Origin of the sequence: Brevundimonas sp., from assembly GCF_032055285.1 — a bacterium.
Taxonomy (GTDB): domain Bacteria; phylum Pseudomonadota; class Alphaproteobacteria; order Caulobacterales; family Caulobacteraceae; genus Brevundimonas.
In genome coordinates, this window is record NZ_DAMBRE010000004.1 from 1 (window position 1) to 54737 (window position 54737).

Here is a 54737-nt window from a genome sequence, read left to right on the forward strand (position 1 = left end):
CAACAAGACGCCGATCACGCTGATGAATCCGGGTGACATAGCCAGCCTGTCACCCTGACTCGGGCCGGAAAACTCTAGCCTCGGGTGCTCCAGAAAACGGGGGCGGATCACGTTAGGGCGGACTCTAACTATTCCTGGAGGAGTTTCAGGGGGTCGCGTCAAACCGCATCGAAATCATGTTCGGTCGCCTGAAAGACTGGCGACGCGTTGCCACGCGTTATGATCGGTGCCCGAACGTCTTCCTCTCCGCCATAGCCCTCGCCGCTACAGTGCTCTTTTGGCTATGAGTCCTGAGCCTAGTGCTGACGGCCCCGTTTCTCATCACCAAGAGCATATGGTCGTCGACGATCACCCATGTGCTTCACGACTGGCTGGTATTCGGACTCTTCCTGGCGATGGGGGCCGCAGCATTTCATGGGTCGGTTTAGGTCTGGCCGTAACGCGCGGGTCTAGCCGTAAACACTTAGATCGACATGAATGTATGCGAAATTATGTTATATACGATGATACATGATTGAGAATCGGGGGACATCATGGCTACGTACGCGCACCTTTTCACGCTAAAGCGGCTGTGGCTGATCCTCGCCGTCAGCATGTTTGTGATGTTTGGAACCCTGCTGTGGTTCGGGCGCGAGATCTATCACGCGGCCCCGCCGATCCCCGAGCGGGTTCAGACAACGCAAGGCCAGACCCTTTATACTCTGGACGACATCCAGAGAGGGCAGAACGTCTGGCAGGCCATGGGCGGCATGCAGCAGGGCTCGATCTGGGGACACGGCGGTTATCTGGCCCCCGACTGGAGCGCCGACTGGCTGCACCGCGAGGCCAGCGCCCTTCTGGACATACGCGCCCGCGCCGAAGGCTCTTCTTCCTTCGCCAGTCTAACGCTACGAGAACAAGCCGCTGACGAGGCCGAGCTGCGCATCGACATGCGGCGCAACACCTATGATCCGGCCACGGGTACCGTAACGGTCACGCCTGAGCGCGCCGCTGCCATAGCCGTGGTTCAGAACCACTTCCGCGATCTTTATCAGGCGCGCACCCCCGAGGCGCAGAAGCTGCGCGTCGACTACGCCTTCCCGGTCCACACGCGCCTCTCGGACGCCGACGCCCATGCGGTCGCGGCATTCTACTTTTGGACCTCCTGGGCGGCCTCGACAGAGCGCCCCGGCAAGACCATCACCTACACCAGCAACTGGCCGCACGAGCCTCTAGTCGGAAATCAACCGACAGCCACCATCCTGCTGTGGTCGCTCATCTCGATTCTCGTCCTTCTGGGCGGTATCGGCGCGCTGGTCTGGTTCTATGCGCGCGAGTTCGACGTCTGGCGCGCCGACAGCACGCCAGACGGCGGCTTCGCCACCTTCGATTTCATGGACAAGCTGACGCTGACGCCCTCGATGCGCGCCACGGCCAAATATTTCTGGCTGGTCCTCGCCATGTTCGGCGCACAGGTTCTGTTGGGCATCGTTACCGCCCACTATCAGGTCGAGGGACAGGGCCTTTACGGCCTGCCCTTCGCCGAATACCTCCCCTATGCCGTGACCCGCACCTGGCACACGCAACTGGCTGTGTTGTGGATCGCCGTCGCCTGGCTCGCCGCCGGCCTCTATGTCGCGCCGCTGTTGTCGGGCAAGGATCCGAAGTTCCAGGTCTGGGGTGTCAACTTCCTGTTCGTCAGCCTGCTCGTCATTGTCGTCGGCTCATTCGCCGGACAATGGGCAGCTGTCAACGGCTTCTTCCGCAACCTGACCGCCAATTTCTGGTTCGGGCATCAGGGTTACGAATACACCGACCTTGGCCGCTTCTGGCAGATCTACCTCTTCATCGGCTTGATGCTGTGGGTGCTTCTGGTCCTTCGCGGTTTGTGGCCTCTGCTGCGGCGCAAGGGCGGCGTGTCTCTGATCCTGCTGGTGGCCATCTCAACCGTGGCAATCGGTCTGCTGTTTGGCGCCAGCCTGATGTGGGGCGAGAAGACCCACATCTCGATCATGGAATACTGGCGCTGGTGGGTGGTCCACCTGTGGGTCGAGGGCGTGTTCGAGGTTTTCGCGACCGCCATCGTCTCGGCGTTGCTGGTGCGTATGGGGCTGGTTCGCCCCTCCGTGGCCGCTACGGCGGTTCTGGTCGCCACCATCGTCTTCCTCAGCGGAGGCGTGCTCGGCACCTTCCACCACCTGTATTTCAGCGGTACGCCGATCGGCGTCATCGCGCTAGGTTCGGTGCTGTCGGCGCTGGAAGTGGTCCCGCTCGCGGTCGTCGGCTTCGAGGCTTACAACCGCTCCAAGCTGGAGGGCCAGAACGAGTGGGAAGAGGTCTATCACTGGCCCTTCCGCTTCTTCGCCGCCGTCCTGTTCTGGAACCTGGTCGGGGCGGGCCTCTTGGGCTTCCTGATCAACACACCGATCGCCCTCTATTACATGCAAGGGCTGAACACGACGGCCAGCCACGGCCATGCCGCCCTGTTCGGCGTCTATGGCATGCTGGGCCTGGGTCTGGTGCTCTATTGCATGCGCGGTCTGACCAATCCCCGCATCTGGAACCAGCGCCTGCTGTCTATCGCCTTCTGGTGCCTGAACATCGGCCTGGCGATGATGACTTTCCTGTCGCTGCTGCCCCAGGGCCTCTGGCAGACCTATGTGTCGTTCAACGAAAACTACGCCGCCGCACGCTCGGCCGAACTGATGCACCATCCGATCATGGAGGGGCTGGTCTGGGCACGGGTACCGGGCGACGTGGTGTTCGCCGTCGGCGTGGGTGCTTTCGTCCTTTTCGCGGTGAAAGCCTTCTGGGGGAGCCGTCGTCGCGCGTGACGGTGGTGGCACCCTTGAGCTGAGCAGGTCTTAAGTGGTTTCCGACCTGTTTGAGCAGCTCTTAGGCTCAGGGGTGCTGTCATGTTAACTGAGCGAAGTCGAAAGATCCCTACCCTGCTCATTTTCAGACCACGGCCGCCTCCCACGCGGCATTCGCTTCAGCGCGAAAGCAACGAAGTGTGGGTCTGCTGATCAAATGGCGCTGGAAGTTGAAGGTGTTGTAGATCGCGGCGTGGGTGGTGAGAAATCTCTGGGCTGAGGCTTGGGATTTGAACCTCTGATGCTGCCGCTCCCGTCGTCGGATCGGCAGATGTGAGTTCTCAACGCGGTTGTTGTCACGAAGCCTGCCAGGGCGATGCAGATGGCGCAGTTCCAACTGATCGAGTGCCGCACAGTACGAGGCCAACCCGTCCGTCGTGATGGTTTCTGGCTCGACCGGTTGATTGCGCAAAAGACGTCTGATCAGCTTCAAAGCCGCCTCTGTGTCCCGCTGGCGCTGGACAACGACGTCTAAAACCTCGCCTTCGTCGTCGACTGCGCGCCACAGATACATGCGCCGTCCTCCGATCTTGCAGACCATTTCATCGAGATGCCAACGGCCTGTCGGAGGCACTCTCCGCTTCTTGAGCCGCCGTGCAATCAGAGGCCCGAACTTGATCGTCCAGCACCGGATCGTTTCGTAGCTGACGTCAATTCCGCGTTGCGCCATCAGTTCCTCGACGTCGCGGAAGCTAAGATTGAAGCGAAAGTACAACCACACGGCATGACGGATCACTTCGCCTGGAAAGCGGTGTCGCTTAAACGATAGCGGTTTCATAAAACACCTTCTCCACCAATGGCTTGCAGCCTTCGAAGTGGAGCACCTTTAGCGTTAGACTGACAGCACCGCGCCCGCCCCTCTGGCCGAGAGTCTGGTCGACGAGGTGCGGATGGGCACTACGGTGGCGACCAACGCCCTGCTGGAACGCAAGGGCGAGCCGACCCTGTTGGCCATCACGGCGGGTTTCGGCGACGCCCTGAGGATCGGCTGGCAGGCGCGCCCCGAACTGTTCGTGCGTCACATCGTGCTGAACGATCAGCTCTATGACCGCGTCGTCGAGATAGACGAGCGCGTGACTGCCGACGGCGGGCTGGATCGGCCGATGGACGAAGCCAAGGCGCGGGCAGACTTCGCCGCAGCTCACGCCGCAGGCCTGCGCGCCGTCGCCATCGTCCTGGTCCACGGCTGGCGTTTCACCACCCATGAGAAACGGCTGGCCCAGATCGCGCGCGAGGTCGGCTTTGAACAGGTGTCGGTCAGTCACGAGGTCGGCGCCCTGATCAAGCTGATCGGGCGTGGCGACACCACGGTCGCGGACGCCTATCTGTCGCCCATCCTGCGGGCCTATGTGGACCGGGTCGGGGCCGAGCTGGGCGAGGCCACACCCTTGCAGTTCATGCAGTCGTCCGGCGGGCTGACGGCGGCCGACGCCTTCCGCGGCAAGGACGCCATCCTGTCGGGACCGGCGGGTGGTGTGGTGGCGATGGCCGAGACGGCGAAAGCCGCCGGCTTCGACCGCGTCATCGGTTTCGACATGGGCGGCACCTCTACCGACGTCTCCCACTTCGCGGGAGACTATGAGCGGACCTCGGACGCGGTGGTGGCGGGGGTGCGCCTGCGGGCGCCCATGTTGAGCATCCACACCGTGGCGGCAGGCGGCGGCTCCATCTGCCGCTTCGACGGCGGGCGTCTCAGGGTCGGGCCGGAGTCCGCCGGGGCCGTGCCAGGACCCGCCGCCTATCGTCGCGGCGGGCCGCTGACGGTGACCGACTGCAACGTCATGCTGGGCAAGCTGAGCCCCGACTTCTTCCCCGCCGTCTTCGGCCCCCACGCCGATCAACCGCTGGACGTCGAGGCGGTTCGCGCCAAGTTCGAAGCGATGGCGGCTGCAGTCGCAGCGGCGACCGGCCGCGCGGTCACGCCGGGCGACCTGGCTGAAGGCTTCGTCACCATCGCCGTGCAGAACATGGCCGAGGCGATCCGCTCCATATCGATCCAGCGCGGCTATGACGTCACCCGCTATGTGCTGAACTGCTTCGGCGGCGCGGGCGGGCAGCACGCCTGTCTGGTGGCCGACGCCCTGGGCATGACCCAAGTGCTGCTGCACCCGTTCGCGGGGGTGCTGTCGGCCTATGGCATGGGTCTGGCCGAGGTGCGCGCCATCCGCCAGACGACCGTCGCCGCGCCGCTGGGCGCCGATCAGGACACCGGGCTGGCCAACCGCGTCGCTGAACTGGCCAGCGCAGCCCGCGCCGTTCTGGAGGCCCAAGGCTTCGTCGCCGACGCCATCTCAACCATGGCCCGCGCAGAGATCAAGTTCGCCGGATCGGACACGCCGCTGGTTGTTCCGTTCGGTCCAGCCGCCGAGATGGCAGCCGCGTTCGAAGAGATGCACCGCCGCCGATTCGGCTTCTTCGCCGACGGCAAGGCCCTGGTGGTCGAGACGCTGGAGGTCGAGGCCGTCGGCCGTTCGGATCAGGCCCCGACGTCGCCGCTCGCGGCCAGCAACGCCGAACTGACCGCCGTCGTGCAGTTGACCGTCCGCATGGCCGGCCAGGACCGCGACACGCCCGTCTATCACCGCGACGTGCTGACGCCCGGCGTCGCCGTGGACGGCCCCGCCATCCTGCTGGAAGACACCGGCACCACCGTGGTCGAACCGGGCTGGCGCGCCTCGGTCGATGCCGCGGCCAACCTGCTGCTGCAACGGGTCGTCGCCCTGCCCGCCCGCACCGCCATCGGCACGGACGTCGATCCCATCATGCTGGAGGTGTTCAACAGCCGCTTCATGGCCTGCGCCGAGCAGATGGGCGAGGCCCTGCGCGCCACCGCCTATTCGGTGAACATCAAGGAGCGTCTGGACTTCTCCTGCGCCGTCTTCGACGCAGGTGGCGCCCTGATCGCCAACGCCCCGCACATCCCGGTCCACCTGGGTTCGATGGGCGAAAGCATCCGCACGGTCATCACCTCGCGCAGCGACGCGGCTGACGGGCGCGGCATGAAGCCGGGCGACGTCTATATGCTGAACGCCCCCTACAACGGCGGCACCCACCTGCCCGACATCACTGTCATCATGCCGGTGTTTCTGGACAGCGACGACGTCCCCGCCTTCTTCGTCGCCGCCCGCGGCCACCATGCCGACGTAGGCGGGATCACGCCCGGCTCCATGCCCGCCTCGTCGCGCAGCGTGGACGAAGAAGGCGTGCTGATCGACGACTTCCTGCTGGTGGATGCCGGCACGCTTTGCGAGACCGAGACCCGCGCGTTGTTCGCCTCCGGTCCCTGGCCGTCGCGCAACGTCGACCAAAACCTGGCCGACCTGAAGGCCCAGGTCGCCGCCTGCACGCGCGGCGCCGATGAACTGATCCGCATGACCGGCGAGTTCGGACGCACCGTCGTCTCCGCCTACATGGGACACGTTCAGGACAACGCCGAAGAGGCCGTCCGTCGCGCCATCGCCGCCCTGAAACCCGGCGCCTTCGCCTATGAGATGGATGACGGCGCCGTCATCCGCGTCCGCATCGACGTGGACGTCGCCAACCGTAGCGCGGTCGTGGACTTCACCGGCACCAGCGACCAACTGCCGACCAATTTCAACGCGCCGCTGTCGATTGCACGGGCGGCCACCCTCTATGTCTTCCGCACCCTGGTGGACGACGCTATTCCGCTGAACGAAGGCTGTCTGAAGCCCATCGAACTGATCGTGCCGGAAGGCTCGATGCTCAACCCACGCTATCCGGCGGCGGTCGTGGCGGGCAATGTCGAGGCCAGTCAGGCCGTGGTGGATACGCTGTACGGCGCGCTGGGCGTCCTGGCCTCCAGCCAGGGGACGATGAACAACTTCACCTTCGGCGACGAGGCGCGTCAGTATTACGAGACCATCGCCGGGGGATCGGGCGCAGGGCCGGACTTTGCTGGGACCAGCGCGGTCCAGACCCACATGACCAACAGCCGCCTGACTGACCCCGAGGTGCTGGAAACCCGCTACCCCGTCCTGCTCGAAGAATTTTCGATCCGGCGCGGCTCGGGCGGCAACGGGCGTTGGCATGGCGGCGACGGGACGGTGCGGCGCGTGCGCTTCCTGGAGCCTATGACCGCGGCCATCCTGTCCAACCACCGCCGCGTGCCGCCATTCGGCGTCGCCGGCGGCGAACCCGGCGCGGTCGGGATCAACCAGGTCGAGCGGGCGGACGGCGCGGTCGAGGCTCTGGCCGCCACCGCCGAGGTCGCCATGCACCCCGGCGACGTCTTTGTCATCGAGACGCCCGGCGGCGGCGGCTTCGGCGCAAAAGACGCTTCCTGAGCCGACCGAACCGCGCAACCCTTCGTCGGGGAGGACGAACCATGCTGGTGCTTTTTGGGATACTGATCGTGGTCGGGGGCTTTGTCGCCCGGATCAATCCGTTGGTGGTCATTCTGGTCGCCGCGATCGCCACCGGGGTGCTGGCGGCAGTCGGTCCGGGCGTGGATGCGCAGGGTCTGCTGACCGCCGGGATCGACACGATTGCGCGCTTTGGTCAGGCCTTCAACGACAACCGCTACTTCCACATCACCTGGCTGGTGCTGCCAGTGATCGGCCTGCTGGAACGCGCGGGACTGCAGGAACGCGCGCGTGATCTGGTCACCAAGGTCAAGGCGGCGACGGCCGGACGGCTGATGCTGATCTATCTGCTGGTGCGTCAGGCGACCTCGGCCCTGGGGCTGACCTCACTGGGCGGTCACCCGCAGATGGTCCGCCCCCTGATCGCCCCCATGGCCGAGGGCGCCGCCGAGACCCAGCATGGCCCCCTAACTGACAAGGCCCGTTTCCGCATTCGCGGCATGGCGGCGGGCACCGACAATATCGGACTGTTTTTCGGCGAGGACATCTTCATCGCCATCGGCTCCATCGTCCTGATCGTCGGCTTCCTGGAACAGGCGGGCATCCGGGTCGAGGCCCTGCACGTCTCCCTGTGGGCCATCCCCACCGCCATCATCGCCTTCATCGTCCACGGCGCGCGGCTGGTGATGTTTGACCGGCAGGTGAAGAAGGACATGGCCGCGCCGGATGTCGCCGATGACGCATCGGAGACGGGCCAATGATCACGCTGGAGCACGCCTATATCGCCACGGGGCTGATGTTCGCAGCCTTCTCCATCCTCAGCCTGCGTGATCCGCTGAACCCGACGCGGTTCCGCAGCGCCCTGTTCTGGGGCCTGATCGCCCTGTCGATGCTCTTCGGCTCCTGGCTGGGCGGTCTGGGCAACGGCCTGCTGGTCATCGCCCTGGTGGTCATCGGAGCCTCGGGCAAGCTGGGCGTCGGCGAGCCCGCCACCACCACCTCCGAACAGCGCCAGGCCGGCGCCGCGCGCTGGAAGAACGCCCTGTTCGTCCCTGCCTTGATGGTGCCTCTGGTGGCCGTCGGCGGCACCTTGCTGGCCAAGCACACCCCCGCCGGGGCCTGGTTGATTTCGCCGGTGCAGACGACGCTGATCTCGCTGGGTCTGGGCTGCGTCGTGGCCCTGGTCGCGGCCATGGTCTGGTTCCGCCCTCCAGTTATGGCCCCAGTGCAGGAAGGGCGCCGCCTGATGGACTCCATCGGCTGGGCCGCGCTTCTGCCGCAGATGCTGGCCTCGCTGGGCGCGGTGTTTCTGGCCGCCGATGTCGGGCAGGTGGTGGGCGACCTGATCGCGCGGGTCATCCCCATGACCTCGGCCTTCCTGGCCGTCTTCGCCTACTGCGCGGGCATGGCCCTGTTCACCATCATCATGGGCAATGCGTTTGCCGCCTTCCCCGTCATGACCGCCGCCATCGGCCTGCCCATCGTGGTGCATCAGTTCGGCGGCGATCCGGCCATCGTCTGCGCCATTGGCATGTTGGCCGGCTTCTGCGGAACCCTGATGACGCCCATGGCGGCCAACTTCAACGTGGTGCCGGCCAACCTGCTGGAACTACCCGACCGCAATTCGCCTTTGAACGGCGTCATCCGCGCCCAGATCCCCACGGCCGCCATCATGCTCGTGGCCAATATGCTGCTGATGTACTTCCTGGCCTTCAGGTTCTGACATGACCCAGATCGACGCTGTTCTCGCCTCCCGCTTCGCCGCCACGGCGCTCGGCCATGTAACGCGGGAATACCCGAACCACATCATGCATGTGCTGACGGGACCGCAGGACGCCCGCACCCCGCGAGACATGCACCCGATCTTCTTCGGCAGCTTCGACTGGCATTCCTGTGTCCACGGCTGGTGGACACTGTTCACCCTCTATCGCCAGCATCCCGACATGGCCGAAGCGGCGCAAATCCGCGCCCTGGCCGACGACCTGTTCACGGCTGAAAAGCTCGCGGGCGAGGCCGCCTATCTGGCGCGGCCCGAAGCCAGAGGCTTCGAGCGTCCCTACGGCTGGGCCTGGCTGCTGATGCTGTCCGCCGAGCTGGAGCGTCACGACACGCCCGAAGGCCGCGGCTGGGCCGAGATCCTGCGCCCGCTGGCGCAGATTTTTGCCGAACGCTTCAAGGCCTTCCTGCCGCTGGCCGATTATCCGGTGCGCGTCGGGACGCATTACAACACGGCCTTCGCCCTGCGGCTGACGCTGGACTACGCCGAGGCCCACGACGCCGATCTGGCCGCAGCCTGTCGCGCGGCCGCCCTGCGCTGGCACGCCGAGGATCGCGACTGTCAGGCCTGGGAGCCGTCGCAAGACGAGTTCCTGTCGCCGGCCCTGATGGAGGTGGTGCTGATGCGGCGCGTCCTGCCCGGGGCCGAGTTCCGCGGCTGGTTTGACGCCTTCCTGCCGCGCCTGACCGAAGGTCAGCCAGCCACCCTGCTGGCCCCCGCCCGCGTCAGCGACCGCACGGACGGCAAGATCGCCCATCTGGACGGGTTGAATCTGAGCCGAGGCTGGTGCTGGCGCGAAATCGTCGCCGCTCTGCCGGACGCCGACCCCCGCCGCACCGTCGGGAGAAAGGCGGCGGCTGTTCACCTCGACGCCGCCCTGCCCCACGTCACCGGCGACTATATGGGCGAGCACTGGCTGGCCAGCTTCGCCCTGCTGGCCCTGCTGGCGTCCTGATCAAGGCTCGACCACCTGAGTTGCAGCCCAATCGTGCAACTGACTGGCCCCGTTTTAGACGGACCTAGTTTAGCGGGGCGACGTCCTGCGGCATCAGGAATTCCGAGCGACCGCTCAACTCGCCGTAAAGCGTCGCGAGATCCTCGAAAACACGATTCCAGGCGAACTGCTCAACCATCTTCGTGCGGGCCGCTTGGCCCAGAGCCTCGATATCCCGCTCGAACAGAGCTTCAATGGCTTCGGCGTAATCCGCCGGATCGGCAGAAACTGCCAACTGCCCCACGCTCGAATCAACCGTCTCGGCGACCCCGCCGGCATCAACGCCCACGACCGGCCTCCCGCATGCCATGGCCTCCAGCACGATCAGGCCGAACGGCTCCTTATCGTTGGCGTGAACAAAGGCGTCGCAGCTTGCGATGATCCGCGCCACTGCCTTGGGGTCCTTCTCATAGGGCAGAGAAATGACGCGATCCTCCGGAGGCATGCCAGCCCCCGCCCCGACCAACACCAGATGGTACGGCGCGCCCAGGCGCTGAACCGCATCAATCAGGACATCGACATTCTTCTCCTTGGCCGGCCGCCCTGCGAAGCATAGCAGGCGCGCATCGGCCCCCAGGCCCAACTTCTTCAGCAGCCATTCGCGATCGCGGCGATCGGGCCGGAAAGTATCGACCTCGACCCCCAGGGGACGGATCACAATGTCGCCCACCCCCGCTTCTTCGAGGCGGCGGGCGATAAAGCGGCTGGGCGAAACCACGCGGTCGAACTGGGAAAACAGCCTCGCCCAGCGTTTCTCTACCGGCTTCTTGGCCCATTCGCCGAAATGCAGCGCAGCCAATCCGGCCGGGTCCGAGTGGCAGAACCCGACGACCGGGCACCCTGCCCGTTGCCCAGCCTCGAGCGCGCCCTGCCCCGGCGTATAGGGATCGCCCGCTTCGATGACCGCCGGGTTCATGGAGGCCACCCAGGCGCCCCAGCGCCGCACCGAACTGGGCCAGCGATAGCCGTCGCCGAAAGGCAGCTTGGCGGCATGGAGTTGGACGATACCGTCAACGCCCGCCTTATGCTTGGCGCCCGGCACCACCAGGGTATGAGCCACCGAGGGCCGGTTTGCCTCGAGCCAGGTCTTCTTCGAGAGCAGGTAGCGTTTCACCCCGCCCGAGCGGGGCGCAAACAACATGGTGGTGTCCACCAGCCTCGGACGCGGGTCGACCGTAGAGGCTTTCAGCAGGCGGAGCGTTTCGGCGACTTCCTCATCCAACCCAGGGAAAAGCCGCAGCTCGCTTTCCTGAACGTCGATGTCATTCATGCTCATGGAATGTGCCCTTCCAGAACTTGACGCCGCAATGCGACTAGCTCGGCCTTGATTGCGACGCGCACGTTTGGAACTCACCATGAATCGCCCCTAGCGCCGGAAACTGCTCCGCTCAAGCATCCATTTTCATCAACGGCGCTGCATCCCTGCGAAACGTAGGTTTTCATGTACCGTTCACCTTGCCGGCGTTACGCACGGCCTTGCATTCGCCTCAAATTCGAGAAACTTGGGGCATGGTGTCGCCGAGCCTGATAGAGGGGCGGCTGGCGTCCTTGCGCGTGTGTCCACGAGGGGTTTCTAACTAATGCGTATTCTGCTTGCGACCGCAGTGGCGATCGCCCCCTTGATGGTTGCCGCTGGCGCTCAGGCTCAGACCACGTCGGAGACCGTGATTTCAACGGCTCGGACCACGCCGATCACGACGTCCAATGCAACCGGCACGGCCGCGGACAATATCCGAATCTCCAGCGGAGGATCGGTTTCCGTCACAAGCGGCGCCGCAGTAACCGTCGATTCCAGCAATAGCCTGGATATGGACAACGGCTCCTCGATCTCGATGGCCAAGGCGGCGGACGGATCAGTCGGCGTCTTGGCGCAAGGCGGAACGACCGGTGCGATCACCATCGGCGGCACGATCTCCCTCACGGACGATATCGACGAATACACCGACACAGACAAAGACGGTGACCCCGACGGCCCCTTCGCCTCGGGCCAGAATCGCTATGGCGTACGCGTCATCGGATCGAGCCCGAAAGCAGGCGATATCCTCGTCGAATCCAGCGGCTCGATTCTGGTTGAGGGCAACAATTCCTACGGCCTCTCGCTCGAAGCGCCTCTGGAGGGCAAGCTAACCAGCTTCGGGACGATCACCGTCACGGGCAATGACACCCGTGGCATCAGCATTTCAGGCCCGGTGACGGGCGACGTCAACATCCTTGGGTCGGTGTCGGCGCGTGGAGAGAACGCAGTCGGGATCGCCGTGGACGGAGACGTCGATGGTCGGCTGAACTTCCAGGGAACCGTCACGGCCACCGGCTACCGCTACACCACCCGTCCCGCGAACAAGCCGACCAGCGGCACGGTTCCAACCGAAACACTCTTCCTCGAGAACCTCGACGCCGACGATCTGCTGCAAGGCGGTCCGGCGGTGAGCATTACGGCCAACGCGTCCAAAGGCGTGCTGTTCGACGCCGCCCCCTCCTATGGCTCGGCGGGTATTGAAGGCGACGACGACGGCGACAGCGTCAAGAACGGCGATGAGGACGATGACGGCGACGGCGTCAAGAATCGTGAAGACCCGGATCGCGACGGCGATGGCCTTCCCGACGCCAATGAAACCGCCGCCAAGATCACCTCCTATGGCGGCGCCCCGGCCGTGGTCATCGGCTCGACGGACAATACCGTCAATCTTGGCGTCGCAGGCGCCGGATCCAACGCCTACGGCTTTGTGAACCGCGGCGAAATTTTCGGCATCGGCGTCTATGACGACGTTGCATCCACAGGTCTGCAGTTTGGCGTCGCCGGCGGCCAGGCGGTGACTATCGAGGGCGGCGTCCGGAACGAAGGCTCGGTCGCCGTTCTCGCCAACAACGCAGACGCCACCGCCATCCGCTTCGCCCAGGGCGCCAGCACGCCGACCCTGATCAACACGGGCACCATCAGCGCGGCCGCCGCGACTGACGCCGCCGATCAGATCACGGCCATCCGCATCGAAGCCGGCGCCAATGTCGCCTCGATCGACAACGACGGAACGATCTCCGCAACGACGGGGGGCGGCACGGGCAACACGACCGCTATCGCCGACCTGAGCGGCAGCCTGACGTCGATCACGAACACTCGCTCCATCCAGGCCAATGTTTCGCCGAACGACGCCGGCGATCCGATCACCGGCAAGGCGACGGCAATCGATGTCAGCGCCAACACTTCTGGCTTCACCTACACCCAGAAAGGCATTGCCGGTACGGCGACGACGTCCGACCCGGATACGGACGGCGACGGTGTCCCGAATTCGCGCGAACCCACGACTTACGGCGACATCAAGCTGGGATCGGGCGCCGACCTCCTCGACATTCAAAACGGCGTGGTTCAGGGCGACATTTCGTTCGGCGCGGGCGCGGATCGTCTATCGATTTCGGGCGGTGCGATCGTGCGCGGCGCTATCAGCAACACCGACGGCTTGCTGGATATCGATATTTCAAAGGGTACGCTCGACGCTCGCCAGAGCGGCGTAACCACCATCAGCAATCTCAACATCGGCGCTGACGGAGACCTGATCGTTACGCTCGACCCTGCTGCAGGCGGGAACAGCGGCTTCAAGGTCGATGGAACGGCCAATCTGGCGGCAGGCGCAGGACTGGGCGTTCGTTTCAATTCCCTGCTGCAAGACCCCACCCGGTTCACCATCATCGACGCCAATACCCTCAACGTCGGCGCTATCGACGCTGACGCCGTGCAGGCCAACTCTCCCTACGCCTTTGTGGTCAAGGCTGGCGCTGATATCGCGGCCGGCGAAGTCTATGTCGATGCCCGCCGTCGCACCGCCGAGGAAGCCGGCATGATCGATGTCGAGGCGGCGGCCTATGATTCGATCTATGCGGCGCTCGACAAGAACGAAGCGATTCGGAACGCCGTCCTGGGACAAACAGGCCGAGACGATTTCTTCAACCTTTACGAACAGATGCTGCCTGATCACTCGGGCGGCCCCCTGCTCTCCCTGGCCAGCGGCGTTGACGCCGTCACCCGCGCGCTGACCGGCCGCAACGCCTCAGCAACCCCGGGCGAGACCAGCGCCTGGGTGCAGGAGATCAACTTCTACGCCGACAAGGATAAGACAGACTCCTACGGCTTCCGCTCGGAAGGCTTCGGTCTCGCTGGCGGTGTAGAACGCGGCACCAGCATGGGGGCTGTCGGGCTTTCTGTCGCCTTCACCTCGTCGGACCTGGAAGATCCCGAAGCTGCGGCAGAAGAGGTCCTGTCGGCCAACCTGCTTGAGCTGGGCCTCTACTGGCGGGCTCAGGGGCAATATTGGACGACATGGGCGCGCGCTGCTGGCGGCTACGCCTCGTTCAACGCGACCCGCAAGCTGGTCGCCGACGGGCTCAACCTGAAGAATGAATCCGACTGGCACGGCTTCACCCTGGCCGCAGCCGGCGGCGCCTCCTACGAGCGCCACTTCGGCCGTTTGAACATCCGTCCCGAAATCTACGGCGAGTATTTCTCGCTGAGCGAAGACGCCCGCACTGAAAAAGGCGGCGGCGACGGCTTCGACCTCGAGATCGATGAACGCGACGGCCACATGTTCTCCGGCGTCGCCGCCGTGAACATCGGCTACGGCTTCGGCAAGGACGGCTGGATTCGCCCTGAACTCCGCGCCGGTTGGCGCCAGAACTTCTCGGTCGACGCTGGCTCGACCATCGCCCGCTTCGCCTCCGGCGGCGACGCCTTCACCCTGGATCCCGCTAGCATCGAAGGCGGCGGCCCCATCCTTGGCTTCCGCCTGAACGTAGGCAATGATCTGGGCTTGCTCTCAATCACCGGCGACGCCGAACTGCTCGAGGACTATGTCCGCTACACCCTGCTTCTGCGGGCCAGCTTCAAGTTCTGATCAGGTTTCGACCGAGCAGCAAAAAGGCCGCCGAGTTCGCCCGGCGGCCTTTTTGGTGATGGTAGGCGGCGACGGGTTCGAACCGCCGACCCTCTCGGTGTAAATCGCCCCGAATGCCATTTCAGGGTGTTTCATCGCATTACAATATAGTCCTAAGTTCCTGAATATATTGAAGTTGGCATTTGCACGCCTGTGCACCGGTTTGCATCGAATCTTGCACCAACTGCCCCCCTATTGCCCCCCTAGATGGTAGGCTGGCGGCGTCTGATTTGCTCAGGACGCTGCTGCGATGCCAAGCCAGGTCATCATCACGACCGATCGCCAGATCGCCGGCCTAAAGCCGCTCGAGTGTCGATTCGAGCGCCGGGTTTCTGGCGCGCGAGGCCTCAGCGTCAGAGTATGGCCGTCGGGCCTGAAGCAGTTCGAGGTGCGATTCGCGATCAAAGACGGACCTCGACGGCGTGTGATCCTCGGCGACTATCCGGAAGTGTCGCTCGCCGACGCCCGGCAAAAGGCGACGGAACTCAGGTTGGAACTTCTCAAGGGCGTCGACCCCGTAGCGGCGCGCGCCGCCGCCCAGCTTCCTGCCCCGCCGCAGGAACCTTTAGACGAAGTCGCGCAGACCTACTGGGCTGCAGCGGAGTTGGGTCTGCATGGCGGCCGCCGAAGACCTAAACGCCCTCGAACGATCGCCAACGAGCGCCACCTTTGGAAGCGTCATATCTCGTCTTCCCTCGGCACGACTGAGCCACGCAATTTGAAGCGCGCGGAGGTCAAGACCTTCATGCGTTCGCTCGTGACCGAGCGGCGCCTCTCCGCCGCCAGCGCGGCTTCGATTGGCGGGCTTCTTCACAGCGTCATGGCCTTCTGTGTTCAGGAAGAGATGGTCGACGCCAACCCCGTGGTCGGGCTTGCTCGACCTTTGGCCCTGGTTTCCCGCGACCGGATGCTGGACGACGCCGGACTGAGGCTGGTCTGGGACATTGCGCGGGACGGCGTACAGCCGCGGCCGCCGGGCTACCTCAACATAGGCCTTGCAGCACGGCCGGAGCCCGTAATGGCGCTCGCTATCCAGTTGCTCATGCTCACCCTGACGCGCCGCAATGAAGTCGCGGGTGCGCGCAAGTCAGAGTTCGACCTGGACGCCGCGCTCTGGGTGATCCCGGCGAACCGGGCCAAGGCCAATCATCAGCACGTCGTCCCCTTGAGCCCTCAGGCTCTGTCCGTGCTTGCGGCGGCGTTTGCGCTCGATCCCGACAGCCCCTTCGTTTTCCCCTCCCCGCGCGTCGCCGATCAATGCATTGACGAGCAGGCGATCACGCGAACCTTTTCCCGCATCTTCGAGCGTAGAAAACTACCGCTCCGATCGCCTCACGATGTCCGGCGAACGGGTGCGACCACCTTGACGGGGCGCTACGGCGTCACCCGTTTCATTGTCGGGCTCGTTCTCGGCCATACCCCAAAAGAGGGCGCCGCAGTCACGGCCGTCTATGACCGTCACACCTATATACCGGAGAAGCGCTGCGCTCTCGTCAAATGGTCGGAGCACCTTACCGGAACGCGATCCGATGCAGCTTCTGCTTAGGTTGCCGACGAGGCTGTTGCTCCCAGGAGAACCGAGGATCTGGCGGCGGCCAAGGTCCGTGCACTCGCGCTCTGCGCTGACGGCAGGGCGCAGCAGGCGGTGCTGACGATGTGCATGGCGGCTAGTCGGGAGGGCTCGGTATCACAGACTCACCTGGATTTACTGTCAGCCGTCGGCCTGGACCTCGCCAGCCGCAATGACTGGTCGGATCTGGAGGCGTGGATCAACGGCTTTGGCTGAAGGGTGAAATCGAAACCTGGGGACGTTCGGCCAGACCCCGATCAGGCGCCCATCGGCTGATCTGTGACGCGTGGTTTCTGGGGCACGCTCGCCATTGCCGTCACAGCAGGCAGTGGCCGCCTTTTCGGCGTCGCCGCCTGAGTCAAAGGCATCCCGCAACTGTCCGCAGCGGCCAGCCTCCTTCCAGGAGCGCGGGCTCACCCGGGCTGCTCCTGATGAGCCACACGATCAGTCGCTGTTCGCTTCGCTTTCAGGAGCCCGCCGCCCGCCGCTCAGACCGGGTTCGTACAGGCCCGTGGCGATGCCGGCGAGGATCCCTTCGACCCGTACGCGCGGACCGAACCGCCGACAGGGATCCAGGTCAGGTCTCGGGCGCAACGCACGGTCACTGGGCGCAAGGGCGTCGCCTACCATGTCGCCCAGGGGCTCCGCCAGTTGATGAGCATCGCCGATGCGCGACAGCGACGGCTTGTCGGTGCCCACCACCATGGCGTCGCGTCGCCAGACAATGGCGGCGGCCTGGCGACCGTCCGGCGCCAGCAACTCGGCCTCCGCGCCGAGGCCGCCCGTGCCGCCGGGCGCCCTCACCTTGATCGGACCGGGGATGAAGAAGTTGGCGACGGCAGCCGCCGCCGAGCCGGCCTGATGCGTCGGCCGGATATAGGTGACGCCGACGCGCACCGTTCCGGCCTGGGGATCGGGTTGTTCCAAAATCTCGAACCGCTCGCTCAATTCGTAGCAGAGCTGCCGATCCACCTCGTTCATCACCGCGCGCCTGTCGTCATCCGAAAGCACTGGATCCTTGACGCCGAAGACCTCGGCGGGCGCCACCCACAGCCGGGTGATGCTGGAAGCCAGGGCCTCGTCCCGCCGCTGCGAGACCGAGGCGCGCACCACGTCCGTTCTGGGCGCCAGGCCTTCGTAGGTCGTCAGAAAGCCAGTGTGCGACGGCGCGGCGCCGCTGGCGCAGGCCCCCGTGGCCATGGCCAGAACCGCCGCCCCCATCCCGCGAAACCCCTTGCCGGCCATCCTCGTCTCTCCCTCTTCTGCGGGGGAATACGCACGGATTGAGTGATCAGATTTACGGCAGATGCCGGGTCGATCGCGGGCGTGCGGGTCATGATGGTCGCCTTGACCGCATCCGAGGGGTTCGCCGTCCGGCTCATCAGCCACAGATACCGGCCGGACGGCTCGCCGGCCGCGACGACGAGGAGAATGGACGCGCGTCTCAAAGCCATCGGGAATCCACGGTTGAGGATCAGGCGCGCTGCAGGGCCATCTGGATCACATCGGTACGGCCCGACCGGAAGCCGGCCTCGCAGTAGGCGAGGTAGAAGCGCCAGAGGCGATGGAAGCGGTCATCGAAGCTCGCCTCCGTCCTGACGATCTCGCACCAGGCGCTTTCGAAGCGTCGGGCCCATTCGGCGAGGGTCTCGGCGTAGTCGCCGCCGAAACGCACGATCCCCGCCTCGACCAGGCCCGCGCCGGAGATGTCAGGCGCCATCCGCGCTTCGGACGGCAGGCAGCCTCCGGGAAAAACATACTTCTGGATGAAGTCTGTACGCGCGTCATACTCGTCGAACAGGTCGTCCTGAATGGTGATGATTTGCAGGCCCGCGCGGCCGCCGGGCGTCAGCACCTCATGGACCTTCTGGAAATAGGTCGGCCAGTACTCGCGCCCGACCGCCTCGAACATCTCGATCGAGGCGACGCGGTCGAACCGGCCCTCCACATCGCGATAGTCGATCAGGCGAATGTCGGCACGCTCGGCCAGCCCCGCCTCGAACAGGCGACGGCGCGCATAGTCATGTTGCTCTCGCGAGATGGTGACGCCGGTGACGACCGCCCCGACCTCGCGCGCCGCGAACTCGGCGAAACCGCCCCAGCCACAGCCGATTTCAAGCACGCTATGCCCCGGCTGCAGGTCCATCATCCGCGCCAGAGAAACGTACTTGGCCCGCTGCGCATCTTGCAACGACTGCCCCGGCCGCTCGTAACGGGCCGACGAATAGGTCATCGAAGGGTCCAGCCAGGCCCCGTAGAAAGCATTGCCGAGGTCGTAGTGGGCGTGGATGTTCCGGCGCGAGCCGCATCGACTGTTCCGGTTCAACCGATGCCCGAGCCAGTTGACCAAGTTCATCACCGGATTGCCGTCAAACAGGCGTCGGATGTGGTCGTAGTTGTTGACCAGGGTCTCCAGCAGGATCGCCAGATCGGGGGTGTCCCACTCGCCCGCCATGTACCCTTCTGCAAAGCCGATATCCCCGCTTTTCAGCACGCGCGCGGCGAACCGAGGGTCGCGGATGGTCAGGACCGCGGCGTGGCCGGGGTCACTGCCTGTCAACTGATGGCGCGCGCCGTCGGGCAGGACGACGGTCAGCCGCCCCCAGGTCCAGTTGGCGGATAGCAGGCGCATAACCAGGGCGAAAACCGGAGACGCCGTCCGCCTGTCGTTTCGTTCGCCATAAAAGGTGGTGGTCATGAGATCAGACGACTCTTGCGCGGAGGACGGCGCCCCCCGGGGATTTCCAAAGATCAACGCGCAAGACGGCTCTCACGCGCCCGCCGCTGGATCGTGACAGACTCCCGGGCCGGAGGCGGCTGTCGGGTCAGGCGCACGCCCTTGAGCCACAGCTTCAGCGCCTCCCAATGAATGGCGGCCATGACCTTGAGCGTCATAAGGGGCAGGGCCAGCGCCGCCGCCCACAACTGTCTGTCCTGCAGTGGTCGTCGTTCGCCGGACATGGCGGCGGTGATCAGGACACCCTCGGCGTCCAGACCGTCAATCGTCAGATCCAGCCGCTCTCCGGGCGCGTGGCCGCGGAAGGCGTAATCCATCTCCATCTCCATGAAGGGCGAGACATAGAGGGCCTTGGCCGCACCCTGACGGATCAGACCCGCCGCCTGATCCACGTTCGGCACAGGGATGACGTAGGCGTGGCGCGCGCCAAAGGTGCTGGTCACCTCATAGACCATGGCCGCCAGACGTCCGTCGGCCTGATGGCAGTAGTAGAGGCTGATCGGGTTGAAGACGTAGCCCAGCACGCGCGGCATGGTCAGCAGACGGATCGGCCCGTCGCCGATGTCGATCCCGGCGCGCCTGAGGAAATCTTCGATCTGAGGGCGTAGCGCCGTTCCCGACCCGTCGCCGTGATCACGATCATGAAAGGACAGCAGGTTGAACCGATTGCGCGAGAACAGGCGAAGGCGTCGGTCCAGCCCGTCGATTTCGGCCAGATCGAGCAGCAGCCAGAAGACGCGATAGTTCAACTGATGCGCCCGGGGCCGCAGCCGTCTGTGCATGACGCCGCCGCGATAGAGGGCTGAGACCTGGGTCACGCGGCCTGCTCCACGACCTTCGATGCGGCGAGCGACAGATGAATGCGGCCGCTCTCGTTCTGGACCGACCACGGCCGCCGCACGCCGCCCAGTTGTTCGGCCACGGCCAGACCCGATTGCAGGCCGTCCTCATGAAAGCCCGCGCCGAAGTGGGCGCCGCAGAACCAGACGCCGCCCTGCCCTTGCAGGCCCCACAGCTGCTTCTGCGCCTGGATGGCGGCGGGGGTGAAGATGGGATGCTCGTACAGTTCGCTGCGCAGCAGGGTGTCCGGCCTGGGGGGACGCGGCGGGTTCAGGGTGACGAACAGGTCCTGACCCGGCAGCCCCTGCAGCTTGTTCATCCAGTAGGTCACGCACAGACCCTCATCGGCCCCGATATAGTTCCAACTGGCCCATGCCCGGCGACGTTTCGGCATCAGGCCCGCGTCGGTGTGCAGGACCGTCAGATTGCGGCTGTAGCGGAAGGCGCCCAGCACCTCCTTTTCCCGCGCGGTCGGCTCGGCCAGCATGGCCAGGGCCTGATCGGCATGGGCGCCGATGACGACATGATCGAAGCGCTCGACGCCGCCCTGACTGTCGTGGACCATGACGCCCTGATCCGTGCGCCGCACCGCTGTCACCCCGTGGTTCAGCCGCACGTCGTCGATTTCATGCGCCAAGCGCTCGACATAGACCCGGCTGCCGCCCACGACGGTGCGCCACAAGGGCCGCCCGACCAGCTTCAACAGGCCATGGTTGCCACAGAAGCGAATGAAGGCCTCGGCGGGATAGTCCATCAGCGTATGCGCCGGCGAGGACCAGATCGCCGCCGCCATCGGCAGCAGGTGGTCATCGCGGAAGGCCTCGCTGAACCCCTCGCGCTTCAGATAGTCGCCCAGCGTCAGGTTGGGATCCGTCAGACCGCCCAGGTCGATCGGGGCCTCGCGATAAAATCGCATGATCTCACCCAGCATAGACCAGAAGCGCGGGCGAAGGACATTGCGGCGTTGGGCGAACAGGCCTGGCGCGGCGTACTCGAACCGTCCGCCGTCCAGCGACACGGCAAACGACATATCGGTCGCGCGCGTCTCGACCCCCAGATGCGCGAACAGGGCGATCAGATTGGGATAGGTGGCGTCGTTGAAGCAGATGAAGCCGGTGTCGACCGGCACAGCCCCCGTCGCCACGCCCGCCGTCACCGTGTTGGAATGACCGCCCAGACGGTCCGCCTTTTCATAGATCGTCACCCTATGGCGCTGCGACAGCAGCCAGGCCGACGACAGGGCGGCCACGCCCGAGCCGATCACGGCGATCTTCAAACTGTCAGCGGCAGGATAGGACATGTCCGGATTACGCACCGGCGGCGCAATCGGATTGCGAATGATCCAGACATTTCCACGAAGCGTATTAGGCTTCATGCATGCCGAGGCTTCGTCACTCACATCCCCTGCGCGGCGGGCGTCCGGCATGAGCCTGCACGCGCTCTCGCCCGATCCGTTCGTGCATGATCGGCTGATCGAGGCCGTGGCGCTGAGACGCGACCGCGAGGCCTTCGCCCAGTTGTTCAGCTATTTCGCCCCCCGCCTGAAGGCTTGGCTGATCAAGTCAGGCGCCACGCCCGGCGCGGCCGAAGACTTCGCCCAGGACGCCATGCTGACGGTCTGGCGCAAGGCCGACCTGTTCGATGCGCGCAAGGCGCGGGCCGCCACCTGGATCTTCACCATCGCCCGCAACCGGCGGCTCGATATGCTACGCCGCGACGCCCGCCCCCTGCCCGTCCCCGAGATCGAACTGACGGAACAGACGGTCGAACGACCTGACGACCTTCTGGTGCTGTCCGAAGACGCCGAGCGGGTTCGCGACGCCCTGTCGCGGCTCAAACCCGATCAGGTCGAGGTGCTGCGCCTCGCCTTCTTCATGGACAGCCCCCATTCCGAAATCGCCCGCCAACTCGACCTGCCGCTGGGCACCGTCAAATCCCGTATCCGCAACGCCATGATCAAACTGCGCCTGATCCTCGAACCGTCCGAGGAGGCCGCCCGATGAAGGCTCTTCGCAACCCCTCCGAGGAACGCCTCCTCGCCTATGCCGCGGGGAACCTCAGCCCGCCCGAGGCCGTGGTGGTCGCCGCGCATCTGGCCCTGCGCCCCGCCAACGACGCCTGGGTGCGCCAGCTACAGGCCGTGGGCGGCGAGTTCCTGAGCGATGCGGCGCCCACCCCCATGGCAGACGACGCCCTGGCGCGGGCCATGGCGCGGATCGACACCGACGCGGGCGAGGTAAAGGCCCCGGCGCCGCTCAACGACATGCCCGAACTACCCGAACCCTTGCGCCGCTACGCCCTGGGTCGGTGGCGCTGGATCGGGCCGGGCATGCGGGTGCGGGACGTCCACGCTCCGCGCGACGGCGACTGCCGGGTCATCCTGCTGGAGATCGGTCCGGGGCGCGAGACGCCTCGCCACACCCACGGCGGGGTCGAACTGACCTGCGTCCTGTCCGGCGCATACGCAACCGAGACCGAGCGGTTCGACGTCGGCGATCTGGAAGAGGCCGACCCCGAGGTGCTGCACCAGCCGCGCGTGGTGTCGGACGGCCCTTGCCTCTGCGTCGTCGCTCTGGACGGCCAGATTCAGCTCGAAGGATGGCTGGGCCGACTGATGCAGCCCTTCGTGCGGCTATGATCCGACTGCTGCCGCTCTGGGGCGCGGCGGCACTGTTCATGGTGGTCGTCATGGCTGCGGCATGGATTGTACAACGCCGCACGGGCCAAGGCGGCTGGGCCGACGCCTTCTGGTCACTGGGTCTGGGCGCGGCGGGGGTCGGCGTCGCCCTGTTTCCTATGGACGGAGCCCCGCCCTCGCCCCGACAGTGGCTGACGGCGGCCCTGATCGGCCTGTGGGGTCTGCGGCTGGGTCTGCACATCGCCGCCCGCGCGGCTCATGAGAGCGAGGATCCGCGTTACGCCCGCCTGCGCGACCAATGGGGCGCGAGCTTCCAGCCCAGGATGTTTGGTTTCCTCATGTTGCAGGCGGGCGCTGCTGCATTTCTGGTGCTCAGCCTCCTGCTGGCGGCCCGCAATCCGACGCCAGGGCTGACACTGCAAGACGGCCTGGCCGGCCTGATCTTCGCGGCCGCCCTGCTCGGTGAAGGGATCGCCGACCGCCAGCTCGCCGCCTTCAAGGCCGATCCCGGCAATCGGGGACGGGTTTGCGACCGCGGCCTGTGGGCCTGGTCACGGCACCCCAACTATTTCTTTGAATGGCTAGGCTGGTGCGCCTGGCCGGTGTTCGCCATCGACCTCAGCGGCGCCTGGCTGTGGGGTTGGCTGGCGCTGAGCGGGCCTGTCTATATCTACTGGCTGCTAACGCGGGTGTCGGGCGTGCCGCTGCTGGAGGCCCATATGCGCCGCTCACGGCCCGAAGCCTTCGCAGCCTACGTCGCCCGCACCAGCACCTTCTTCCCGCGACCGCCCCGGCGCTAGACAGGCGTTCGAAGCAATCGCATCGCCAATGCGCACGCTATCGACGACGCCCCGGCGCTGACACACACGCCCCAGGCCATGTCGATCAGCGACAGCTTCAGGCTCCAGGTCTTCAGCGTGGCCAGATTGGTCAGGTCATAGGTCCCGTAGGCGAAGAGGCCGAACACCCCGCCCCATAGCAGCGCCTTTTTCCAACCACCTTCGGCCAGGCCCGGCAGGACGGCGAAGATCGTCAGGCCCGCGGCGTAGAGGGCGTAGAAGGCGATGGCGGGCGCCAACCGGAAGTTCTCCGCCAGCATTGACCCGATCAAGGGGCGGTAGAGCCGGTCGCCCATAGCGCCCAGCCAGGCCGTGTCGATCACGGCGAAGGCGACAAGGGTCAGAAGGTAGGCGATCGCGGTATTCATGGCGCAGCTCCATCAGCTCCTAGCCTATACGAACGGCGCGCCCCGCCGGATGACCCCGAGCTTTCGATCCCGCAGGTTGATACACGCGTCAGCGCCGGGGGCACAGTGTCGACGAAACCGCGCTGAGGCGCCCGTGCCGGCCGGGCTAGGCCCCTCAGCGGGGCAATGACCCGCGAAACACCGAAGCTAGTCACACGAAGATAGATGGAGCGACCAACCATATCGACGGCGCTCCACCCGGAATAGGGTCTCTTAATCTTGTGAAGGGAAATCAGTCTCTTCAGAGCCATGAGCGGACATAGGTAGGCAGGAAGAAAGCGGGCATTCTTGCTGCTCCAGTTGACGACGCCATTAATTCTATTATTTTAGAACTATGGAATCAGAAACCGCCATCCTTGTTCTCGCCGCACTGGCGCAGTCCACCCGCCTTGAGACCTTCCGCCTGCTGGTCCGGCACGAACCCGAAGGCCTGCCAGCCGGAGAGATCGCCGACGCCTTGGCGGTGCCCGCCAACACCATGTCAGCGCACCTCGGTGTCCTGTCCCGCGCCGGTCTGATCAGTTCGGAGCGTCGCAGCCGGTCGATCATCTATCGGGCCGACCTGGATCGCCTCCAGGGGCTGGTCCTGTTCCTCCTCAAGGACTGCTGCCAGGGCCGCGCCGAGCTGTGCGAGCCGCTGCTGGCCGAACTCTCGCCCTGCCGCGCCTGAGGACATCATGGACGTCGTCATCTATCACAACCCCGCATGCGGGACGTCGCGCAACGCCCTGGCCCTGATCCGCCACGTCGGGATCGAGCCGCACGTCATCGAGTATCTGAAAACGCCGCCCAACCGCGCCATGCTCCTGGGGCTGGTCGAGCGCATTGGCGGCCCGCTGCGCAGCCTTCTGCGTGAAAAGGGCACGCCCTTCGCGGAACTGAGGCTCAGCGATCCGGGCCTGACCGATGCCCAGTTGCTGGACGCCATTGAGGCGCATCCCGTCCTGCTGAACCGACCGATCGTCGTGTCGCCGCTAGGGGTGAAGCTGTGCCGACCGTCCGAGGCGGTTCTCGACCTCTTGCCGTCCGAGGGCCTGAAGCCCTTCACCAAGGAGGACGGCGAGGTCGTCATCGACGCCGAGGGCCGGAGGATCCGCTGATGGTCGATGCCGTGATGACTGAACAACCGCCGCGCCGCCTCTCCTTCCTGGACCGCTGGCTGACGCTGTGGATTTTCGCCGCCATGGCGCTGGGTGTGCTGCTGGCCACGCTTGTGCCGGGGCTGCCCGCATGGATCGACAGCCTGTCGGTCGGGACGACCAACATCCCCATCGCCATCGGCCTGATCCTGATGATGTATCCGCCGCTGGCACGGGTGAAGTACGAGGAACTGCCCCGCGTCTTCGCCGACAAGCGGGTGCTTGCCCTGTCCCTGTTCCAGAACTGGGTGCTGGGGCCGGTGCTGATGTTCGCCCTGGCGGTCATCTTCCTACATGATCAGCCGGAATACATGACCGGCGTCATCCTGATCGGTCTGGCCCGCTGCATCGCCATGGTGCTGGTCTGGAACCAACTGGCGCGCGGCGACAATCAGTATGTGGCGGGCCTGGTCGCCTTCAACTCGATCTTCCAGATCGCATTCTTCAGCCTCTACGCCTGGCTGTTCCTGACCGTTCTGCCGCCGATGTTCGGGCTAGAGACCAGCGTGGTCGACGTCAGCGTCTGGACCATAGCCGGCGCCGTCCTGGTCTATCTGGGCCTGCCCTTCCTCGGCGGCTTCCTGACCCGTCGGACTCTGGTCGCGAGGAAGGGGAACGACTGGTACGAGACGCGCTTCCTGCCGCGCATCGCGCCGATCACCCTGATCGCCCTGTTGTTCACCATCGTCGCCATGTTCAGCCTGAAGGGCGGCGAGGTGGTCGCCCTGCCGCTGGACGCCCTGCGCATCGCCATCCCCCTGACGATCTACTTTTTCGTCATGTTCCTGGTCAGCTTCCTGATGGGGCGGCTGATCGAGGCGGACTATCCGCGCGCCACGGCCCTGGCCTTCACCGCCGCATCCAACAATTTCGAACTGGCGATCGCCGTCGCCATCGCGGCTTTCGGACTGGCCTCGCCGGTCGCCTTCGCCGCCGTCATCGGCCCGCTGGTCGAGGTCCCGGTGCTGATCCTGCTGGTCTCGGTCGCCCTGTGGCTGGGCCGCCGCTATTTCCCAGCGACCGCGCCGAAGGATGTCTGTCGATGACCTTCAAAGCCACGCCCCTCCCCGAACCTACCCCAGACCTGATCGCCGTACTGGAAGCCGCAGGCTTGCCCACGGATGACCTCCAACAACCCGGCCGTCGTTTCTACCGCTTCGAGGACGATGCCGGACTGATCGGCTACGGCGGACTAGAGCAGATCGGCCACGACGCCCTGATCCGCTCCATGGTCGTCGTCGACGCCCGTCGCGGCTGTGATCTGGACGCGGAAGTCCTCTCATGGCTGGAAGCCAGCGCGGCCGAGCAGAAGGCGACCACCCTCTACCTGCTCACGACCACGGCGACCGCCTTCTTCCAGCGACAGGGCTACGTAGTCCTGCCCCGATCAGCCGCGCCGACCGCCATCGCCGCCTCCAGGCAGTTTAGCGCCCTGTGTCCGGCTTCGGCAGCATTCATGTTCAAGGAGTTGCCTACCCAATGACCCGTCTTCGCGCCCTGCCCGATCCCGATCACCTGCCCGCGCTGGACCCGGCCTACCTGTCGAACCGTCCGGCGCTGGGCCTCGGCCTGAACGATCATCCGCCGCGTATCCTGCTGCTCTACGGCTCGCTCCGGGATCGGTCCTTTTCCCGCCTGTGCGTCGAGGAAGCCGCACGCCTTCTGCGCTTCATGGGCTGCGAGACGCGCATCTTCGATCCGTCCGACCTGCCCCTGACCGATCAGGTCGACTATGACGACCATCCTGCCGTCCATGAACTGCGTGAACACGCCCTGTGGTCGGAGGGCATGGCCTGGAGCAGCCCCGAGCGTCACGGCCAGATTTCCGGGATCATGAAACTCCAGATCGACCACCTGCCGCTGAACATGGGCGGCATGCGCCCGACCCAGGGCCGCACCCTGGCGGTCATGCAGGTGTCGGGCGGCTCTCCGCGATGTCGGGTACGCGCCCGAGACGGGCCACCCGGCCAGGCCCGGCGTTATAGGCGGCAAGCGCCAGCCTCAGGTCTCGGAAGCGCAGGATCTGCCTGGCGAGATAATCAGCCCCTCCTCTAAGGTTTTCAGCAGGATCGAAGCGGTTTCTCACGCCCAGCTCGAGGGCGGTGGCGGGCATGAGCTGGGTCAGACCTGCGGCCCCGACCGGAGAGACCGCATCCGTCCGGTAGGCGCTCTCCGTCACGACCAGGGCGTGCAGCAGTTTCGGGTCCAGCCCGTGAACGGCGGCGGCGGCGACGACCGCCTCGTGGAAAGGCTGGTCCAAAGGCTCGACCCTCGCGAGGGGTTCTGCGCCCGCGGAGGCTTCCGCCTCGCCTTCGGCCTCCTGGGCGCGCCCAAAGAGGTCGCCGCCCGCCGCGCTCCAGTTCACCGCCTGGGCCTGGGCCGCCCCGGCGACGGTCGCCATCAGCACCGCCGCGATCATTCCCCTCACCATGTCAGCACCTCCCTGTAGACGCCGACCACCTCGGAGCGGCGCACCGGCCCGAAGTAGCGGCTGTCGAAACTCCCCGGCGTATCGCCGAGGAGGAAGAGCTCGTCCGGTTCAAGGACGCGGCATTCGCGCCAGGCCGGCAGGATCGCGCCACGGCGATCCCGCTCCAGCCTCGCCGCCCAACGTCCGGGCGCCTGGACCCCGTCGCCAGCGGCGCAGACGCGGTCTCCCCCCATGGCGACGACCCGCTTCAGCAGCAGGAGGTCGGCAGGCATGCTCAACCGCTCGAGATAGGGTCTGGCCGCCTCGGACTGGGCAACCGCCACGACCGCGCCCGGCGACACCCTCTCGCCTGTGCGGACGTAGAGGCCGCGCGCCAGGCTGGAGCTTTCATTGATCAGGGCCATGGCAGGTCCGTCGCCGCCGACCGCCAGCGCCGCGACGACCAGGCCGATCGCCGTGACGGTCGTCTCCCGCCATCGCCCGGTCCAAGGGCCTGCCCGCTTCCGGATCATGGCTGATAGGGCTCCAGGATCAGGTCTCGCGTGATCATGACCCGGACCGGCGCCCCGGCTCGAAGCCGGATCGACGGACGAACCTCCAGTTCGCGATCCACCAGCCGACCGCCGACCTGAGCGCCTTCGATGGCCGCAGCGTCCCCGGCGTCGCCCAGCCAGCCGCCGGAACCTCGGCTGCTGTCGTCCCGGGCCATCTGCCCCAGGGTGGTGACCGCGCCCGCAAAGAGCGTCCCGACAAGAAGGGGAAACAGCCGACGATCGACCTGCCCCCGCACCCCGATCGCCCCTTGCGCGTCCACGCCCGGCTCGCCGTCCAGGATCAGACTCTTGCCGTTGGGCAGGATCAGACGCTCCCAGACCAGGAAGGCCCGCCGGTCGCCATAGGCGCTTTCGCCCTCATGACGGCCGATCAGCCGCGTGCCCTGGGGGACAAGCAAATGGCGACCGCTCACCGTGTCGAAGACGTTCTGGGTCACCATGGCGACGACCGGCCCGGCACGGGCTGTGTCGACACCCGTCAACAGGGCGGCGGGCACCATCGCCCCGGCCTTGAGCTCGAAGGGCGACAGGGGCGCAGTCAGGACATTCTCATTGTAGGCAGCCCCCTGTCGCCCGTTCGCGGTAGAGGCCTCGCTCGCCCGCTGCGCAGACGCCACAACCGGCTCAGCGGTCGATGGCCGTCGTGCCCATGAGGACGGCGTAGTCGCGCGGCATGCCGGCCATCAGCACGGGCTCGACCAGGGCCTGGGCCACCGGCAGGTCCCAGCCCTCGGGATGCAGATTGTCGAGGGAGCGGGCCATCAGGCGATCTCCACCCCGCCGGCGAAGCCGAAGAAGTCGAGGAAGAAGGTCGAGGCCGCAAAGGCGATGGTCAGCCCGAACAGGATGCCCAGGGCCCGCCGCATGGAGGACCCGCTCTCGCTCATGGCGACGCCGGCCCCGAACAGGACCACGGCGATCACGGCTGCGGCCTGGACGACCGGCCCCGTAATCGACTGCACCACCTGCTGGATCGGCCCTTCCCAGGGCATCCCCGTTCCACCCGCCAGCGCCGTCCCCGCAGCCAGAAGGCCGCTCGCCAAGGCTGCGCCGAACAGGCGCTGTCCCACTCTCCGCTTCATGATCCGCCTCCAGGGTTCAGCGCATTTCAGGGCGCCGCGACTCATTGCAAGCAAAACAATCCACAGGGAGTCAATGAGAAATATTGTTTTATTTCAGCGACTTATTTTGAACTTCTGGCCAAGTTGTTCGCAAGTTCCAGAGGCGTCGCAGAAGGCTTCCGGCTCGCCGGCCCGGCAGGCTCCGCGCCTTCAGGAGGTCCAGGGAATGAACCGTAAAATCAGAAGCTTCCTGAAGCATCCCGTCTGACAACCGCGCCCGGCCGGCTGTGAGCGCGGCGAGGAAGGGGCTGCAGCAAGGCGCCAAGCGCGCCGACCGCCAGAATTTAACCTCAATCCATATGGTAGCCGGACGGTCTCGAATTCACCTCAGGCGCCCCGGATGCACCCCCTTATTGACGGCCAGACCCTATCGCGCTCCGACCTCGAGGCCCTTGCCGGGGGCAAGATCAGGACCCTCCGCGGGTGCGTTTTCGATTATGTCGATCTGTCAGGCCTGAATCTGAACGGCCTTCTGTTCGATCGCTGCAGCTTCAAGGGGACGGACTTCACCAGCGCCCAACTCGAGGACACGCGATTTTCCGGCTGCCGCGGCGCCATGGCCAACTTCACCGCCGCCAGGCTGGACGCCTCGACCTGGAAATCCTGCGATCTCAACAATACGCGCTTCATCGGCGCCAGCCTTTCCGAGACGGTCTTCACCGGCTGCAAGCTGACGGGGGCGGATTTCTCACGATCGCGCCATGTCGGGACGACCTTCATCGAGACCACCCTGGCGTCCGCCCGCCTGCCCGGCTTCTCCTTTCGCAAGCAGACCTTGGAGACTGTCGATTTCAGCCATGCCGATCTTGCGGGCTGCGATTTTCGCGACGCCGTTCTGGACAACTGCAGCCTGCGCGACAGCCATCTGGTCGACGCCCGCTTCGACAACGCCGACCTGAGGGGCACCGACCTCGGCGGCCTGCGCCTGAACGACGCCCGACGGTTCAAGGGCGCGACCATCTCCCGCGCCCAGGCCGGCGCCCTGCTGGCCGAACTGGGCCTGAAGGTGATCTAGTTGGAGCCTGAGCCGACGAAACCCGAACGAATCTGGCTAGGCCTGAGACTTGTTCGATCTCGGCGACCAAGCGGTCGTCCAAGGCGGTCGCCATGCTGGGGTTGGTCCGCGCCTGTATGAGGGTAACGGAAACCGCCAAGGCCTGGCTCTTCAGCGACGCCAGGCGTTGTGCGCCCGGGATTCACACGCGCGCCAATCGCGCCTCGCCCCAGGCGCTCAGGCAGCAGATGTCTCCTGACGCCCCTCATCAGCCTGCGCGAGCGTGGAAAGCGCCTCGTACAGGGCCGACGCTGTAATGGGCTTGGCGAGATGCAAATCAGCTCCGGCCGCCAGGGCGGCGGCCACATGTTCCTCCAGGGTGTGGGCCGTCAGCATTACGATCGGCGTCCGCAGCCGCCCCTCCCTGCTTTCGAGCGCGCGAATGGCGCGCGTCGCCGCCAGACCGTCGGTCCCCGGCATCATCATGTCCATCAGGACGGCATCAAACGTCGACTGACGCCAGGTTTCGATCGCCATGGCGCCGTCGTTGACCGTCGTGACCGAAACGCCGGCGGCTCCGAGAATGAGTTCCAGCACCCGGCGGTTGGTCTCATTGTCGTCGGCCGCCAGAACCCGCGTAAAGGCCGGTCGCTCCGGGTCTGGACCGGTCCCGCGCTTCTCTTCTGCGGCCTCGCCCGCCGGGCCCAGGGGAAGTTCAAACCAGAAGGTCGCGCCCGCGCCCGGTTCGGCGCAGGCGTCGATGACGCCTCCCATGGCCTCAACGAGTTCCCGGCAAATCGCCAGCCCCAGCCCCGTCCCACCAGCGTGGCGCGAGATCGCGCCGTCTGTCTGATGGAAGCGTTCGAAGAGCATGCCTCTCTGTTCGACGGAAAATCCCATTCCCGTATCGCGAACCTCGAACCGGCGCCGCCCGCCCTCAAGGCCGGACACGTGAAGCGAGACCGAGCCCGCATCAGTGAATTTGATCGCATTGTTCAGAAGATTGATCAGCACCTGCTTCAATCGCAGTGGATCGCCGAAGACGCGATGCTCGCCAACCTCCTGATGCAACTGCAGGTCCAGGCCCTTTTCAGACGCCTTGAGCGCGCACAGGGCGAAGGCCCGTTCCACTTCAGCGCAAAGATCGAAGGCCTCACGCGTGATCTGCAGCTCCCCGGATTCGATCCTGGCCAGGTCGAGGATATCTCCGATAAGTCCCCGGAGCCTTTCAGCCGAGGCCTGGATGACCTGCGCTAATTCCTGCTGATGGGCGGACAGGGGCGTGCGGGCCAGAAGCTCGACAAGCCCGATGACCCCGTTGAGCGGCGTACGCAGCTCATGGCTCATATTGGCGAGGAAGGCGTTCTTGGCGTGATTGGCCGCATCCGCGCCCGCCCTGGCTCGTTCCAGTTCGGCTCTTTGCGCCTTGCGCCGGCTGATGTCCTTGATGGTCGTGCTCGTTCGCCTGGCCCCGTCCTCGAACCAGGGGGCGAGGCCGATCTCTATGTCCAGAGTCGAGCCGTCCTTGCGCCTCGCCACGGCTTCGCCTCGCACGGCCGTGGCAGAAACCGGCTCGCCTGCTCCGTCACGTTCAACGTTGTCGCGGAACTTCCGGAGATTCAGGCCCAGCAAGGTTTCGAGCCCGCCCGAGGCCTCCGTCTGCGAAAAGCCGAACAGGCGTTCCGCGCCGCCGGACCAGTAGATGATCCGGTCATGCTCGTCGGTGACGACAAAGGCGTCGGAGGCCGCTTCCAGAGCGCGTTGAAGCGCCATGCGCTTCTGGCGCCCCGCCAGGCGCTCCGCGGCGATCAGGCTGAGATCCTGAAGATGCGCGACCATCGCCTCGTCCCTCGGATACGGGTTCGATCCGGCGATGCAGAAGCCGCCGACCGCGCGCCCGTCCACCAGGAGCGGCGCGCTGGCGTAGAATCTTATCTGCGGCGGCCCCAGAACGAGCGGGTTGGCTTCGAAACGGGGGTCGGCCCGTGCGTCCTCGACCCAGAGGACACGATCAGGTTGAAGAATGGCGTGTCCGCATAAGGATTCGGCGCGTGTCGTTCCGACGGCGTCCAGTCCGGATCTGGCGACAAAACGCTTACGCTCCGCGTCGAGAAGCGAGACATAGGCGATCGACGCGCCGGACTGTCGACGCGCAAGCGCCAACAGATGGCTTAAAACCACGTCGCCAAGATCGTCATCAGTCTCCAGAGACCGGACGACCGATATACGGCCGTCTTCGTCCTCGGGTATGTCCGGAATCAGCATTTTTACCTCGCCCCCACGGGACGCTGGGCTCGCCGGCTTTCCCGGGCGTTAAGATTTCAACGCCTCCGCAACACTACGTAGTCGCTCTCCAAGGCTGCGCGGCTCCACCACGAACTTGCCTCGGCGCCGCTTTAGGCGTCTCCTGCGAAGCCAACCGGAGTAGCGATGATGCCACACGCTGAATCCCACAGGGTCGAGCGCATCGGCTGGCTCAGGGCTGCGGTGCTGGGCGCCAATGACGGCCTGGTCTCTACCGCTAGCCTGATCGTGGGGGTCGCGGCCGCGGCGTCGAGCCACGGAGCGGTCCTGATCGCGGGGGTGGCGGGCCTCGTCGCCGGCGCCATGTCCATGGCCGCTGGCGAATATGTTTCCGTCAGCTCCCAGTCCGACACCGAAAAGGCCGATCTCGCGCGCGAAATTTCCGAACTGGCCGGGGATCACGAGGCCGAGGTGCGGGAATTGGCCGGGATCTATGCCGCTCGCGGCGTCACGCCCGATCTGGCGAAAGAAGTCGCGAAACAGATGATGGCGCACGACGCCCTCGGCGCCCATGCCCGCGATGAGCTCGGCATATCGGAGATCACGACCGCCCGCCCCATCCAGGCGGCGGTCACCTCTGCCCTGACCTTCTCGGCCGGAGCCGCCCTGCCCCTGGTCGTGGCGGCCTTCGCGCCGATGGCCGACCTGGCCCTGTGGGTCGCCGGTTCGGCCTTGCTCGGCTTGGCCCTGCTAGGGGCCTTGGGAGCAAGGGCCGGAGGCGCGCCCGTCGGCCGATCAGTTGCGCGGGTGGTCTTCTGGGGCGCGCTCGCCATGGCCATCACTGCGGGCGTCGGCCGCCTCTTCGGCGTCGCCGCCTGATCCAGGACGTCCGCGGCGGCCGGACGCCTCTAGGAGCGCCCAGCGCGCCGAAGCGCATCAGCGCCGCGGAAACGGCCACATCCGACCAGCCATCCGGCCCTTGTCCATGAACTGATGCTTCAATGCTGCAACGACGTGCAGGATGATCAAGGCGTAGGTCACCTTCACCAGCAGCTCATGGACCCCCTCCATGGGCTCGTGCAGGGTCCGGGGCAGTCCGGGAATCAGGGGCCATGACAGGCCATTGATCAGGCTCATCACATCGCTGGTCAGGGCCGCCCTTCCCGTCGAGACCGCCGCCCATCCCGTTAACGGCAGGCCGATCAGGATCACGTAGAAGCCGAAGTGGCTGAGACCCGCCGCGACCCGTTCCCAAGGGGGCGTTCGGGCCGGAAGGGGCGGCGGCGGGTTGGCGATGCGCCAGCCCAGTCGCGCCACACTGATTACAAGGATCGTGATCCCCACGGTCTTGTGCCAGTCGAACCAGAGATCGCGGGCCGCGCCCCGCTCCATGTCGCCAAAGGTCCAGCCGACATAGATCTCCGCGAAGAGGAGGCTCGCGATTAGCCAGTGCAGGCCCGCCGCGACGGCGTTGTAGCGGTCCTTCTCGGCGAAGCGGGTGATCATGGTCGTCTTGTCTGATTGCGTGACGTCTCACGGTGTCAGCTTTGAATGCGCTAGCGTCAAGCTTTCGCCCGTCTTTCGCTCCTGCGTAATCACGAGCATTCTACGAGCCGCACGACCTGGTCGAGGCGCTTGATCGATCGTGATACAAGCCATGGCGCTCCATAGTCGCAAGCGCTGAGCGAAGAGACGGAGGCTAGATGACGTCCGATCCCGTCGAACCTCGCCCCCCGCTCCTGAGCTACGCCGCCCTTTTTCTGCAGTTCCTGGGTTTCGGCGCTCTGGCCTTCGGCGGTCCGGTCGCCCAGATCGCCATGATCCGGCGCAAGCTGATCGACGAAGATCAGTGGATGTCGAGCGCGCGCTTCAACCGGCTCCTCGCCGTCCTCCAGGCGCTTCCTGGCCCTGAAGCCCACGAACTCTGCGTTCACCTGGGCATGCGGGCGAAAGGCCGGATCGGCGGCGTCCTCGCCGGGCTGGGCTTCATGCTGCCCGGCTTCGTGCTGATGCTGGTACTGGCCTGGCTCTATTTCTCGATCGGCGTGAAATCGAACTGGATGAGCAGCGCGTTCATCGGGGTTCAGATCGCTGTCCTGGCCGTGATCGTGCGGGCCGCCCACCGGATCGGCCTGCACGTCATGGTCGACCGCAGCCTATGGATCATCGGCGCCGTCAGTTGCGCGGCTTCGCTGCTGGGCGTGAGCTTCTGGCTGATTCTGCCGGCGGCCGGCCTGACCTACGCCCTGGCCCAAAGGAGCCGCCGTCTAGCCGCAGCGACGCTCTTCATGCTGATGCTCTCCATCGGTCTGGCGGCGCGCTACGGCTTCGGCGGCCCAAGCGCGCCCCCCGTCGCCGTCGCCGGGGTCGTGCCGATGACCGCATCTGTCGCCGCCCTCTTCTTCACCGGCCTGAAGGCTGGACTTCTCACCTTCGGCGGTGCCTACACCGCCATCCCGATCATGCGCGCCGACGCCACGCGAGGCGGCTGGATCGGCGACGGCCAGTTCCTGGACGGCGTCGCCCTGGCCCAGGTGATCCCGGCGCCCCTCATCATCTTCGGGACCTTCGTCGGCTATGCAGGCGGCGGATTTCCAGGCGCGCTGGCGCTGACGGCTGGGATCTTCCTCCCGGCCTTCGGCTTCTCCCTCATCTTCTATGATCGCCTGGAATTGATCCTCGAGAACAAGTCCCTTCACGCCCTGCTGGACGGCGTCGCCGCCGCCGTCGTCGGCCTGATCGTCGCCACCGTCCTTCAACTGGGGACCTCCATGCTCCGTACGGTTCCTTACTGGCCGCTGGCGCTGGCGATCTTCGGCTTCGCCCTGGCGGCTGCCTACCGCTGGCGAGCGCAACTGGCGATACCCGTCACCCTGGTTCTGGCCGGTCTGGCCGGCGTTCTCAGTTTTTGACGAAGTCGTGCGGAGAGTCGCCGCCACCTCTGTCGACAGAGGAACGCGATGGATTTGATCAGCTGGAAAGAGCCCGCAGCCTCGCCCGTTCCGTTTCGCGGTGAAGGAGGAACTGGTGCGTTTCACAGTCCTGACGCGCGTCCACGCCGGCAACTGAGCAATCACTACCCCAGGCGGAAGGCGTCAGCTCCACAACGATCCGTTCTGCCTGAACCGCCGCATCCGGCACGGTGTCTTTCTGACCCTTCCCTAGACCGCGACAGCATCGATCGCTCGACGCAGGCCGGCTCCGATCTCCTCCGCCTTGGCCTTCAATGCCGGATTGTCGATCGCCGACATGGAGGCGACCGGGTCCACGGCGGCGATCTCGCACCCAGAACCCGAGGGCGAAGCCTGGATAATCACGTTGCAGGGCAGCATGACGCCGACCTTGTCTTCGGTCTGAAGCGCTTGATAAGCGGCCCTGGGATTGCAGGCCCCCAGAATGAGATAGGGGCGGAAGTCGACATCCAGCTTCTGCTTGAAGGTCTCGGCGACGTCGATCTCGGTAATGACGCCGAAATGCTCTGCCTTGAGGGCCTCGCGCGTCCGGACGACGGCCTCATCGAACGACAGGCTCGTCGTCCTGCTGTGGTAGTAGGACATGAAAATCTCCTTCTCCTCAGGTCAACGGTCAAAAGAGCGTCGGCGTTGCGCGTCCGGTCTCTAATCCCGGCTAAGCCGGAACGACCCTGGCGACCCGCTTCGACCTGGAAGTCCCGAGATTTGAACAATGCTCGCTTCGCTGGAGCCCAGGCCGGCGCCCTGCTGGCGGAACTGAGGCTGAAGGTGATCTGGTCCCCAGCTCTGACGCAGCTGTTGAGAACCCGCCCCCGCGCCTCGACACCAGGGACGAACCGCCCTCTACCCCCGCCCATGAAACGACTGACGCCGATCGAGCACGCTAGGGCCAGGGGCAAGACCATCACCATGAGCATGCCGGACCGCGGCCCTGAGGTCCGCGCGAAGATTCTCGCCTGGCTGGTAGAGCGGCCCGGCGACCGATGGTTCTACGCCCAGGGCGACAACTACGCTTTCGAGACTGCCGCTGACGCGGCGGCGTTCAAGCAGTGGCTGATGAGCGCCCTTGCCGCCTGAAAAGAAGAACCCGCTCCGGCAAACCGGAACGGGTCAAGGAGGGGATAAACACGTCGACCCAAGAGGCTCGGGCCAGCAGGACAACCACGGGATTCCAAAACCTGTGATTGCACGGCCCATAAAGCGCACTACTTGACATTGCCGTCAACACTGAACCGGACGGCCTCACCCCTCCGCGCAAAGCGCTGCACCTATGACAAGAGCCGTCCGCCGCCGCGCAGGCGGGCGCTGACGTCGGCCCTACATTCGCGGACGGTCAGCCGAGCGCGTTGAAGGTCACCCCTCCCCAATAGCGAAGCAGTTCAGCCAGGCGGACCAAATACCGCGAACGTGCCAATGCAGGGCTGCCCGGAAACAGCGAAAGCCCGGCGTTGCCCCTGTCGGGGTGCGCGTCGGGCTTTCATTGGGGGCTGGGCTTCACCCATTTCTGAGCGATGATCCTAACCTCAATCGTCTGATTTTCACCTGGCGATCAGACTATCAACCCTGCCGCTCTCTCAAAGTTCCTCGCGCGCCGCGCTCTTTCACAAGCGCTTCCCGATTTCGGTCGGGCGGCTCAAGCCTTGCCGCGGAGCCAGCTCATGAAGAGGCTGAAGAGGATGCCGCCGGACGCCGAGGGTTGCAGCCGACGAGCATGGCGGCCCTTGCCGCGATAGACCTCGAAGCCGCCCCCGCCATAGCCGCGGCGCGACCACCCGTTCTCGATCTTGAGCCCTGATTCCATGGGCCCAGTGTGGACTCTCCAGAGCCCGAACGCCATCGACCCGTGTTCAGGATCGTCGAGGCGACGGTCCGACCCGCTCGGCGAGAGACGAGTCGAACCGTCTTTGGGAACGAGGTCGGTCGCTCCCACGACACTGGTTTACGGCAAAGCTTGGCGCTCGCCTACCATTGCGCGGCGTTCAGGGCCGGCGACGCACCTCCCAGTCGAGCGTCCATCGTCCTTCCCCAGCCCGCTTCAACTCGGACGCCACAGCCGGAACCTGGCGATCCAGCCCGTCCAGCAGAAGCGAGGCGCCGCTGACCGAAGCCACCGTGGCGTTGGTCTGCCAGAAAGGCCCCGACATGCCGCGCATGGAAAAACGGATATGAACGGTGTCGTTGACCTTGGGCATGTCGGCGCCTCCTCGTGAGCCGCTCTAATGCACGGCAGGGCCCACGGTGTCTCCTGCCGGGTAGGCCGGCGCGGGAGACGCCCATCGATGCGAGCGGAACCGACCTCTTCCCCTCCGTGCTATGAAGACGTCGCGGACGAAGCTTCGCCCCCGCATCAAAGGACGTCATGGCGCGACAATCACGGATCTCGACCCGGCTTTCCGCAGCCAGCCTTGTCCACCTCGGCGCACCTCGCCTGGCCGACCTGCTGATCGAGGCCGGGGCCGGCAACGCCAACCTCAAACGCCGGCTCAGGCTGGAACTCGCCGCGGAGGCCGGTCCTGAGGTTCTTGCGCTGGAGATCGACAAGCGGCTGACCGCCCTCGCCGCAGCCCGCACCCGCGTGTCCTGGCGCAAACGGGGCGAACTGATCGAGGATCTCGAGGCGCATCGCCGCATGATCGTCGAGCGCCTGGCCCCCGAGGCGCCTGCCGAGGCCCTGGCTGTGCTGGTGCGCTGGTTCGACCTCTATCCAGGCCTCGCCGCCCGCGTGAAGGACACCAAGGGCGAACTGGTCGTCGGATTCGAGACGGCCGCGCCCGACCTCTTCGCCCTGGCCGAAACGGCGGGCGAAGGCGCCGCCCGCGAGCTAAGCGACGCCCTTCGTCGCCGGCCTCAGGACTACGGCCGGTGGATCGCCGCGGCCGGCGACGCCGTCAGCCCTAATCTCGCCCGCAGCTTCCTCGCCAGCCTCGACGCCGCCTCCAGAAAGACGCCGGCCGGACGCAACCTCGTCCGTCGCCTCGCCGACAAGGCGGAGGATCTGGACCTCTGGCTGTCTCTGGTCACCCCGGAACAGGCCGGTTCGCCGGATATCGCCGCCGACATCGCCCGCCGTCTTCTCGCCGCCGGTCGCGTCATCGAGGCTCGGGCGGCGCTTGAGACCGCGCTCAGCCCCTCCCCGTCGAACCGCCGCTGGACCTTCGGCCACAGCCCCAAGGAAGGCGCGCCGCGACTGACGCCCGCCTGGGAGGCCGCCTCGATCGACCTGCTCGACGCCGAAGGCCGCCGTGATGAGGCCCAGGCCCTGCGCTGGGAGCTGTTCGAGCGCGACCTGTCAGCCCCGGTCCTGCGCGACTACCTCGCTCGCCTGCCCGACTTCGACGACGTCGAGGCCCTCGACCGGGCCTTCGCCCATGCCGCCGTCCACCCCGACTTCGAAGCGGCCATGCGTTTTCTCATGGACTGGCCGGCGCATCGCGAGGCCGCCGGCCTTGTTCTGGCCAGGCCGCGCGAGGCCAGGGCCGCCAGATCCATGGGCGCCGACTGGGCGGCGCGGCTGGCCCAGCGTTACCCCGAGGCGGCCGAGATCCTGGGCTACCAGGCCTGACCGCTCAGGCCAGGGTCCTGAAGGTGATCGAATAGCGCAGCGCCGACATCGGCGAGATAGAGTGCTCCCATTCCCGGCGCGCCTCGCCCGACAGCCGATAGGCCGATCCTGGCGCCAGCGGCGCCGCTGACCGACGCCAGCCCGCCCCGTCCCTCTGTCGCAGGCGCATGACGCAGGGCGCCAGCAGGGAGACGCCGAGGATTTCGCCATAGACCGGCCGGTCGCGGTGCCAGCCGATCCCGGCGCCGGGGGCGTATTCATTGATGAGAGCCTGAACGAAGTCGCCCCTGTCCAGGCCGATCCGCTCCGTGAGGCGGGCCAGCAGGACTTGCAGGAAGTCCGGCCAGGGATCCGCGACCTCCAGCCTGCTCCGCTCCATGTCATAGCGCCGGCCAAAGGCGACGATGCGCCTGAATCCCTGGTAGCCCATGTGCTCATAGGGTTTGAAGCTCAGGCTCTGAAGCTGCCACGCCAGTTCGGTCTGCTCGTCGGCGGACAGAACCCCGGGCCAGTAGTCGAAGCCGTCCGGTTTCGTCACCGGGGCAGGCGCATCGCCGAACAGGTCGCCCTGGGCCGCCGTCATGACAGCGCCAGTTCGTTCGCAGCAGGCTGGGCCGTCGCCTTCTCGAGATTGGAGATGGCGACCCCGACCAGGCGGATCCCCTTGGCCGGCGGATAGAGCGACCGCACCAGCAGGCGGCTGATCTCCCTGAGGCGGGCTTTCGATGCGACCGGCTCGGCGAAGGATCGGCTGCGCGTCGACTGCTGGAAGTCGGCCCACTTCACCTTCACCGTCACGGTCCGGCCCAGCGTGCCGGCCTTCTCGCACCAGGCCCAGACCTCGTCGGCCATTTCCTCGACGCCGGCCTCGATCGCCTCCGGCTCGACGAGGTCTTTGGCGAAGGTGGTCTCCGAGCCGCTGGACTTGCGTTCACGGTCCGGATTGACCGGCCGATGATCCTCGCCACGCGCAATGGCGTAGTACCAGGGTCCCGACTTGCCGAAATGATGCTGGAGAAAGGCGAGCGACTGGCGACGCAGATCCGCTCCCGTTTCGATACCCAGCCGCGTCATCTTCTCCGCCGTCACCGGGCCGACGCCGTGGAAGCGCTTGACCGGCAGGTCCTGGACAAAGGCCTCGCCTCGTCCGGGCGGCACGACGAACTGGCCGTTCGGCTTGCGCTGGTCCGACGCCAGCTTGGCCAGGAACTTGTTGTAGGAAATCCCGGCCGAGGCCGTCAGTCCGGTCTCTTCCAGGATGCGGGCGCGGATCTCATCGGCGGTGGCGGTGGCTGTCGGCAGCCCCCTGAGGTTGGCGGTGACGTCGAGATAGGCCTCGTCGAGCGACAGCGGCTCGATCAGGTCCGTGTAGTCAGCGAAGACGGCGTGAATCTGGGCCGAGACCGCGCGATAGACCTCGAACCTGGGCGGCGCGAAGATCAGTTCCGGGCACTTGCGCAAGGCGGTGCTCGACGGCATGGCCGACCGCACCCCGAACCTGCGCGCCTCATAGCTGGCGGCGGCTACGACGCCGCGAGAAGCGGCGTGACCCACCGCCACCGGTCGCCCACGCAGGGCCGGATCGTCCCTCTGCTCCACCGAAGCAAAGAAGGCGTCCATGTCCACATGGATGATCTTGCGAACCGCCGCTTCTCCCATGGGCGACGCCTAGCAGGACCAGAACGAAAAGAGAACATGCAATCACACATCGGGCCGCTGCCTGGCGGGTCATGACCGGGTCCGCGACCTCAGGTCCTGTGGGCGCCGCCGCCTTGGCCCGATAGGAGGCAAGATCCCAGCCGCCCTCCGGAACCCTTGCATGGACGCCATCGCCCTCGGTCCCCTCGTTCTTTCGGGCGAACGTTTCGCCATCCTGGCCGGGGTCTTCGTCTTCCTGATCGGAACCGGCCTGCTGGCCAGCCGCGTCAGTCCGCGCTTCAACCTGTGGAGCACGGTCGTCGTCCTCTGCGGCCTGGCCGCCGCGCGGCTGGCCCATGTGATCAGCCAGTGGTCCTATTTCAGCGATGATCCCCTGCGCGCCCTGGCGGTTTGGCAGGGCGGCTTCAACTGGCCCTGGGTCCTGCCGATCGTCGCACTGTCGCTGATCTTCCTGCTGCGCAGCGGGCGAGAACGCGCCTGGGCGATCGCGCCTCTCGCGGCCGCGACCCTGGCGTGGACCACGGCCCATCATCTGGCCTCCGCCACCGAGCCCCTGCCCCCTCCGGCGGTGACCCTGGCGACCCTGGAAGGGACGCGGGTCGATCTGGCGGCAAGCGACGGACGGCCGACCGTCATCAACCTCTGGGCCACATGGTGCGCGCCCTGCAGACGCGAAATGCCCGCCCTGGCCCAGGCCGAACGCGCCCATCCCGAGGTTCGCTTCCTCCTCATCAATCAGGGCGAAGGCGACGCAAGGGTGGGCGACTTCCTGAAGCGCGAAGGCCTGTCCTTCGATTACATCCTGCTCGACCCAGGCATGGCGACGCAGCGCCACTACCGCACGGTCGGCATCCCCGTGACCCTCTTCCTCTACCCCGACGGTCGGTTGGCCAAGGCCCATACGGGCGAGATCGCGCCGGAACGTATCGCCGCCGAAATCGCACGGTTGAAATCGCCCTGAAGACGCGCGCCTGGACCGCCAGCGCGTCGCCGCGATCCGCCCGGTCAGTCGCCGCGTCGGGCCTTTCCAAGCCGACGCGCAGCTTCGTCGAGTACGGCGTCAGGCTTGGCGAAACACAGACGCAGGATGCTGTCGCCGGCGTCCCCCGCCATGAAGGCCGAGACCGGAATTCCGGCGACGCCATAGTCGATAACCGCCCGATCGGCGAAGTCCATGGCGCTGGTTGAAACCCCCGAAGTCTTCAGGTCCAGGCACAGGAAATAGGTCGCCTCTGACGGCAGGACCGCGAAGCCTTCAGCTTTCAAGGCCTCCGCCAGATGGTCGCGCGACCGCGCCAGGGCCGCCGCCTGCTCGCCAAAGCGCTCCTCCGGCCAGGCCAGGCTTTCGGCGACCGCCGCCTGAAGATGAGGCGGCGTCGAGAAGGCGAGGTACTGGTGCGCCTTGGCCGCAGCCTCCAGCAGAACCCCGCCCCCCGTGATGAAGCCGACCTTCCACCCCGTCATGCCGAACAGCTTGCCCGCCGACCCGATCTTCAGCGTCCGCTCGAACATGCCCGGGCGCGACGCCAGCGAGATGTGCCGGCGGTCGTCATAGACCAGCCGCTCCCATACCTCGTCGCTGACGGCGATCAGATCATGCCGGCGACAGACGGAGGCCGCCGCCTCGACCTCTTCAGCATCAAAGGCGCGCCCCGCGGGATTGAGCGGATTATTGAAGACCAGCACCCGGGTGCGCGGCGTCACGACAGCCTCCAGCGCCTCGGCCGTCAGTCGCCATGCGGGCGGGGCCAGCGACACCGCCCGAACCACGCCGCCCGCACGCTCGATCAGCGGGCGATAGGCGTCATAGGCCGGCTCGATGATGATCACTTCGTCGCCAGGCGAAATGGCCGCCATCAAGGCCGCCGCGATCGCTTCGGTCGCCCCGGACGTCACCACCAGGTTTTCAGCGGTCAGAGCCAATCCGTCGAAGCGATTGTAGAAGGCCGCCGCCGCGGTCCTCAGCTCGGGCAGCCCTCGCGACGGCGGATACTGATTGCCCCGCTCCCTCAGAGCACGCGCCGCTGCATCGAGAAGATCGGCCGGCTCCGGGCCGTCCGGGAAGCCCTGCCCCAGATTGACGGCGTCATGCTGACGCGCGAGCCCCGACATGCGCTCGAAGACGGTTGTCGGCAGATTGTCGAACAGGGGATTGAGACGCATGTCCGGAAGCTACCCCAAGACCGTCCAGACGAACACGAAAGACGCGGGCCGCCAGGCGGCCCGCAGTTTCAAGGGAGGAAACGCCTCTCGAAAGAGACGGCCCAACCTCTCACGCCGCACCACAGGCCAGAATGCAGAAATCCTGCGCAAAGGCTCAGCTTTCCTGACCTCGCCGGCTACTGCGATCCCAGAACCCTTCGAAGCGACTGTTCGATCTGGCCGCCGCAATAGAGGTCGCCATAGTCGCGGCGGGCGCGAACAGCCAGATCGGCCAGCGCCGGAACGTCAGAGACGCGTCGGGCCAGGTTCGCGGTCATGGGCCCTGCATCGTCGAGGATCGCCCCGATAGCCGGAAAGCGCTCCGACATGGTCGACCAGAGGGTCGCGCTGACGATGTCGACCACGCCCGGGGCAAGGCCGCCGAGCAGGAAGCCGGACTGAGGCGTGAGGCCGTGGCGTCGCCCCAGCTCCTCCCACAACCCCATCCATTTTCGCAGGCGCGGGACAAAGGCCGCCCATCGGGCCTCGGTCCACATCTGACGCCCTCCATCCAGGGTGAGGTCGTCGATCACGTCATTGGCGTCGTTGACCACCTTGATCGACAAGGCCCGCCTGCCGGGATCTTCCGGCAGGAGCCCGAGCCTGTCTCCAAGGTAGAGGAGGATCGCCGGCATCTGGGACAGAGCCACGCCGGCGGCGTGGTCGACCAGGACCGGAGGCCCCATGAAGGGAACCGGCATGTCTTCCAGCGCGCCTTCCATCAAGGCGCTGGTCGCCTCGTCGCCGGCCTCGAGCCAGGGCTCGCCGCCATAGGCCAGAAGGGCGCGGACGAACTGGCCGCGAAACGGTGCGGCCCAGTAGTAGAGGGTGTAGTTCGGCATCCTGACCTCGCTGACGGCGCGAAGCAGACAACGAACGGGGGCTAGGTCCGTTCTGAACCCGGCGCCCTCTTTATCCGTCCCGACAGCGACCCGGCCGCAGCACGCCAGGACTGGAGTCGCTGTCAGCCCTGAATGCGCACCGCTATGGGGCAGTGATCGGAAGGATGCTCGGCTTCGGGCTGGTCATAGACATATTCTTCGAACGAGCCCGGCTCGACACGCGCTGCGGCCTTCACGCCGACCACGATGAAGTCGATGAACTCCCGGTAGCGCGTCTTGCAGGTCGCCGATCGGTCTCCGCCGGCCAGGCTGAGCGCCCCTTCAGCCGGGTCGCTGTCATCAAGTCCATCGAAGAAGGCGTCGCCCGAACTCGCCATCCGCCGGTTCCAGTCGCCAAGGAGCACGAAGGCCTCCCCCGCCCGCGCCCGCTCATCAACCCAGGTCTCCAGCACCGGGAGCTGGTCGAACAGCACAGGGCAGTCGGGATCGGTCGAGGAGCGTCCTGAATTGCATCCGGACTTCAGATGGACGGCCAGGAGCCGCAGCGGCCGTCCCTCGGCGACAGTGATGTCGACGCCCCACCGCAGATTGGGATTGCCGAGCGCCAGAGCCGAGAGGTCGGCGTTGCGGGACCAGACGACGCCCTTGCGGATGGCGAAACCGACGGCCTGGTTCTGGATGTAGCGGCCAGGGAGCCCGCGGCATTCCGGACCGCGTTCGCTCGCCGGGCGGGTCGACATGACGACATCATATTTCGCCGGATCGAAAACCCGTTCCGCCGCTGCCCGGTTCTCGACCTCCTGAAGGGCGATCACATCGGCCCCGAGCGCATCGGCATGACGGCGCAGGAGGGCGTAGTCGGCCTCCACGCGCGGCCTGCATCCCTGGCCGTCCATCTCGGCCAGATGTTCGAGGTTCCAGCTCGCGACCTTGAGCGGCGCTCTGCCTGAGGGAGCGGGAAGGACACTGGCGCAGCCGGAAAGAAGCGCAGCGACGGCGAGGGAAGCGAGAAAGGGTTTCATGCGGCTCTGGTAACGGCTTGTCCTCGGCAGGCAAGCGCGGACGAGCGCCGGAGGGCGCCAGGCAGGCTCATGCGGCAAGGTGAAACGGATGCGGGACCGATTGTCGCCGTTCGGAACCCCTCGCCCCGGCGATCGTTAGTGGCGCCTGATCGAGGAAAGTTGCGTGATTTCATATTTTTGCATCGTTAACATGCCCGGCGTGCCCGCCAGGGAAATCCGGGTTCTCGGGGCCAGCGACGACACCTCGGCGATCAATGCGCTGGAAACCGTCATGGCGGAGTGGATCGGCTTTTCCACCATCTGCCTCTACCATGGAGAGCGGCTCGTCAGAGTTCGCAGCAATCCGGACCTGGGCTTCCCCATTGAGCCCCTCATGCCTGCCGATGCCGAGAAAGGGCGGAAGGCGGCGGCTTGAAATCCCTGGACCGAACGTCCGAAGTCCCTGAACTCGAGGGCCGGGTCAGTCCGCCGATGCGGCTGGAGGCACCGAGCGGACAAAGCGAACGCGTTCGGCGCGCAACTCCGGTTGGGGGACATATCCCGCCGCCGCAAAGGCGCGTTGCTGCGGCGGAGCCGACGGGCCGTCCTCGACGCGCCACCACTTCAGGTCGGCCGACGCCTTGGGAAGCAGGCCGCCGACGATCCGCTCGATGTCACGAAAACTCAGGTCGACCTCAGCCGCCTTCTGTCGACGCAGGTACCGAACGAGAGGTTCGTATTTCGCCATTCTGACCCGATCCTGTCTCTCGCGGCGACACGCCAACCCGCTGAAAGCGGCCGTCCTTAAGGGACGACGCCTCTGGAGAGAAGGCCGCATCTGGTGGGCGGAAGGTGCACAAGTCTGCAAGCGACCCGGCCGCCTCAGTCGCAATGGGGGGCAGTGGACGGAAGAGGCCGGGCCGCGCCTCACGCCGAAGCGGAGGAACGACCGGAACTCTAGGGTTCTGACAAGGTTCCGCCGCCTAGGCCTTCATCGGCCCTGAGCCAGGTCGTGGCGCTCCCCTGGAGCCCGGTCCAGACATCACGCCGGCCTCCAGGCCCAGCCACGCCGCCATGCGGTCAAGCTCCGCCTCAAGAGCGTCGCGCGTATGGGACGGCGCCTCCTCCTCCAGATGGACGGAACGCACGATCAATCGCCCCTGCTGGCGATCCGCCTTCAGATCCACGCGGGCGACGAGCCCATCGTCCAGAAGGAAGGGCAGAACATAATAGCCGTGCATCCGCTTCTCCGCCGGCACGTAGATTTCGATCCGGTAGCGGAAGCCGAACAGGCGTTCGGCGCGGTCCCGATGCCAGATCAGCGGATCGAAAGGGGCAAGAAGGGCCGATGCCTCGATCTTGCGCGGCGTCCGCGCATCGCGATGCACCCAGGCGCGACGACTGCCCGGCGCCGAGACCGGGATCAGAACCCCCTCCTCCGTCAGGTCCGTGATCGCCCGCCGCGTCGCATCCAGGGGCTGACGGAAATATTCGCGCAGCTCGGCCTCGGTCGCGACCCCGTGCGCCCGCGCCGCCCTTTCGATCAGTCCGCGATGCGCGTCGACATCCGCAGGCGTCGGCGCCGCCAGGACCGCCTCGGGCAGGACCCGTTCGACGAGGTCATAGACCCGCTCGAAACTCCCTCGTCGCTCGGCGGTGGTGATATGGCCCGCCCAGAACAGCCACTCCAGCGCCCGCTTGGTGTCGCTCCATTCCCACCAGCCGGGTCGCCCCTTGTGAGCTTCGAAATCCGAGGCCGCCATGGGGCCGTCGGTCCGGATGCGGTCCAGAATCTCCATGGCCTCGGGACGACGTTCGCCCGCGTAGAGCTTCATCCTGCCCCAGCCCGTCTCGCCGCGGTCGGCCTGGGCCATGCGCCATCGCAGGAGCGGATGCAGATCAAAGGGGACCAGGGACGCCTCGTGGGCCCAGTATTCGAACAGCCGCCTGTGACCGCGCGGTCCCCAGGCCATCCGATCCAGATCCGTGCGCTCGTATCCTCCCAACCGGGAGAAGGCCGGCAGGTAGTGGGCGCGAGCCTCAGGCTCGACGGCGAAACCAAAAAGCCGCGGCTTCTGCGGGTCTGGGCGCCCATCACGGTCCGTGGCCCCCTCGCCTCCCCGCGCCTTGGCGTGGACGCCTCAGCGGTGGCGACGCAGGGCGGCCTGGTCGGCGCCTTGGCGACCCTGGTCAACCCCGTTGCGGCGCTGCTGGGCTTCATCGATCCTGGCCTGGCGGAAGACGCCGACTGCGGCGCCTTGATCGCCAGCGCCCGTTGAACTGATGGCCCCGCCGGCTCTCGCGCCAGAAACGGAACCCAGCCCCGCGCGATTTGTTCGCACGGCGCAACAGCTCGAAATGGTCTCCTGGCGGTGACTGAAGAAATGATCTCTGGACGCGATATCGTCATCATCGGCGCCGGGCCCGCAGGCCTGACAGCAGCCCTCTACCTGGCGAGATACCGTCGGGCCCCGCTCGTGCTGCACGACGGGTCCAGCCGCGCGCTCCGGATTCCCCTCACGCACAATGCTCCAGGATTTCCCGATGGTGTTCGGGGACCCGACCTGATCGCGCGCATGACGCGCCATGCTGTCCAGTATGGCGCGGTCGTGGAAGAGGCGAAGGTGACTACAGTCGAAGCGATATCCGGCGGGTTTCGCCTGAATCTTGAGGACGGCTCGACCCGAGAGAGCCGGGCCGTCATTCTAGCTACGGGGATAGATCTCAACCAGGTCGATCTGCCGGACGGGGTTCATGAGGCGGCGATCCGAGCGGGGGTGCTTCGCTATTGCCCCGTCTGCGACGGATATGAGCACTTGGACAAAAGGATCGGCGTGATCGGTTGCGACACCAACGGCGCCAGCGAGGCCCTCTTCCTGCGACAATACTCGAACGACATCACCCTGATGCCGCTCAGCCACCCCGAACTCGCCCCTGCCCAGGTCCAGGAGTTGGCCGCTGCCGAAATCAAGGTGGAAGCGGGAGCCCTGATCGCTCTGGCGCCCGGACCAGATCACATCGGCGTCCTGCTCGAGGATCGCGCGCGTCTGGAGTTCGACGTCATCTATCCCGCGCTGGGGTGTCGGCCACGTTCAGGCCTGGCGCAGCAACTCGGGATCGACCTTACCGAGGCTGGTTGCGTGACGGCCGCTTGCGTCGCCGACAGCGGGGTTCCCGGCGTCTTCGCCGCCGGAGACGTCGTGGAAGGCTTGGACCAGATCAGCGTCGCCATGGGCCACGGCGCCGTGGCGGCGACCAAGGCCCACAACTGGCTGCGTGAACAGGACCAGGACACGCTCCAGAACAAGGATTAGAGCCGCCAGCTTCTCAACGGCCGCGCCGGACTCGGCGGCGGCGCATGCCGCCATCGAGTTCCTCTGCGCCCTCCTGAACTCAGAGGAACGGCGGCCCAGCCGCCACGTTGCGGCCCCATGAGCGAACTTGTTGCGAACTTCGTCGGGTCGGCTACGTCCATTGCTCCATCACCAGCTTTGCGCCTAGCGACAACGCGAGCCCGCTCGCTTATGAGACTGCGATCACACGCGAGGACGACGCAGGCGCAGCGCCAGCCAATGCATCGGCGATACGGTTCAGAAAGACGAGCCGCCGCTCCGCAGCGTCTTCGAGATTGGCGCCCTTCAACATGACGCGGCCTGAGAATTCGGGCGCGAGTTCTCGCAATCGTTCCACCAGAGCTTTGAGATGGCCTGGAGTCTTGCGATCATCCATGATGACGGCGTGAGCGCGAGCGTCGGACAGCCTCTTTTCGACATCACCCTGTACGTTCTGGCCGAGTTCGGAGCGGCCAGCCATCTGCACAAAGTCATGGGCGTAAAGTCGAACGTAGGCGTCTTCTATCATGTTGTACCTTAAGGAAGCGGCCGAACGGCTTGCCGCAAAGGTCAAAGCCCGTGTCAAGGAAAGTCACCTTCCGGGCGTCGGCCTGAGATAGATGGTGATCATAAGGGCGCGGCGCTACCGTCCCCCAGATTATGGAGCCAGGTTCGATCCTTCGACCGTTAGATTCAGGGGTCGCACGCTTGATCGCTGATCCAAAAAAACGCCCCCCACCATCTAGGGTGAGGGGCAAGCGCATAGGTTCGCCACGAGAAGGAAGAGTTGATCAAGCTGGCCCTTTGCACCCCCAGTCTTCGACCGGCCAGGAGCAGCTGGCCTGCAGAGAAGACCAGGACGCGATCCTGCCTCCGCCCCCTGGAAGGAGGGCGGACGACCCAGGACCGCATCAAGCCAGCCCCGCTTCTCTCCTCGCCATCTTCAGGTCTTCGACGAGGGTCGCATGGGCGCGGCGACGGGCTTCAGGATCGGGCACACGCAAGACAAAGGCGGGATGGAGCGTCAGCAGGACGCGCCCGCCATCCGGCGTTTCAACCAGCGCGCCCCGCTCCGCCATGATGGAGGGCTTTCGCCCCAGGACCGCCAGCCCCGCCGTCGCACCCATGGCGAGGATCAGCCGCGGTTGGACGAGCCTTCGCTCCTGTTCCAGCCACCAACGGCAGGCCTGGACCTCGCCCGCGTGGGGCGTCCTGTGCAGGCGGCGCTTGCCGCGCGGCTCATGCTTGAAGTGCTTGACCGCATTGGTCAGGTAGACCTCTGCGCGCTGGACGCCCGCTTCGGCGAGCGCGGCGTCGAGAACCTGCCCTGCCGGCCCGAGGAAGGGCTGTCCCGCCAGGTCTTCATGATCGCCCGGCTGCTCGCCCACAATCATCAGACGCGCCTCGCGCGGTCCCTGTCCGCAGACGCCCTGGGTCGCATCCCGCCAAAGGGGGCAGCGACGGCAGTTCTGCACGCCTCGCTCCAGGTCCGCCGGTTCCAAAGCGACAAGCTCATCGGTCGACGTCCGATCTACGGTCGGCGGGCGCAGGCGCTGAAACTTCTCATTGGGAAGAGAGGAAGGTTCGGAGACCATGACCTCGGTGCGGATCGCCGCAGAGGCCACCAGTTCGGGGATCAGAGACGCCTCGGGGAGGTTCTTCCAATACCGCTTCGGCATCTCCGACTGCATCATGCGCGTACGCAGACGCGCCGGATTGAAGGTCGAGGCGTAGTAGGTGAGCCAGAAATCCTCGACCTCGTCGTCTTGCGGCCCCTCCTCCTGTCGTCCCGGCGGGCCAAAGGCGAGCCCGTCCCCATCCCAGTGAGCGGTCCCGTCCGGGGTAAGAATGCTCCATCGCATCGTGCTGTAGCGTCGCGCGAAGAAGGGGGCGGTTTTCTCCAGAACGCGATGGGCCGGCTCGAACCAGGCGACCCAGCGGTCGCCTTGCGCATCCCTTGTCTCGCGAAACCGGACGAAGGCCTTCATCTTGTGGCTGGCGCGGCGCACGTTCTTCACCCGCTCGGCCGCGGCGGCGACATCAGGGTCGGAGACCACCCGCATCAGATCGGGCTCGTCCCGCAGCCGCCACAGCAAACGGTACATCAGGTCGAACCGGTCCGGCGCGCGATGCAGGATCAGGTCGCCTGCCGTTTCCATGAAGGCCCGAGGGACGACGAAGGCGTCGTCCACGGCGACCGCGCCCGGCCCCTCATCAGCGTCGAAAAGCCCGCCCTGGACCGATCCGGCCGTGACAAAGCGCGCGCTGGCGGGTTCAACCCCGGCACGGCGCAGCCGGCGCGCAGCCGCCTTCCATCCAGCGAAGTCCGTCTCGTTCGCCAGGCTGATGGTGCGCATCAGAACAGGCTCAACTGTTCCGGCGCGCGCCGGGGGGCCAGCCGGGCGCGAAGGTCGGCGGCGTCCGTCAATCCTCCGGGCGTCCAGTCCAGGGCGACGATCCAGGGGCGCACCTTGTCTATGGAACGCGTCAGGCGCGCCACGTCCTCCAGGCGCAGGGTACGGTAGCGCCGCACCGACAGGATGCGATCCACCGCCTTCACCCCCAGCCCCGGCACGCGCAACAGGTCTTCGCGTGGGGCCAGATTGACGTCGGTCGGGAAGACGTCGCGCCGCTTCAGCGCCCAGGCCAGCTTGGGATCGACCCCCAGATCCAGCATGCCGTCCGACGCCCCCTCCCCGATCTCGGGCGCGGTGAAGCCGTAGAAGCGCATCAGCCAGTCGGCCTGATAGAGGCGATGCTCGCGCATGAGCGGGGGTTTCGACAGCGGCAGGATGCTGGAACTGTCGGGAATGGGACTGAAAGCCGAATAATAGACCCGGCGCAGGCCGTAGCCGCCATAGAGAGAGGCGCTGCGGTCCAGGATTTCCGTGTCCGGCGCCCCGTCCGCCCCGACGATCAACTGGGTCGACTGGCCCGCCGGCGCGAAGGCCGGCGGACGGACCCGGTCCCTCTTCTCGGGCCTGGCCGCGTCCAGCCTCAGCCGCACCTGTCCCATGGTCTTGCGGATCAGGCGGGCATCCTTTTCAGGCGCCAGTCGCCCAAGCGCCTCGTCGCGCGGCAGCTCGATATTGGCCGACAGACGGTCGGCGTAACGCCCCGCCAGCGCCACCAGCCTTTCGTCCGCCTCGGGGATCAGCTTGAGGTGGATATAGCCCCGGAAATCATGGTCCTCGCGCAGACGGCGCGCGACCTCGACCAGCTGCTCCATCGTATAGTCGCCCGAGCGGACGACGCCGGATGAGAGGAACAGCCCCTCGATATAGTTGCGCTTGTAGAAGGCCAGCGTCAGGTCGACGACCTCGTCGACCGTGAACCGCGCCCGTTCGACGTTCGAGGACGACCGATTGATGCAGTAGACGCAGTCGTAGATGCAGAAGTTGGTCAGCAATATCTTCAGCAGGCTGACGCAGCGCCCGTCCGGCGTATAGGCGTGGCAGATCCCCATGCCCTCGGTCGAACCCACGCCCTTGCCCCCGAGGGAGTTGCGCCTGGGCGCACCGGAAGATGCGCACGAGGCGTCATACTTGGCCGCATCGGACAGGATGGAGAGCTTTCGTCGAAGTTCGATACGCGCCATATGTTCATGATACGTTCCAATCTCAAAGAGGTACAGCGTGGCCGTAAACCATCAGAAGGCCAATGGCGCCGTCTGCCATAGGACGCCGATCCCGGCGACCAGAGCCCCCGTCAGGCCCACGCGACGCTCCCACGCCTCAGCGCGGGAGCCCTCGCGCCTTCCCCGGACCAGCCAGACCGCCAGGGCGATGACGCAGAGCAGACAGCCGATGCTGAAGGCCAGTCCTGTCCAGCGCGCGCTCCCGGCCTCGCTGGACGACCAGACGTCGGCGGCGCTGGAAATCAGATAGACCCCGACGAAGTGCAGGGCCCATATCAGCAGGCCGCCGGTCATCCGCAACCAGCGCCTCATGCCCCGCCGCCCGGGAAGAGGCGGACCAGGAGGATGACGCCGATCGCCTGGGCTGCGGTGAAGGCCAGGAAGAGGCTGATCAGGTCCACCGTCGAAGGGCGTTCAGCCGCCAGACGGCCGAACAGGCGCCTCAGCATGACATAGAGGCCCATCAAGCCGCCGATAGCCGCGAAGGTCCCGGCCCAACTGAGCAGGGCGTAGACCGAAGCCCCCTGGCTGGAAGCCTCCGGCCGCAGGCCGCTCGCCCACCACACCCTGCCCTCCAGGAACATCGCGGCGATCGCCGCCACGCAGGCCAGCACCAGCAGGCCGGCTGCAGCCGAAACCGCCCCCGCGCGCGCCATTCGCACGGCCCGCGGCGCCGCGACGGCGCAAAGCCCGGCCACGACCAGCAGGCCGACGGACGCCATGAGCGAGCTGATGGCCGGCGGGGCCTGCCACAGGTCCGGCCGTCGGCTCCACAGGAAGACATAGGAGAAGCCGGCCAGCAGGCAGACCATGCCGCCGACGATCAGGACGATCACCATGGCCCACCAGCCGTGACTGGACGGACCTGACACATAGTTGGGCACGCGGATCGACGCCCCGATGTCGGTCGTCTTGCGAGCATGAGGCGCGTCCAGGAACCAGCACCAACGCATGATGCAGTAGATGGCCAGAACCCCGCTGACGACGGCCGCGGCATAGGCCTGGATGGTGAGGATCAGGAAGAAGCCCGCCGTGAAGACCGCCCCGAAAACATGCCAGGCCGATGGTCTGGGGATACGCAGCACATACTGCGGCTCGGCGTTCAGAGGGCTGGTGACCAGGGTCTGGCGCTCGCCCCGGGCCGCGCCCGGCAGGAGGTAGCGGCCCGCCGCCACCTCCTGGGCCAGCCCCTTCTGCTCCCACAGGGGATAGAGGCTCTTCACCACCGGGATGGAGCGCACGGAATAGAAGCCGCTGGGCAGCCATTCCAGACCGGGACCGCCGTGGATATTGCCGGCCTCACGCGAGCCAAAGGGTCGGTAGTTGCGGGCCATGTCGACGACCCACAGCAGCACCGCCATCCCGAACATGAAGGCCCCGAGCGTGGAGATGAGGTTGGGCAGGTCCCAGCCGCGGTCCGGCAGATAGGTGTAGACCCGTCGCGGCATGCCCATCAGGCCCGTCAGGTGCATGGGCATGAAGGTGATGTTGTGCCCGGCGAACATCAGCCAGAAAATCCAACGCCCCCACCGCTTGCTCAGCGGCCGGGCGCTGGACATGGGCAGCCAGTAGTAGATGGCGGCGAACAGGGGGAAGACCATGCCGCCGATCAGGACGTAATGCAGGTGGGCGACGATGAAGTAGCTGTCGTGGGCCTGCCAGTCGAAGGGGACCATGGCCACCATGACGCCGGACAGTCCCCCCATGACGAAGATCACCAACCCGCCCGTGGCGAAAAGACCCGGGGTGGAGAAGCGCATCCTCCCCGCCGCCATGGTGGCGATCCAGGCGAAGACCTGGATGCCCGCCGGCACGCTGACGGCCATGGAGGCGGCGCTGAAGTAATTGATCGAGATCTGCGGCATGCCGGTGGTGAACATGTGGTGCGCCCACACGCCGAAGCTGATGAAGCCCGTCGCCAGCATGGCCATGACCGCCAGCGGGTGTCCGACCAGCGGCGTGCGCGCCATGGCCGGGATGATGGTGGACATGGCTCCCGCCGCCGGAAGGAAGATGATGTAGACCTCCGGGTGGCCGAAGAACCAGAACAGGTGCTGCCACAGCAGGGGATCGCCGCCCTTGAGCGGATCGAAGAAGGGCCAGCCCAAGGCCCGTTCCAGCTCCAGAAGAAGGGTCGCCAGAATGATGGAGGGGAAGGCGATGATGATCATGCAGGCGAAGATCAGCATGGCCCAGGCGAAGATCGGCAGCCTGTCCAGGGTCATGCCGGGCGCGCGCGTCTTCAGCACCCCGACGATGATCTCTATGGCCCCGGCGATGGCCGAGATCTCGATAAAGCCGATGCCCAGCAGCCAGAAGTCGGCGTTGATCCCCGGCGAATAGGTGGTGCTGGTCAGAGGCGGGTACATGAACCAGCCGCCGTCCGGCGCCAGACCGACGAAAAGGGAGCAGAAGAAGGCCAGCCCCCCGATCAGATAGGCCCAGAAGGCATAGGCCCCCAGCCGCGGAAACGGCAGGTCGCGCGCGCCGAGCATCTGCGGCAGCAAGAGGACGCCCAGGGCCTCGACCGCCGGCACGGCGAACAGAAACATCATCACCGTGCCGTGCATGGTGAAGATCTGGTTGTAGGTCTCCTGAGGCAGGAAGCCGGTCATCGGCAGGGCTAGCTGGGTCCGCATCAAGAGGGCGAGAACCCCCGCCAGCACGAAGAAGAGCATGGCCGCGCCGACGTAATAGACGCCGATGATATTGTTGTTGGTCGCCGTGATCCACTCCCCCGGCGTTCGCGGGCCGCACCAGGCCTTCTCCAGCTGCTCCAGTTCGCCCTGGGGTCGAGGCTCGGACGTCGGAAAACGATCATACTTGCCGACGTCGAATCCTGTTTCCGACGTCATTTCAGACTTTCCAGGTAGGCGGCGACCTCACGCAGTTCCTGCCCGCTCAGGACGGGATAGGAGGGCATGCGATTGCCGGGCTTGATACCCTGGCTGTCGGCGATCCAGCCCGCCATCGTCCCCTGGTTATTGGGCAGGATGCCGGCCCCCAGGGTCTGGCGCGATCCGACATGGGTCAGGTCGGGCCCCGCGAGACCATTGGCCTCCGTGCCCCTGATGGTGTGACAGGCGCCGCAGCCGGAGGCCGAGAAGACCGCCGCGCCGGGCAGGGTCGACGCCGTCGCCGGGGCGGCCTGC

At 66.1% G+C, this 54737-nt stretch carries 53 protein-coding genes and 3 pseudogenes (1 of these 56 running past the window's edge); 25 read left to right on the forward strand and 31 right to left on the reverse strand.

Annotated elements, in window-relative coordinates; genetic code table 11:
- Nucleotides 1-161: 161 nt before the first annotated feature.
- Both RTY13_RS10150 and RTY13_RS10155 read left to right on the forward strand, forming a co-directional pair.
- Nucleotides 162-287, forward strand: a pseudogene (locus RTY13_RS10150) (transposase); the annotation flags it as partial.
- A 315-nt stretch (nucleotides 288-602) separates the two neighbouring features.
- A complete protein-coding gene (locus tag RTY13_RS10155) occupies nucleotides 603-2813 on the forward strand; it encodes a nitric-oxide reductase large subunit (RefSeq protein WP_312783159.1) in 2211 nt (736 codons plus the stop codon).
- A gap of 124 nt (nucleotides 2814-2937) precedes the next feature.
- Here the strand turns inward: RTY13_RS10155 and RTY13_RS10160 are convergent, their stop codons facing one another.
- Nucleotides 2938-3630: an IS6 family transposase gene (locus RTY13_RS10160; protein WP_087141879.1), complete on the reverse strand. Its 693-nt coding sequence runs from the start codon at nucleotides 3628-3630 to the stop codon at nucleotides 2938-2940.
- A 97-nt stretch (nucleotides 3631-3727) separates the two neighbouring features.
- On the opposite strand from RTY13_RS10160, the pseudogene RTY13_RS10165 reads away from it, so the two are divergent.
- From RTY13_RS10165 to RTY13_RS10180, 4 genes and pseudogenes are all read left to right on the forward strand, one after another.
- A pseudogene (locus RTY13_RS10165) lies at nucleotides 3728-7156 on the forward strand (hydantoinase B/oxoprolinase family protein); the annotation flags it as partial.
- A gap of 41 nt (nucleotides 7157-7197) precedes the next feature.
- A complete protein-coding gene (locus tag RTY13_RS10170) occupies nucleotides 7198-7935 on the forward strand; it encodes a DUF969 domain-containing protein (RefSeq protein WP_312783163.1) in 738 nt (245 codons plus the stop codon).
- Nucleotides 7932-8897 (forward strand): DUF979 domain-containing protein, encoded by a 966-nt coding sequence (locus RTY13_RS10175; RefSeq protein ID WP_312783165.1) that lies wholly within the window; start codon nucleotides 7932-7934, stop codon nucleotides 8895-8897. Before RTY13_RS10170 ends, RTY13_RS10175 begins: the two co-directional genes overlap by 4 nt.
- 1 nt (nucleotide 8898) lies before the next feature.
- Nucleotides 8899-9906 (forward strand): DUF2891 domain-containing protein, encoded by a 1008-nt coding sequence (locus tag RTY13_RS10180; RefSeq protein ID WP_312783167.1) that lies wholly within the window; start codon nucleotides 8899-8901, stop codon nucleotides 9904-9906.
- A gap of 64 nt (nucleotides 9907-9970) precedes the next feature.
- Here the strand turns inward: RTY13_RS10180 and RTY13_RS10185 are convergent, their stop codons facing one another.
- Together RTY13_RS10185 and RTY13_RS10190 are read right to left on the reverse strand one after the other, a co-directional pair.
- Nucleotides 9971-11221 (reverse strand): glycosyltransferase, encoded by a 1251-nt coding sequence (locus RTY13_RS10185; RefSeq protein WP_312783168.1) that lies wholly within the window; start codon nucleotides 11219-11221, stop codon nucleotides 9971-9973.
- A gap of 369 nt (nucleotides 11222-11590) precedes the next feature.
- Nucleotides 11591-11785, reverse strand: a complete 195-nt coding sequence (locus RTY13_RS10190; RefSeq protein WP_312783169.1) for a hypothetical protein — start codon at nucleotides 11783-11785, stop codon at nucleotides 11591-11593.
- Here RTY13_RS10190 and RTY13_RS10195 point away from each other — a divergent pair.
- Complete coding sequence (locus RTY13_RS10195) at nucleotides 11754-14825, forward strand: autotransporter outer membrane beta-barrel domain-containing protein (RefSeq protein ID WP_312783171.1); 3072 nt, start codon at nucleotides 11754-11756, stop codon at nucleotides 14823-14825. The two genes, RTY13_RS10190 and RTY13_RS10195, sit on opposite strands and share 32 nt — an antisense overlap.
- Nucleotides 14826-15114: 289 nt before the next feature.
- Nucleotides 15115-16410, forward strand: a complete 1296-nt coding sequence (locus RTY13_RS10200) for an integrase arm-type DNA-binding domain-containing protein (RefSeq protein ID WP_312783173.1) — start codon at nucleotides 15115-15117, stop codon at nucleotides 16408-16410.
- A 468-nt stretch (nucleotides 16411-16878) separates the two neighbouring features.
- Here RTY13_RS10200 and RTY13_RS10205 read toward each other — a convergent pair whose 3' ends face one another.
- The 4 genes from RTY13_RS10205 to RTY13_RS10220 all read right to left on the reverse strand — a co-directional run bounded on the left by RTY13_RS10205 (nucleotide 16879) and on the right by RTY13_RS10220 (nucleotide 21311).
- Nucleotides 16879-17679, reverse strand: a complete 801-nt coding sequence (locus RTY13_RS10205; protein ID WP_312783174.1) for a DUF3313 family protein — start codon at nucleotides 17677-17679, stop codon at nucleotides 16879-16881.
- A gap of 229 nt (nucleotides 17680-17908) precedes the next feature.
- Nucleotides 17909-19132, reverse strand: coding sequence for a class I SAM-dependent methyltransferase (locus tag RTY13_RS10210; protein WP_409450304.1), 1224 nt, complete (start codon nucleotides 19130-19132; stop codon nucleotides 17909-17911).
- A gap of 53 nt (nucleotides 19133-19185) precedes the next feature.
- Nucleotides 19186-19989 carry a DUF1365 family protein gene (locus RTY13_RS10215; protein WP_312783176.1) on the reverse strand — a complete coding sequence of 268 codons (804 nt, stop codon included), beginning with the start codon at nucleotides 19987-19989 and terminating at the stop codon, nucleotides 19186-19188.
- Complete coding sequence (locus RTY13_RS10220; RefSeq protein WP_312783178.1) at nucleotides 19986-21311, reverse strand: FAD-dependent oxidoreductase; 1326 nt, start codon at nucleotides 21309-21311, stop codon at nucleotides 19986-19988. Before RTY13_RS10220 ends, RTY13_RS10215 begins: the two co-directional genes overlap by 4 nt.
- A gap of 124 nt (nucleotides 21312-21435) precedes the next feature.
- Here RTY13_RS10220 and RTY13_RS10225 point away from each other — a divergent pair, with 124 nt between their 5' ends.
- Genes RTY13_RS10225 through RTY13_RS10235 form a run of 3 tightly spaced genes read left to right on the forward strand, consistent with a single transcriptional unit; the run spans nucleotide 21436 to nucleotide 23449 of the window.
- Nucleotides 21436-22014 carry a sigma-70 family RNA polymerase sigma factor gene (locus tag RTY13_RS10225; RefSeq protein ID WP_312783181.1) on the forward strand — a complete coding sequence of 193 codons (579 nt, stop codon included), beginning with the start codon at nucleotides 21436-21438 and terminating at the stop codon, nucleotides 22012-22014.
- Nucleotides 22011-22649, forward strand: a complete 639-nt coding sequence (locus tag RTY13_RS10230) for a ChrR family anti-sigma-E factor (RefSeq protein ID WP_312783183.1) — start codon at nucleotides 22011-22013, stop codon at nucleotides 22647-22649. Before RTY13_RS10225 ends, RTY13_RS10230 begins: the two co-directional genes overlap by 4 nt.
- The gene (locus tag RTY13_RS10235) at nucleotides 22646-23449 is read left to right on the forward strand and encodes a DUF1295 domain-containing protein (protein ID WP_312783184.1); all 804 of its coding nucleotides are present in this window, start codon (nucleotides 22646-22648) and stop codon (nucleotides 23447-23449) included. The genes RTY13_RS10230 and RTY13_RS10235 overlap by 4 nt, the downstream gene beginning before the upstream one ends.
- Here RTY13_RS10235 and RTY13_RS10240 read toward each other — a convergent pair.
- Nucleotides 23446-23856, reverse strand: coding sequence for a DUF2177 family protein (locus RTY13_RS10240; RefSeq protein WP_312783186.1), 411 nt, complete (start codon nucleotides 23854-23856; stop codon nucleotides 23446-23448). The genes RTY13_RS10235 and RTY13_RS10240 overlap by 4 nt on opposite strands.
- A gap of 373 nt (nucleotides 23857-24229) precedes the next feature.
- Here RTY13_RS10240 and RTY13_RS10245 point away from each other — a divergent pair, with 373 nt between their 5' ends.
- The 5 genes and pseudogenes from RTY13_RS10245 to RTY13_RS10265 all read left to right on the forward strand — a co-directional run.
- Nucleotides 24230-24565, forward strand: coding sequence for a metalloregulator ArsR/SmtB family transcription factor (locus RTY13_RS10245; protein ID WP_312783188.1), 336 nt, complete (start codon nucleotides 24230-24232; stop codon nucleotides 24563-24565).
- 7 nt (nucleotides 24566-24572) lie between these two features.
- Nucleotides 24573-24995: an arsenate reductase (glutaredoxin) gene (arsC, locus tag RTY13_RS10250; RefSeq protein WP_312783191.1), complete on the forward strand. Its 423-nt coding sequence runs from the start codon at nucleotides 24573-24575 to the stop codon at nucleotides 24993-24995.
- The gene (arsB, locus tag RTY13_RS10255) at nucleotides 24995-26080 is read left to right on the forward strand and encodes an ACR3 family arsenite efflux transporter (protein WP_312783193.1); all 1086 of its coding nucleotides are present in this window, start codon (nucleotides 24995-24997) and stop codon (nucleotides 26078-26080) included. Before arsC ends, arsB begins: the two co-directional genes overlap by 1 nt.
- Nucleotides 26077-26517: an arsenic resistance N-acetyltransferase ArsN2 gene (gene arsN2 / locus RTY13_RS10260; protein ID WP_312783194.1), complete on the forward strand. Its 441-nt coding sequence runs from the start codon at nucleotides 26077-26079 to the stop codon at nucleotides 26515-26517. The genes arsB and arsN2 overlap by 4 nt, the downstream gene beginning before the upstream one ends.
- Nucleotides 26514-26963, forward strand: a pseudogene (locus RTY13_RS10265) (NAD(P)H-dependent oxidoreductase); the annotation flags it as partial. The gene arsN2 and the pseudogene RTY13_RS10265, both read left to right, overlap by 4 nt.
- Here the strand turns inward: RTY13_RS10265 and RTY13_RS10270 are convergent.
- The 5 genes from RTY13_RS10270 to RTY13_RS10290 are packed head-to-tail and all read right to left on the reverse strand — an operon-like array spanning nucleotide 26941 to nucleotide 29101.
- Nucleotides 26941-27465, reverse strand: coding sequence for a lytic transglycosylase domain-containing protein (locus tag RTY13_RS10270; protein ID WP_312783196.1), 525 nt, complete (start codon nucleotides 27463-27465; stop codon nucleotides 26941-26943). The pseudogene RTY13_RS10265 and the gene RTY13_RS10270 sit on opposite strands and share 23 nt — an antisense overlap.
- A complete protein-coding gene (locus tag RTY13_RS10275) occupies nucleotides 27459-27977 on the reverse strand; it encodes a S26 family signal peptidase (RefSeq protein ID WP_312783197.1) in 519 nt (172 codons plus the stop codon). Before RTY13_RS10275 ends, RTY13_RS10270 begins: the two co-directional genes overlap by 7 nt.
- Nucleotides 27974-28636 (reverse strand): TrbI/VirB10 family protein, encoded by a 663-nt coding sequence (locus RTY13_RS10280; protein ID WP_312783198.1) that lies wholly within the window; start codon nucleotides 28634-28636, stop codon nucleotides 27974-27976. Before RTY13_RS10280 ends, RTY13_RS10275 begins: the two co-directional genes overlap by 4 nt.
- A 7-nt stretch (nucleotides 28637-28643) precedes the next feature.
- On the reverse strand, nucleotides 28644-28781 hold the full coding sequence (locus RTY13_RS10285; protein ID WP_312783199.1) for a hypothetical protein: 138 nt from the start codon (nucleotides 28779-28781) through the stop codon (nucleotides 28644-28646).
- Entirely contained in the window at nucleotides 28781-29101 is a 321-nt protein-coding gene (locus RTY13_RS10290; protein ID WP_207821729.1) for a TrbC/VirB2 family protein, read from the reverse strand. Before RTY13_RS10290 ends, RTY13_RS10285 begins: the two co-directional genes overlap by 1 nt.
- Nucleotides 29102-29480: 379 nt before the next feature.
- On the opposite strand from RTY13_RS10290, the gene RTY13_RS10295 reads away from it, so the two are divergent.
- A complete protein-coding gene (locus RTY13_RS10295) occupies nucleotides 29481-30155 on the forward strand; it encodes a pentapeptide repeat-containing protein (protein ID WP_312783202.1) in 675 nt (224 codons plus the stop codon).
- A 216-nt stretch (nucleotides 30156-30371) separates the two neighbouring features.
- On the opposite strand, the gene RTY13_RS10300 is transcribed toward RTY13_RS10295, so the two are convergent.
- The gene (locus tag RTY13_RS10300) at nucleotides 30372-32399 is read right to left on the reverse strand and encodes an ATP-binding protein (protein WP_312783204.1); all 2028 of its coding nucleotides are present in this window, start codon (nucleotides 32397-32399) and stop codon (nucleotides 30372-30374) included.
- Nucleotides 32400-32567: 168 nt separating this feature from the next.
- Between RTY13_RS10300 and RTY13_RS10305 the strand changes: the two genes are divergently transcribed.
- On the forward strand, nucleotides 32568-33257 hold the full coding sequence (locus RTY13_RS10305; RefSeq protein ID WP_312783806.1) for a VIT family protein: 690 nt from the start codon (nucleotides 32568-32570) through the stop codon (nucleotides 33255-33257).
- A 57-nt stretch (nucleotides 33258-33314) separates the two neighbouring features.
- Here RTY13_RS10305 and RTY13_RS10310 read toward each other — a convergent pair whose 3' ends face one another.
- Nucleotides 33315-33884, reverse strand: a complete 570-nt coding sequence (locus RTY13_RS10310; RefSeq protein WP_296171982.1) for a cytochrome b — start codon at nucleotides 33882-33884, stop codon at nucleotides 33315-33317.
- Between the two features lie 197 nt (nucleotides 33885-34081).
- Here RTY13_RS10310 and chrA point away from each other — a divergent pair, with 197 nt between their 5' ends.
- A complete protein-coding gene (gene chrA / locus RTY13_RS10315; RefSeq protein ID WP_225910220.1) occupies nucleotides 34082-35290 on the forward strand; it encodes a chromate efflux transporter in 1209 nt (402 codons plus the stop codon).
- A gap of 249 nt (nucleotides 35291-35539) precedes the next feature.
- On the opposite strand, the gene RTY13_RS10320 is transcribed toward chrA, so the two are convergent.
- Nucleotides 35540-35935 carry a DUF302 domain-containing protein gene (locus RTY13_RS10320; RefSeq protein ID WP_207821739.1) on the reverse strand — a complete coding sequence of 132 codons (396 nt, stop codon included), beginning with the start codon at nucleotides 35933-35935 and terminating at the stop codon, nucleotides 35540-35542.
- Nucleotides 35936-36259: 324 nt separating this feature from the next.
- Between RTY13_RS10320 and RTY13_RS10325 the strand changes: the two genes are divergently transcribed.
- Nucleotides 36260-36427: a hypothetical protein gene (locus RTY13_RS10325; RefSeq protein ID WP_296171985.1), complete on the forward strand. Its 168-nt coding sequence runs from the start codon at nucleotides 36260-36262 to the stop codon at nucleotides 36425-36427.
- Between the two features lie 556 nt (nucleotides 36428-36983).
- Here the strand turns inward: RTY13_RS10325 and RTY13_RS10330 are convergent.
- Together RTY13_RS10330 and RTY13_RS10335 are read right to left on the reverse strand one after the other, a co-directional pair.
- Nucleotides 36984-37151, reverse strand: coding sequence for a hypothetical protein (locus RTY13_RS10330; RefSeq protein ID WP_207821741.1), 168 nt, complete (start codon nucleotides 37149-37151; stop codon nucleotides 36984-36986).
- A gap of 178 nt (nucleotides 37152-37329) precedes the next feature.
- The gene (locus RTY13_RS10335; protein ID WP_207821742.1) at nucleotides 37330-37542 is read right to left on the reverse strand and encodes a hypothetical protein; all 213 of its coding nucleotides are present in this window, start codon (nucleotides 37540-37542) and stop codon (nucleotides 37330-37332) included.
- A gap of 167 nt (nucleotides 37543-37709) precedes the next feature.
- Here RTY13_RS10335 and RTY13_RS10340 point away from each other — a divergent pair, with 167 nt between their 5' ends.
- The gene (locus RTY13_RS10340) at nucleotides 37710-38912 is read left to right on the forward strand and encodes a DUF6880 family protein (RefSeq protein ID WP_312783220.1); all 1203 of its coding nucleotides are present in this window, start codon (nucleotides 37710-37712) and stop codon (nucleotides 38910-38912) included.
- A gap of 4 nt (nucleotides 38913-38916) precedes the next feature.
- Here the strand turns inward: RTY13_RS10340 and RTY13_RS10345 are convergent, their stop codons facing one another.
- A complete protein-coding gene (locus RTY13_RS10345; RefSeq protein ID WP_312783222.1) occupies nucleotides 38917-39495 on the reverse strand; it encodes an alpha-ketoglutarate-dependent dioxygenase AlkB in 579 nt (192 codons plus the stop codon).
- Complete coding sequence (gene dinB / locus RTY13_RS10350) at nucleotides 39492-40571, reverse strand: DNA polymerase IV (RefSeq protein ID WP_312783223.1); 1080 nt, start codon at nucleotides 40569-40571, stop codon at nucleotides 39492-39494. Before dinB ends, RTY13_RS10345 begins: the two co-directional genes overlap by 4 nt.
- A gap of 160 nt (nucleotides 40572-40731) precedes the next feature.
- On the opposite strand from dinB, the gene RTY13_RS10355 reads away from it, so the two are divergent.
- The gene (locus RTY13_RS10355) at nucleotides 40732-41532 is read left to right on the forward strand and encodes a TlpA disulfide reductase family protein (RefSeq protein ID WP_312783224.1); all 801 of its coding nucleotides are present in this window, start codon (nucleotides 40732-40734) and stop codon (nucleotides 41530-41532) included.
- Nucleotides 41533-41576: 44 nt separating this feature from the next.
- On the opposite strand, the gene RTY13_RS10360 is transcribed toward RTY13_RS10355, so the two are convergent.
- From RTY13_RS10360 to RTY13_RS10370, 3 genes are all read right to left on the reverse strand, one after another.
- Entirely contained in the window at nucleotides 41577-42734 is a 1158-nt protein-coding gene (locus tag RTY13_RS10360) for an aminotransferase (protein ID WP_312783225.1), read from the reverse strand.
- 176 nt (nucleotides 42735-42910) lie between these two features.
- Nucleotides 42911-43615, reverse strand: a complete 705-nt coding sequence (locus RTY13_RS10365) for a glutathione S-transferase (RefSeq protein ID WP_312783226.1) — start codon at nucleotides 43613-43615, stop codon at nucleotides 42911-42913.
- Nucleotides 43616-43737: 122 nt separating this feature from the next.
- Nucleotides 43738-44637 carry an endonuclease/exonuclease/phosphatase family protein gene (locus RTY13_RS10370; RefSeq protein ID WP_312783228.1) on the reverse strand — a complete coding sequence of 300 codons (900 nt, stop codon included), beginning with the start codon at nucleotides 44635-44637 and terminating at the stop codon, nucleotides 43738-43740.
- 190 nt (nucleotides 44638-44827) lie between these two features.
- On the opposite strand from RTY13_RS10370, the gene RTY13_RS10375 reads away from it, so the two are divergent.
- Nucleotides 44828-45052, forward strand: a complete 225-nt coding sequence (locus tag RTY13_RS10375) for a hypothetical protein (protein WP_312783230.1) — start codon at nucleotides 44828-44830, stop codon at nucleotides 45050-45052.
- A 45-nt stretch (nucleotides 45053-45097) separates the two neighbouring features.
- Here the strand turns inward: RTY13_RS10375 and RTY13_RS10380 are convergent, their stop codons facing one another.
- Nucleotides 45098-45364 carry a toxin-antitoxin system, antitoxin component gene (locus tag RTY13_RS10380; protein ID WP_312783232.1) on the reverse strand — a complete coding sequence of 89 codons (267 nt, stop codon included), beginning with the start codon at nucleotides 45362-45364 and terminating at the stop codon, nucleotides 45098-45100.
- A gap of 235 nt (nucleotides 45365-45599) precedes the next feature.
- Entirely contained in the window at nucleotides 45600-46622 is a 1023-nt protein-coding gene (locus RTY13_RS10385) for a DNA glycosylase AlkZ-like family protein (protein WP_312783234.1), read from the reverse strand.
- A 126-nt stretch (nucleotides 46623-46748) separates the two neighbouring features.
- On the opposite strand from RTY13_RS10385, the gene RTY13_RS10390 reads away from it, so the two are divergent.
- Together RTY13_RS10390 and RTY13_RS10395 are read left to right on the forward strand one after the other, a co-directional pair.
- Nucleotides 46749-46895: a hypothetical protein gene (locus RTY13_RS10390; protein WP_312783235.1), complete on the forward strand. Its 147-nt coding sequence runs from the start codon at nucleotides 46749-46751 to the stop codon at nucleotides 46893-46895.
- A 105-nt stretch (nucleotides 46896-47000) separates the two neighbouring features.
- Nucleotides 47001-47930 carry an NAD(P)/FAD-dependent oxidoreductase gene (locus RTY13_RS10395; RefSeq protein WP_312783237.1) on the forward strand — a complete coding sequence of 310 codons (930 nt, stop codon included), beginning with the start codon at nucleotides 47001-47003 and terminating at the stop codon, nucleotides 47928-47930.
- 208 nt (nucleotides 47931-48138) lie between these two features.
- On the opposite strand, the gene RTY13_RS10400 is transcribed toward RTY13_RS10395, so the two are convergent.
- The 6 genes from RTY13_RS10400 to coxB all read right to left on the reverse strand — a co-directional run.
- Nucleotides 48139-48477, reverse strand: coding sequence for a hypothetical protein (locus RTY13_RS10400; protein ID WP_296172028.1), 339 nt, complete (start codon nucleotides 48475-48477; stop codon nucleotides 48139-48141).
- A gap of 382 nt (nucleotides 48478-48859) precedes the next feature.
- Complete coding sequence (locus RTY13_RS10405; protein ID WP_312783239.1) at nucleotides 48860-50305, reverse strand: UdgX family uracil-DNA binding protein; 1446 nt, start codon at nucleotides 50303-50305, stop codon at nucleotides 48860-48862.
- Nucleotides 50305-51546 carry a putative DNA modification/repair radical SAM protein gene (locus RTY13_RS10410; protein WP_312783241.1) on the reverse strand — a complete coding sequence of 414 codons (1242 nt, stop codon included), beginning with the start codon at nucleotides 51544-51546 and terminating at the stop codon, nucleotides 50305-50307. Before RTY13_RS10410 ends, RTY13_RS10405 begins: the two co-directional genes overlap by 1 nt.
- 51 nt (nucleotides 51547-51597) lie before the next feature.
- A complete protein-coding gene (locus RTY13_RS10415; RefSeq protein ID WP_312783243.1) occupies nucleotides 51598-51897 on the reverse strand; it encodes a hypothetical protein in 300 nt (99 codons plus the stop codon).
- A complete protein-coding gene (locus RTY13_RS10420) occupies nucleotides 51894-54440 on the reverse strand; it encodes a cbb3-type cytochrome c oxidase subunit I (protein WP_312783245.1) in 2547 nt (848 codons plus the stop codon). The genes RTY13_RS10415 and RTY13_RS10420 overlap by 4 nt, the downstream gene beginning before the upstream one ends.
- Nucleotides 54437-54737 carry the final stretch of a cytochrome c oxidase subunit II gene (coxB, locus tag RTY13_RS10425; protein ID WP_312783246.1) on the reverse strand. Its footprint extends 650 nt past the window's final position, so the window shows 301 of its 951 coding nt (coding positions 651-951); its start codon lies beyond the right edge, outside the window; it ends in the stop codon at nucleotides 54437-54439. The genes RTY13_RS10420 and coxB overlap by 4 nt, the downstream gene beginning before the upstream one ends.

Coding starts and splice junctions, on each gene's coding strand:
- RTY13_RS10300 (WP_312783204.1), bottom strand. CDS start 32,399: ATGCTGATTCCGGACATACCCGAGGACGAAGACGGCCGTATATCGGTC.
- RTY13_RS10320 (WP_207821739.1), bottom strand. CDS start 35,935: ATGTCCTACTACCACAGCAGGACGACGAGCCTGTCGTTCGATGAGGCC.
- RTY13_RS10155 (WP_312783159.1), top strand. CDS start 603: ATGTTTGGAACCCTGCTGTGGTTCGGGCGCGAGATCTATCACGCGGCC.
- RTY13_RS10400 (WP_296172028.1), bottom strand. CDS start 48,477: ATGATAGAAGACGCCTACGTTCGACTTTACGCCCATGACTTTGTGCAG.
- RTY13_RS10245 (WP_312783188.1), top strand. CDS start 24,230: ATGGAATCAGAAACCGCCATCCTTGTTCTCGCCGCACTGGCGCAGTCC.
- RTY13_RS10305 (WP_312783806.1), top strand. CDS start 32,568: ATGCCACACGCTGAATCCCACAGGGTCGAGCGCATCGGCTGGCTCAGG.
- arsC (WP_312783191.1), top strand. CDS start 24,573: ATGGACGTCGTCATCTATCACAACCCCGCATGCGGGACGTCGCGCAAC.
- RTY13_RS10170 (WP_312783163.1), top strand. CDS start 7,198: ATGCTGGTGCTTTTTGGGATACTGATCGTGGTCGGGGGCTTTGTCGCC.
- RTY13_RS10365 (WP_312783226.1), bottom strand. CDS start 43,615: ATGCCGAACTACACCCTCTACTACTGGGCCGCACCGTTTCGCGGCCAG.
- RTY13_RS10235 (WP_312783184.1), top strand. CDS start 22,646: ATGATCCGACTGCTGCCGCTCTGGGGCGCGGCGGCACTGTTCATGGTG.
- RTY13_RS10420 (WP_312783245.1), bottom strand. CDS start 54,440: ATGACGTCGGAAACAGGATTCGACGTCGGCAAGTATGATCGTTTTCCG.
- arsN2 (WP_312783194.1), top strand. CDS start 26,077: ATGACCTTCAAAGCCACGCCCCTCCCCGAACCTACCCCAGACCTGATC.
- RTY13_RS10325 (WP_296171985.1), top strand. CDS start 36,260: ATGAGCATGCCGGACCGCGGCCCTGAGGTCCGCGCGAAGATTCTCGCC.
- arsB (WP_312783193.1), top strand. CDS start 24,995: ATGGTCGATGCCGTGATGACTGAACAACCGCCGCGCCGCCTCTCCTTC.
- RTY13_RS10180 (WP_312783167.1), top strand. CDS start 8,899: ATGACCCAGATCGACGCTGTTCTCGCCTCCCGCTTCGCCGCCACGGCG.
- RTY13_RS10240 (WP_312783186.1), bottom strand. CDS start 23,856: ATGAATACCGCGATCGCCTACCTTCTGACCCTTGTCGCCTTCGCCGTG.
- RTY13_RS10205 (WP_312783174.1), bottom strand. CDS start 17,679: ATGGCCGGCAAGGGGTTTCGCGGGATGGGGGCGGCGGTTCTGGCCATG.
- RTY13_RS10195 (WP_312783171.1), top strand. CDS start 11,754: ATGGACAACGGCTCCTCGATCTCGATGGCCAAGGCGGCGGACGGATCA.
- RTY13_RS10270 (WP_312783196.1), bottom strand. CDS start 27,465: ATGGTGAGGGGAATGATCGCGGCGGTGCTGATGGCGACCGTCGCCGGG.
- RTY13_RS10230 (WP_312783183.1), top strand. CDS start 22,011: ATGAAGGCTCTTCGCAACCCCTCCGAGGAACGCCTCCTCGCCTATGCC.
- RTY13_RS10200 (WP_312783173.1), top strand. CDS start 15,115: ATGCCAAGCCAGGTCATCATCACGACCGATCGCCAGATCGCCGGCCTA.
- RTY13_RS10395 (WP_312783237.1), top strand. CDS start 47,001: ATGATCTCTGGACGCGATATCGTCATCATCGGCGCCGGGCCCGCAGGC.
- RTY13_RS10275 (WP_312783197.1), bottom strand. CDS start 27,977: ATGATCCGGAAGCGGGCAGGCCCTTGGACCGGGCGATGGCGGGAGACG.
- RTY13_RS10330 (WP_207821741.1), bottom strand. CDS start 37,151: ATGGAATCAGGGCTCAAGATCGAGAACGGGTGGTCGCGCCGCGGCTAT.
- RTY13_RS10175 (WP_312783165.1), top strand. CDS start 7,932: ATGATCACGCTGGAGCACGCCTATATCGCCACGGGGCTGATGTTCGCA.
- RTY13_RS10360 (WP_312783225.1), bottom strand. CDS start 42,734: ATGCGTCTCAATCCCCTGTTCGACAATCTGCCGACAACCGTCTTCGAG.
- RTY13_RS10160 (WP_087141879.1), bottom strand. CDS start 3,630: ATGAAACCGCTATCGTTTAAGCGACACCGCTTTCCAGGCGAAGTGATC.
- RTY13_RS10210 (WP_409450304.1), bottom strand. CDS start 19,132: ATGACCACCACCTTTTATGGCGAACGAAACGACAGGCGGACGGCGTCT.
- RTY13_RS10405 (WP_312783239.1), bottom strand. CDS start 50,305: ATGCGCACCATCAGCCTGGCGAACGAGACGGACTTCGCTGGATGGAAG.
- RTY13_RS10415 (WP_312783243.1), bottom strand. CDS start 51,897: ATGAGGCGCTGGTTGCGGATGACCGGCGGCCTGCTGATATGGGCCCTG.
- RTY13_RS10355 (WP_312783224.1), top strand. CDS start 40,732: ATGGACGCCATCGCCCTCGGTCCCCTCGTTCTTTCGGGCGAACGTTTC.
- RTY13_RS10185 (WP_312783168.1), bottom strand. CDS start 11,221: ATGAGCATGAATGACATCGACGTTCAGGAAAGCGAGCTGCGGCTTTTC.
- RTY13_RS10295 (WP_312783202.1), top strand. CDS start 29,481: ATGCACCCCCTTATTGACGGCCAGACCCTATCGCGCTCCGACCTCGAG.
- RTY13_RS10225 (WP_312783181.1), top strand. CDS start 21,436: ATGAGCCTGCACGCGCTCTCGCCCGATCCGTTCGTGCATGATCGGCTG.
- RTY13_RS10285 (WP_312783199.1), bottom strand. CDS start 28,781: ATGGCCCGCTCCCTCGACAATCTGCATCCCGAGGGCTGGGACCTGCCG.
- chrA (WP_225910220.1), top strand. CDS start 34,082: ATGACGTCCGATCCCGTCGAACCTCGCCCCCCGCTCCTGAGCTACGCC.
- RTY13_RS10345 (WP_312783222.1), bottom strand. CDS start 39,495: ATGACGGCGGCCCAGGGCGACCTGTTCGGCGATGCGCCTGCCCCGGTG.
- RTY13_RS10335 (WP_207821742.1), bottom strand. CDS start 37,542: ATGCCCAAGGTCAACGACACCGTTCATATCCGTTTTTCCATGCGCGGC.
- RTY13_RS10340 (WP_312783220.1), top strand. CDS start 37,710: ATGGCGCGACAATCACGGATCTCGACCCGGCTTTCCGCAGCCAGCCTT.
- RTY13_RS10375 (WP_312783230.1), top strand. CDS start 44,828: ATGCCCGGCGTGCCCGCCAGGGAAATCCGGGTTCTCGGGGCCAGCGAC.
- RTY13_RS10370 (WP_312783228.1), bottom strand. CDS start 44,637: ATGAAACCCTTTCTCGCTTCCCTCGCCGTCGCTGCGCTTCTTTCCGGC.
- RTY13_RS10310 (WP_296171982.1), bottom strand. CDS start 33,884: ATGATCACCCGCTTCGCCGAGAAGGACCGCTACAACGCCGTCGCGGCG.
- RTY13_RS10410 (WP_312783241.1), bottom strand. CDS start 51,546: ATGGCGCGTATCGAACTTCGACGAAAGCTCTCCATCCTGTCCGATGCG.
- RTY13_RS10380 (WP_312783232.1), bottom strand. CDS start 45,364: ATGGCGAAATACGAACCTCTCGTTCGGTACCTGCGTCGACAGAAGGCG.
- dinB (WP_312783223.1), bottom strand. CDS start 40,571: ATGGGAGAAGCGGCGGTTCGCAAGATCATCCATGTGGACATGGACGCC.
- RTY13_RS10220 (WP_312783178.1), bottom strand. CDS start 21,311: ATGTCCTATCCTGCCGCTGACAGTTTGAAGATCGCCGTGATCGGCTCG.
- RTY13_RS10290 (WP_207821729.1), bottom strand. CDS start 29,101: ATGAAGCGGAGAGTGGGACAGCGCCTGTTCGGCGCAGCCTTGGCGAGC.